44 protein-coding genes (1 of these 44 cut by a window edge) are annotated in these 57671 nt (G+C 34.3%); 26 read left to right on the forward strand and 18 right to left on the reverse strand.

The window, feature by feature from the left end:
• Positions 1-153: 153 nt before the first annotated feature.
• The 6 genes from ABEG63_RS06445 to ABEG63_RS06470 all read right to left on the reverse strand — a co-directional run bounded on the left by ABEG63_RS06445 (position 154) and on the right by ABEG63_RS06470 (position 11815).
• The gene (locus ABEG63_RS06445; protein WP_346583834.1) at positions 154-867 is read right to left on the reverse strand and encodes a 3-ketoacyl-ACP reductase; all 714 of its coding nucleotides are present in this window, start codon (positions 865-867) and stop codon (positions 154-156) included.
• 224 nt (positions 868-1091) lie between these two features.
• On the reverse strand, positions 1092-2675 hold the full coding sequence (locus ABEG63_RS06450; protein WP_346583835.1) for a calcineurin-like phosphoesterase family protein: 1584 nt from the start codon (positions 2673-2675) through the stop codon (positions 1092-1094).
• 46 nt (positions 2676-2721) lie between these two features.
• Positions 2722-4170: a SusD/RagB family nutrient-binding outer membrane lipoprotein gene (locus tag ABEG63_RS06455; protein ID WP_346583836.1), complete on the reverse strand. Its 1449-nt coding sequence runs from the start codon at positions 4168-4170 to the stop codon at positions 2722-2724.
• Between the two features lie 7 nt (positions 4171-4177).
• A complete protein-coding gene (locus ABEG63_RS06460) occupies positions 4178-7156 on the reverse strand; it encodes a SusC/RagA family TonB-linked outer membrane protein (protein WP_346583837.1) in 2979 nt (992 codons plus the stop codon).
• A gap of 605 nt (positions 7157-7761) precedes the next feature.
• On the reverse strand, positions 7762-8508 hold the full coding sequence (locus tag ABEG63_RS06465; RefSeq protein ID WP_346583838.1) for a glycerophosphodiester phosphodiesterase family protein: 747 nt from the start codon (positions 8506-8508) through the stop codon (positions 7762-7764).
• Positions 8509-8713: 205 nt separating this feature from the next.
• Positions 8714-11815 (reverse strand): carboxypeptidase regulatory-like domain-containing protein, encoded by a 3102-nt coding sequence (locus ABEG63_RS06470; RefSeq protein WP_346583839.1) that lies wholly within the window; start codon positions 11813-11815, stop codon positions 8714-8716.
• A gap of 242 nt (positions 11816-12057) precedes the next feature.
• Between ABEG63_RS06470 and ligA the strand changes: the two genes are divergently transcribed.
• The 4 genes from ligA (at position 12058) to ABEG63_RS06490 (ending at position 20263) form a co-directional block, all read left to right on the forward strand.
• Positions 12058-14064, forward strand: coding sequence for an NAD-dependent DNA ligase LigA (gene ligA / locus ABEG63_RS06475; protein WP_346583840.1), 2007 nt, complete (start codon positions 12058-12060; stop codon positions 14062-14064).
• Between the two features lie 159 nt (positions 14065-14223).
• Complete coding sequence (locus tag ABEG63_RS06480) at positions 14224-16803, forward strand: T9SS type A sorting domain-containing protein (protein WP_346583841.1); 2580 nt, start codon at positions 14224-14226, stop codon at positions 16801-16803.
• 207 nt (positions 16804-17010) lie between these two features.
• Positions 17011-19494 (forward strand): T9SS type A sorting domain-containing protein, encoded by a 2484-nt coding sequence (locus ABEG63_RS06485; RefSeq protein WP_346583842.1) that lies wholly within the window; start codon positions 17011-17013, stop codon positions 19492-19494.
• Positions 19495-19615: 121 nt separating this feature from the next.
• Positions 19616-20263 (forward strand): MgtC/SapB family protein, encoded by a 648-nt coding sequence (locus ABEG63_RS06490; RefSeq protein WP_346583843.1) that lies wholly within the window; start codon positions 19616-19618, stop codon positions 20261-20263.
• Positions 20264-20294: 31 nt separating this feature from the next.
• Here ABEG63_RS06490 and ABEG63_RS06495 read toward each other — a convergent pair whose 3' ends face one another.
• A complete protein-coding gene (locus tag ABEG63_RS06495) occupies positions 20295-20768 on the reverse strand; it encodes a copper resistance protein NlpE (protein ID WP_346583844.1) in 474 nt (157 codons plus the stop codon).
• Positions 20769-21237: 469 nt separating this feature from the next.
• On the opposite strand from ABEG63_RS06495, the gene ABEG63_RS06500 reads away from it, so the two are divergent.
• From ABEG63_RS06500 to ABEG63_RS06510, 3 genes are all read left to right on the forward strand, one after another.
• The gene (locus tag ABEG63_RS06500; RefSeq protein WP_346583845.1) at positions 21238-23376 is read left to right on the forward strand and encodes a S46 family peptidase; all 2139 of its coding nucleotides are present in this window, start codon (positions 21238-21240) and stop codon (positions 23374-23376) included.
• A gap of 80 nt (positions 23377-23456) precedes the next feature.
• Positions 23457-24443: a polysaccharide deacetylase family protein gene (locus tag ABEG63_RS06505; RefSeq protein WP_346583846.1), complete on the forward strand. Its 987-nt coding sequence runs from the start codon at positions 23457-23459 to the stop codon at positions 24441-24443.
• Positions 24440-25519 carry a GNAT family N-acetyltransferase gene (locus ABEG63_RS06510; protein WP_346583847.1) on the forward strand — a complete coding sequence of 360 codons (1080 nt, stop codon included), beginning with the start codon at positions 24440-24442 and terminating at the stop codon, positions 25517-25519. Before ABEG63_RS06505 ends, ABEG63_RS06510 begins: the two co-directional genes overlap by 4 nt.
• A gap of 1 nt (position 25520) precedes the next feature.
• Here the strand turns inward: ABEG63_RS06510 and ABEG63_RS06515 are convergent, their stop codons facing one another.
• Positions 25521-26936 (reverse strand): PLP-dependent aminotransferase family protein, encoded by a 1416-nt coding sequence (locus tag ABEG63_RS06515; RefSeq protein ID WP_346583848.1) that lies wholly within the window; start codon positions 26934-26936, stop codon positions 25521-25523.
• A gap of 100 nt (positions 26937-27036) precedes the next feature.
• On the opposite strand from ABEG63_RS06515, the gene ABEG63_RS06520 reads away from it, so the two are divergent.
• The 3 genes from ABEG63_RS06520 to ABEG63_RS06530 are packed head-to-tail and all read left to right on the forward strand — an operon-like array spanning position 27037 to position 29228.
• Positions 27037-27522, forward strand: a complete 486-nt coding sequence (locus ABEG63_RS06520; protein ID WP_346583849.1) for a cupin domain-containing protein — start codon at positions 27037-27039, stop codon at positions 27520-27522.
• A 23-nt stretch (positions 27523-27545) separates the two neighbouring features.
• Entirely contained in the window at positions 27546-28445 is a 900-nt protein-coding gene (locus ABEG63_RS06525; protein WP_346583850.1) for a dihydrodipicolinate synthase family protein, read from the forward strand.
• A 57-nt stretch (positions 28446-28502) separates the two neighbouring features.
• The gene (locus ABEG63_RS06530) at positions 28503-29228 is read left to right on the forward strand and encodes a glutamine amidotransferase (protein ID WP_346583851.1); all 726 of its coding nucleotides are present in this window, start codon (positions 28503-28505) and stop codon (positions 29226-29228) included.
• A gap of 54 nt (positions 29229-29282) precedes the next feature.
• Here ABEG63_RS06530 and ABEG63_RS06535 read toward each other — a convergent pair whose 3' ends face one another.
• Complete coding sequence (locus ABEG63_RS06535) at positions 29283-32150, reverse strand: insulinase family protein (RefSeq protein WP_346583852.1); 2868 nt, start codon at positions 32148-32150, stop codon at positions 29283-29285.
• Positions 32151-32301: 151 nt separating this feature from the next.
• Here ABEG63_RS06535 and ABEG63_RS06540 point away from each other — a divergent pair, with 151 nt between their 5' ends.
• From ABEG63_RS06540 to ABEG63_RS06585, 10 genes are all read left to right on the forward strand, one after another.
• Positions 32302-32796 (forward strand): GNAT family N-acetyltransferase, encoded by a 495-nt coding sequence (locus ABEG63_RS06540; RefSeq protein ID WP_346583853.1) that lies wholly within the window; start codon positions 32302-32304, stop codon positions 32794-32796.
• A 93-nt stretch (positions 32797-32889) separates the two neighbouring features.
• Positions 32890-34215 carry a sigma-54 dependent transcriptional regulator gene (locus ABEG63_RS06545; protein WP_346583854.1) on the forward strand — a complete coding sequence of 442 codons (1326 nt, stop codon included), beginning with the start codon at positions 32890-32892 and terminating at the stop codon, positions 34213-34215.
• 583 nt (positions 34216-34798) lie between these two features.
• Positions 34799-36493 carry a potassium-transporting ATPase subunit KdpA gene (gene kdpA / locus ABEG63_RS06550; RefSeq protein ID WP_346583855.1) on the forward strand — a complete coding sequence of 565 codons (1695 nt, stop codon included), beginning with the start codon at positions 34799-34801 and terminating at the stop codon, positions 36491-36493.
• A gap of 305 nt (positions 36494-36798) precedes the next feature.
• Positions 36799-38838, forward strand: coding sequence for a potassium-transporting ATPase subunit KdpB (kdpB, locus tag ABEG63_RS06555; RefSeq protein ID WP_346583856.1), 2040 nt, complete (start codon positions 36799-36801; stop codon positions 38836-38838).
• Between the two features lie 106 nt (positions 38839-38944).
• Positions 38945-39493: a potassium-transporting ATPase subunit KdpC gene (gene kdpC / locus ABEG63_RS06560; protein ID WP_346583857.1), complete on the forward strand. Its 549-nt coding sequence runs from the start codon at positions 38945-38947 to the stop codon at positions 39491-39493.
• Between the two features lie 261 nt (positions 39494-39754).
• The gene (locus ABEG63_RS06565) at positions 39755-41122 is read left to right on the forward strand and encodes an outer membrane beta-barrel protein (protein WP_346583858.1); all 1368 of its coding nucleotides are present in this window, start codon (positions 39755-39757) and stop codon (positions 41120-41122) included.
• 306 nt (positions 41123-41428) lie between these two features.
• The gene (locus ABEG63_RS06570) at positions 41429-42550 is read left to right on the forward strand and encodes a sensor protein KdpD (protein ID WP_346583859.1); all 1122 of its coding nucleotides are present in this window, start codon (positions 41429-41431) and stop codon (positions 42548-42550) included.
• Between the two features lie 6 nt (positions 42551-42556).
• Positions 42557-44272: an ATP-binding protein gene (locus ABEG63_RS06575; protein WP_346583860.1), complete on the forward strand. Its 1716-nt coding sequence runs from the start codon at positions 42557-42559 to the stop codon at positions 44270-44272.
• A 52-nt stretch (positions 44273-44324) separates the two neighbouring features.
• Positions 44325-44798 carry an STM3941 family protein gene (locus ABEG63_RS06580; protein ID WP_346583861.1) on the forward strand — a complete coding sequence of 158 codons (474 nt, stop codon included), beginning with the start codon at positions 44325-44327 and terminating at the stop codon, positions 44796-44798.
• The gene (locus tag ABEG63_RS06585) at positions 44791-45273 is read left to right on the forward strand and encodes a hypothetical protein (RefSeq protein WP_346583862.1); all 483 of its coding nucleotides are present in this window, start codon (positions 44791-44793) and stop codon (positions 45271-45273) included. Before ABEG63_RS06580 ends, ABEG63_RS06585 begins: the two co-directional genes overlap by 8 nt.
• 5 nt (positions 45274-45278) lie before the next feature.
• Here the strand turns inward: ABEG63_RS06585 and ABEG63_RS06590 are convergent, their stop codons facing one another.
• Positions 45279-46142, reverse strand: a complete 864-nt coding sequence (locus ABEG63_RS06590; RefSeq protein WP_346583863.1) for a phosphatase PAP2 family protein — start codon at positions 46140-46142, stop codon at positions 45279-45281.
• Between the two features lie 142 nt (positions 46143-46284).
• On the opposite strand from ABEG63_RS06590, the gene ABEG63_RS06595 reads away from it, so the two are divergent.
• The 5 genes from ABEG63_RS06595 (at position 46285) to ABEG63_RS06615 (ending at position 49358) form a co-directional block, all read left to right on the forward strand.
• Positions 46285-46821, forward strand: coding sequence for an HD domain-containing protein (locus tag ABEG63_RS06595; RefSeq protein ID WP_346583864.1), 537 nt, complete (start codon positions 46285-46287; stop codon positions 46819-46821).
• Entirely contained in the window at positions 46811-47392 is a 582-nt protein-coding gene (locus tag ABEG63_RS06600; protein ID WP_346583865.1) for a YdeI/OmpD-associated family protein, read from the forward strand. The genes ABEG63_RS06595 and ABEG63_RS06600 overlap by 11 nt, the downstream gene beginning before the upstream one ends.
• A 107-nt stretch (positions 47393-47499) precedes the next feature.
• Positions 47500-48147 (forward strand): hypothetical protein, encoded by a 648-nt coding sequence (locus ABEG63_RS06605; RefSeq protein WP_346583866.1) that lies wholly within the window; start codon positions 47500-47502, stop codon positions 48145-48147.
• A 71-nt stretch (positions 48148-48218) separates the two neighbouring features.
• Positions 48219-48617, forward strand: coding sequence for an immunity 22 family protein (locus ABEG63_RS06610; RefSeq protein ID WP_346583867.1), 399 nt, complete (start codon positions 48219-48221; stop codon positions 48615-48617).
• On the forward strand, positions 48618-49358 hold the full coding sequence (locus ABEG63_RS06615) for a protein phosphatase 2C domain-containing protein (protein WP_346583868.1): 741 nt from the start codon (positions 48618-48620) through the stop codon (positions 49356-49358).
• Between the two features lie 61 nt (positions 49359-49419).
• Here ABEG63_RS06615 and ABEG63_RS06620 read toward each other — a convergent pair whose 3' ends face one another.
• A complete protein-coding gene (locus tag ABEG63_RS06620) occupies positions 49420-49869 on the reverse strand; it encodes a DUF4822 domain-containing protein (protein ID WP_346583869.1) in 450 nt (149 codons plus the stop codon).
• Positions 49870-50110: 241 nt separating this feature from the next.
• On the opposite strand from ABEG63_RS06620, the gene ABEG63_RS06625 reads away from it, so the two are divergent.
• Positions 50111-50746 carry a permease-like cell division protein FtsX gene (locus ABEG63_RS06625; RefSeq protein WP_346583870.1) on the forward strand — a complete coding sequence of 212 codons (636 nt, stop codon included), beginning with the start codon at positions 50111-50113 and terminating at the stop codon, positions 50744-50746.
• 48 nt (positions 50747-50794) lie between these two features.
• On the opposite strand, the gene ABEG63_RS06630 is transcribed toward ABEG63_RS06625, so the two are convergent.
• From ABEG63_RS06630 to ABEG63_RS06660, 7 genes are all read right to left on the reverse strand, one after another.
• Positions 50795-51757 (reverse strand): hypothetical protein, encoded by a 963-nt coding sequence (locus ABEG63_RS06630; protein ID WP_346583871.1) that lies wholly within the window; start codon positions 51755-51757, stop codon positions 50795-50797.
• A 15-nt stretch (positions 51758-51772) separates the two neighbouring features.
• Positions 51773-54610, reverse strand: coding sequence for a DNA polymerase I (gene polA, locus ABEG63_RS06635; RefSeq protein ID WP_346583872.1), 2838 nt, complete (start codon positions 54608-54610; stop codon positions 51773-51775).
• 557 nt (positions 54611-55167) lie between these two features.
• On the reverse strand, positions 55168-55518 hold the full coding sequence (locus ABEG63_RS06640) for an immunity 51 family protein (protein ID WP_267405021.1): 351 nt from the start codon (positions 55516-55518) through the stop codon (positions 55168-55170).
• A 102-nt stretch (positions 55519-55620) separates the two neighbouring features.
• Positions 55621-56715: a hypothetical protein gene (locus ABEG63_RS06645; RefSeq protein WP_346583873.1), complete on the reverse strand. Its 1095-nt coding sequence runs from the start codon at positions 56713-56715 to the stop codon at positions 55621-55623.
• An 11-nt stretch (positions 56716-56726) separates the two neighbouring features.
• Positions 56727-57050 (reverse strand): hypothetical protein, encoded by a 324-nt coding sequence (locus ABEG63_RS06650; RefSeq protein WP_267405019.1) that lies wholly within the window; start codon positions 57048-57050, stop codon positions 56727-56729.
• Between the two features lie 7 nt (positions 57051-57057).
• The gene (locus tag ABEG63_RS06655) at positions 57058-57510 is read right to left on the reverse strand and encodes a hypothetical protein (RefSeq protein ID WP_346583874.1); all 453 of its coding nucleotides are present in this window, start codon (positions 57508-57510) and stop codon (positions 57058-57060) included.
• Between the two features lie 10 nt (positions 57511-57520).
• On the reverse strand, positions 57521-57671 hold the end of the coding sequence (locus ABEG63_RS06660) for a PAAR domain-containing protein (protein ID WP_267405017.1). The gene runs 923 nt beyond the window's last position; only the last 151 of its 1074 coding nucleotides appear in the window; the start codon falls outside the window, past its right edge; it ends in the stop codon at positions 57521-57523.

Below are 57671 nucleotides of genomic sequence, written 5' to 3' on the forward strand. Positions count from 1 at the left end.
GCGCGGCAGCTTCGCTGCCGCGCCGAAACTGAAGCAAAAAAAGCGAGTAGCGAAAGCTGGAAATAGCTCCTAAAAAAAATCATAAAAATAAAAGCGAACCGAAGTCCGCTTTATATATTTAAACTAATTTCTACAATCTAGTTTTTGCTTGAATTAAGGATTTGTAGAAAAAATAGAACCATTGGCAATTAAAGCTCTTCTGTTCATTTTCAAAATATCTCTTACCCATTCTGCAAAATCTTCAGGTTGAAGAACTTTATCAGGATTTCCATCTGTTAAACCTCCTTGAATCGACATATCCGAAGCAATGGTGCTTGGCGTTAACGTAATTACTCTAATATTTTGTTTTCTCCATTCTGCCATCATAGACTGAGATAAAGAAACGACTGCTGCTTTTGACGCTGCATACGCAGACATATTCGGTCCGCCTTTCAAACCTGCTGTAGAAGACACGTTTACAATATCACCTTCACCTTTTGCTTTCATGAAAGGATGAACGGCTTTAGCGGCATAATACACTCCGAAAAGATTGGTTTTAATTACCTGCTCCCAAGTTTCAGAAGGCATATCTTCGATAGAACCGAAATCACCAATTCCTGCATTATTGATTAAAATATCTACACCTCCCAACGTTTCTGCCAATGCGTTGATACCAGCTGTTACCTGAATTTCATTATCAACAGAAAAAACTGCATAAGCTGCATTTACACCCAATTTCTGGATTTCATCAACCGTCATTTTAAGATTTTCTTCGTTTCTTCCCGTAATGCCAATATTTACCCCTTCATTTGCCAATGCTAAAGCAACCGCTTTACCAAGCCCTCTTCCACCACCTGTAATGATGGCATTTTTTCCGCTTATATTCATATTGATAGTATTTTATTCGTGGTGCAAATTTACGAAAGGGATTTTAAAGGAAAGAAAACAGATAAATGAAAAAGCCTATAATCATTATTAAATTTAATTTTAAATCAAAAAATGCTTCGACTTTGCTCAGCATGACATTGTTAATAATAAATCATATTCAAAATAATAAAAACCGACTTCATCTGAAGTCGGCTCTATTGAAAGTATAGTAAAAAAAATGAAAACTAAGGAATAAGAATTGAGTTTTGAACCTCAAAATCCTCCGCCCCTGAGAACTGATTGCCGTACATATCCGTCGCTCTTACCTCAACTTTGTGTTTTCCTAGTGTTAATTTATTTCCAAATCCTCCTTCCCAGATGTGCTTAGACATTTCAGGGTTGGAAGGTCTTCTGCCCGGGAACAGATTTTGTGTAGAATCCCATTTGAATACAGACAGAGCAAAATTTGGGTCAATGGTTTCGTTATAATCCATTGTTTCCCATTTTCCGCCGTCTATTCTATATTCTACTTTGTCTTTTTTGCTTCCCATAAAAAAATTTGCCAAAACTTTAGCCGAAGTTTTTGATGGGTAAGGAATGACTTTCGGAACATACAATTTGATCTGATAATCTCCCGGTTTTCCGGCCGTTTTATAAGAAACTTTGTACTGATTATCATTAAAACTGATGAAAGAATATCCTTTCGCCGTTCCGTCTCTCATGGTAGAAGTCGGCAATCCTGCTTCGTCTGAAGTTCCAGACCACCAGTCGCCACAAGTAGTTCCTACATTATATTCATGAAGATCTTTCGCACCATTCCAACCTGCTTTTTTTCCGTAAAAAATCTGCTGTTGAATATGTGTGTGAGCTGATAACAACAATGCATTCGGGAACGGACTTAAAAAATCGAACAATTTCTGACGATCTGCATTTCTGAAATTATCTTCATTCGTATGCTCCAACGGAATATGGAAAGAAACCACAATCAGTTTATTTTTATCAACCAATTTCAAATCGTTTTCGATAAACTGCAACTGATCTTCACGGAAACCGCCCCAATACCCTTTTCCATCTCTCGGATCGGGATACAAAATATCATCTAAAACGATGAAGTGAACATTTCCATAATTAAAAGAATAATTGGCAGGGCCGAAAGTCGCTTCAAAAGTTTCATCAGACAGATAATCTTCTTTAGCATCATAATTCATGTCGTGATTTCCCATCACATTATACCAAGGCAGCCCGATTTCTTTCATCACATCGGCATAAGGTTTTTGCAGGCTTAAATTATCTCCCACCAAATCACCCAGCGTAATGCCGAAAACGGTATTTTTTTTCGTCGTTTTCACTTCATTCACAATCGCTCTTCTAAAATAATCCAGCTGCTTTTCCGTGTAAGGCTGTGGATCTCCGAAAACCAGAATATCGAAGTTTTTATTTTCATTTTGTTTATGTAAAGCAAAATTGACTTCTTTCGGAAGTTCACCCGTTGGCGCAGTTCCTTTATATTTAAAATCTGCAGGAGACCCCTTTGGTTTATACTGATAATAATATTGCGGCAAATTATTTCCGTTCAATGCCACCTGATAACCTGAAGGCTTGATTACAAAAACCGTTTGTCCATCTTGGATTGGCAGGCTGTATCTTCCGTTTTTATCAGTTAAAACCACTTGCGCACCGTTGGAAACGGCTACGCCTTCAATTCCTTTTTCACGGTTTTCTTTTTTCTGATTTTTATTAAGATCTGCAAAAACATACCCCGAAACTGAAGCCTGAGAAAAAGCCATCGCTGAAATCAATAGGCTTGGCATTAAAAATTTTATATTCATGTTGATTTTTAAAATAATTAAGATTAAATAATTGATAAATTGAGGATTACTGATTCCACCACATTTTTGTGTTGATGTTGTCACCGCCCATATTTTGAGAAGCCGTGACATAATTATCATAATTCTGGACTTTTGTTACCGTAGGATAAGGCATTCTCTGAGGCATTTTAGCATCATTCATCAGGCCTCCGTTATTCGGCAACACAGGGAAACCTGTTCTTCTCTGCTCGTACCATTGCTGATGATCTACAAAGAAAAGCGCCACATATTTTTGAAGCATAATTCTTTCCAAAGTGTTATTGTAAGCCACTTTAGGATTTGTGAAATAGTTTGCCGGAAATGTCGCTCCCCATTGTTCTACAGTTGCCTTCACTCCGTTTTCATAGAAAGTCTGAGCGCTTCCTGTAATAATTCCTTTATAAGCCAATTCTGCCAGGATAAACTGAAGTTCAGCATACGGCATCACCAAAATTTTCAATGGTGCTTTTGCTAAATTCTGATTTAAATTAGATGGCTGATAATCAAAACTTGTTCCCAAAGCATATCCGGAAGGCGCACCTTTGTAACCAATATTTGCATTTCCGGGAATTGATTTTGCCTGTGTAAAGAACAAACTCAATCTAGGATCATTATTATCAACCAAAGTCTGAGTAAAGAAACCTCCCGAAGCCCTGTAAGCCGTAAAATCCTGAGGTCTGGCAATCGGTGGCAATAACGGCGCAACTCCAGAAATATCCAATGTTGCTCCATCGGCATTATTCTGAAAAATCGGATGCCCCGTAGGATCATTTACAATTTCATTAATTCTTTCATTCACGTTAACTTCTCCATTTTTCTTTAAAATTCTTGTTAGCAATCTTAATGAAAGAGAATTACAGAATTTTTTCCATTTTATAATTCCTGCGGTGCTGGCGTTAGCCTGAAAGAAAATATCGCTTTCACTCAATGTTTTTGTAGTGTCGAAAAGGGTATTTGCTTCTTTCAAATCATCCAAAAGAAACAGATAAATATCTTTTTGTTTATCATATTTCGGTCTCATGATTCCTTCTTCAAGACGCAGAGCTTCAGTCATCGGAACATCACCAAATGCATCGGTAAGATTCGCCATGATCCAGGCATTCAAAACCTTTGAAATAGCCAGATAATTGTTATTATTCTCTTTTTTTGCAGCTTCGTTCAGTTCTTTTACCTGTTTAAGCCATTTATAACTCGTATTCCAATAACCGTTTCCTGTACTTTCTGTAAGGTAATAACGACTTACCGTAGCCCCTTCATTAGGAAAAGGAAGTGCCACCTGCATAATATCAAAAGTGAAATCATCTGCCCTGTTGTATCCGTAAGATCCCATTTCATACTGAATCGGAACCAAAAAACTTCCCACAGAAGGTTCTTTTATTTTGCTGGTATCTGTGTTGATCTCTTCAAAGCTTCGCTCACAAGAATTAAAGCTGAAAACTGAAAGTGCAACAACGGTTGATAAAAATATTTTTTTCATGATGATCTTAGAATTTTAAATTTACTTGAAAACCGACAGTTCTTGCCGATGGCAGCTGACCAATTTCAGCACCCGGCGTAATCGTAGAATCGTTAAGCGCGGCAACTTCCGGATCGAACATTGGGAATTTCGTCCACATCCAAAGGTTTTTACCGAAAACGGCTAACGTAAGCTCCGTTAATTTCAAAGGAGCAATCACATCTTTTGAGAATGAATACGCAATTCTTGCATCTCTTAGCTTGATGAAGGAAGTATCAAAAGTATTGGTTTCTATATTTGCTCTTCTGTAATAATCAGCGTAATACGCTGATAAACCTACCGCTTTAGTATTCGGGCTATAAGTTCCGTCTGCATTTTGGATCACACCTTCTCCCACGATCATTCCGTTTGGATTATCTCTTCCCATTAATGTATGTTCAAGCTTACCTTGCTCAGACATTTTGTGATGGGTTTGAGAATATGCCATTCCACCATATTGCCCATCGAAAGAGAAGCTGATCTGCCAGTTTTTAATTTTAAAATCATTCTGGAAACCGGCTCTCCATTTCGGGAAAGCATTTCCTACTTTTTCTACTCTGTCGGGTCTTGCAGGAAGACCTGTTGTTTGATCATACACGACATCTCCGTTGGCATTTCTTACTAATTTAAATCCATATAAATCTCCTAAAGAACCACCAACACTCGCATTATAATACAATACACCCGCAACTGTGGAAATTGTATAGTAACTTTCACCCGCAAATTCTTCAGGTAAGGTTAAAATTTCGTTTCGGTTTAAATTCCAGTTTGCTGAAATATTCCAGCTGAAATTTTTTGTTTTGAAAGGCATCGCATTCAAAGTCATTTCAAGCCCTCGGTTTCTTACTTTTCCGGCATTAATAATTCTGTTGGAATATCCGGATTCTAATAATGTAGGAATTGTAATAATTTGATTATCGGTATCATTCTGATAAAGCGTTACATTATAACTCAATCTGTTTTTCAACACAGAAAAATCCATCCCAGCTTCAATATTCGTATTGTCTTCCGGCTTCAATAAAGGGTTTGGATAAGTTCCCGGTGTTAAAACCGAACCAACAAAATCGCTTGGTGTATAATATTTATCTAGCTGGTAAGGAAGCCCTGCAACTCCTACTTTCGCCCAAGAAGCTCTTAATTTCCAATAATTAAAAGTCGGACTTGATAGTTTGAATATATCTGAAAGAATAAAACTCGTACTTACCGACGGATAAAAGAATGATCTGTACTGAACGGGAAGTGTGCTGCTCCAATCATTTCTTCCGGTTACATCCAAGAATACTAAATTATCATAATTTGCACTCACCAAACCATATACTGAATTGGTCTGCTGATCGTTTGGTCTCGGAACTTTTGTAATTAAAGAAATGGCGTTATTCAAACTGTAATCTCCCACAACTTTCAATCCTTCCGCACGGTAATCATTCATCACATATTCATTGTAACGAATACTTGCTCCGGCGTTGGCTGTAATATTAAATTTGTTGAAATCTTTTTTATAGGTGAATAACAAATCATTATTAAATTCATTATTCCTTATATATTGTTCTCTATAAAACCCTTTCAGGTAATTCGCAGAGCTGTAAGGTCTTTTTGTTGTTCTTTCCTCATCTAGCATTTCGATTCCTGATCTTAACATCAAACTGAAGTTTTTGCTAAAATCATACGTTGCCGAAATATTTCCCGTGATCATTTTTTTCTGAACACCATTCAGCATTTGATAAGCAATTAAATAAGGATTATCAATAAAACTACTGAACGGGTGAATCTGGTCTACCTGATCCTGCCCTGGTTTCCAAAGAGGTTTATACCAATTTAAATCCACATTCGGATTCTGGAAGATCATGAAATAGGAAATCGACTGGTTATTGTAGCCTGTCGCAGGAAGGTTATCACTTTTCGTATTGGCGTAATTGAATTTTGTGGAAACTCTAAACTTATCCGTCACTTTATGATCCAATGAAAACGCTACATTAAAACGGTCGAATCCTGTATTAGGCATCATCCATTTATTGTCTAAATACGTAAGGGAAGCTCTGAAACTCGTTTTTTCCGTACTGCTTTCCACTGAAACATTGTTGGAAGAGGTAACACCCGTTTCCCAAAAACCTTTGATATTATCGGTATAAGGTCTCCACAATTGCCTTGTTGCACTTTGTCCTAAAAGATTAGGATCATACTGAAAATAATACTGTCCGTTGAATTTCGGACCGAAAGCACTACTTGTTCCTCCCGTACTTACGCCATCTGCAGAAGCTCCGTAAGAATAGAAAAATTCTCCGGCAGAATTTTTGGCCAACGTTCCCTGACCGTATTCATATTGATAATCCGGCCATTTTAATACAGAATCGTAGCTTAATGAAGAGTTGAAGGAAACGCGAAGTCTTCCGTTTTTACCCTTTCCTGATTTTGTGGTTACCATTAACGCTCCGTTCGCCGCTCTTGATCCGTACAATGCAGCTGCAGAAGCTCCTTTTAGTACCGTTACCGATTCAATATCATCGGGGTTGATGCTGTTAAGACCATTTCCCAAGTCAATAGGAAGATCTCCTCCGGTTCCGGCGCCGTATGCTGCAGTTCCCGTTCCTGTGGTTGAATTACTCAAAGGAACACCGTCTACTACTATAAGCGCGTAGTTTCCGTCTAAGCTGAAGGATTTTTCTCCTCTTAAAGTAATTCTTGAAGAACTCAATGGTCCAGCTCCCGCCGTTTGAATTTTTAATCCGGCTACACGACCTTCAAGACCCTGCGCCCAGTTGTTGTTTTGAATGTTTTCAAAAATCTCAGAATCTACTTTTTCAGCAACGTAACCAAGGGATTTATCTTGCCTTTTAATTCCCAAAGCCGTTACCACCACCTCATCAATGTTTTTAATAGTGTCTCTTTTAGCTTTCTGCTGAGCCGCCAGATTGACGCTGACTAATCCTAACAGCGACAAAACCAGCAACTTTTGTGTCTCTTTACGCATATCCAATTTGTTTGCGCAAAATTAAAACGACATTACGGCTATGGTTTTAACATCGTTTTAACATTTATTAAAGAATTATTAAACGACATATTAATTTATTATTAATCAAATTACATACATATTTGGTTAACAATAGATTAAAATAATTAAGCATTTTTAATACAAATGGTTAACATTATTTATCTAACTTTATCATCCGGCTCTTGTTAAATACCACATTTACAGGTTAAATAAATATATTTCAAATGGTTAACACTTAACCTATCTAAAATTAGAGCGTTTTTTAATTATTTTAAATGAAATTCAGTTAATTTAAAATCTATTTTTCTTTTGTCTTAACACAAAAGAAACAAAAAGTCAAGACTTGGAAACTGAATGCTAAAAATTAAAATTCAATCCTAAAATTCCCAAAACTTGCGCGAATTCAAAGTTTTTTCTTCGATTCTAAATTTGTCTCGCGCATCGAACAGTGGGAATTTTTTAACGGATTACTATTTAATTTTCTTAACGCTTCATTTTCCAAAGTCATTTTAATTTTAAGAAAAGAAAAAAGTTTGCCTCAAAAAGAGACAAACTTTAAAAGAATAATATAAAAGACGTATTTGTTATTTACCTTTTAATTGATCAGGAATATTTGTAGTAACAAATGCTATCCCTTGTTTTTTCAGTTCTTCATAAACTGCAGTATCATTTACCGTCCATGCATTTGTGATTAAACCAAGCGCTTTAGCTTCAGTAATCCAAGTCGGATTTTTCTGGAAAACGCTGTAGTGATAATCTAAACCATCCAATCCTTCACTTTTAATCTGCTCAGGAGACAATTCACCGTTTAAGTATTGTACTTTATATTTCGGTTCTACTTTTTTGATTTCTTTACAAACATTTAAACTGAAAGAAATAAACTGAGTTTGCGCATCCAGCTTCATATCTTTCACCATTTTAATGGTTTTCTGAACGATTTCGTTTTCCAGCTCTTTTGTTTTAGCTGGCTTTATTTCGATGATTAATTGTAGAGCCGCATCTTTTTTCCCTTGCTTTAAATAATCTTTCAGCGTAGGAAATTTTTCTCCGTTCGACAATTTATCTTTTTCCAACGTTTTGAAAGTTTCATCAGAAATTTCCAATTTTCCGTGGTGCTCATCATGGTTAATTACCAAAACTCCATCCTTCGTCATTCTCACATCAAATTCAGATCCGTAGATTCCTAATTTCTGAGCATTTTCTAACGACTTGATCGAGTTTTCCGTGGTCGCGGGCTGCGATTGGAAATAGCCTCTGTGCGCGATAATCTGGGTTTGTGCCTTCATTGCAACTGTACTTAAAACTGCTAACCCTAAGATAAAATTTTTCATAATATAAATTAGATATTTAAATTAAAAGTCTTTCAACTTTCAGATAAAGGTAATTAAATTAATGGGAATGGCGAATTTTGATCTGTTAACAAGATATCAATTGTGAATTTCGCTTCGCGAGTCAATGGTCAATTTTGCTGTATAGTTTTAAAATTCACTATTAACCATTCATTATTGACTTCCAAAATCCATCATTCACCTACTTTTAGAAAGAATATTTCGCTCCGATTTGAATTTGATAAGGATTTCCTGACAATGGTTCCAAACCATTTGTATTTCTTACATATTCAAATTGTTTTGTTGCCGAGTTGAATTTAGTAGCTCTGTAAAGCGCCATATTTCCGTACGATTTATTCACCCCCCATTCTTTATTCAACAAATTCGCCACGTTGAAAATATCTACAGAAAGTTCAAATGCTCCGATTTTATCAAACTTAATCTTCTTCGCCACACGAACGTCCCAAACTCCGTAGAATCCGTTTTTACCACCGTTTCTTTCCGCAATATTATTATTGTATTTTGTGATATAGTCTTTCAATGCTTTCCCCACTTCAGGATCATCAACCAAAGACTGCGTAAGATTCGGGAAAATATACGCCAGATCATTAGAATCTACGAAATCTCCGTTGATATTTCCACCTGCCATTAAAGAAAAACGTGTTCCACCAATTCCTGAATATCTTAAACCTAACGTAAATCCTGCAATTGTAGGCGAGTTACCATAAATAACCACTTTATTTCGGAACTGACTGTCAGAATAGGTCATTCTCAAGTTTCTAGGATCACTTTCCACCGGCGTAAATAAAGTTGCTGAATTTGCCACGTTTCCGTTGTAAGATGTGTTATCTCTGATGTCTGACCAAGTATAACTTGCCGTGATTTCTCCATCTCTCCAATAACGGTAACTTGCATCTGCTACAAACGAAAACTGATTTACCTTTCCATCACTTACCAACTCCAATACTCTTCCAAAATTTTTGTTGATTCTTCCATCTTTCCAGTTTAGAGTAACTGTGTTGTTGGGATTATTGGTAATTGCAGTTTCCGGAACATAAACCCCTCTTCCACCTTCATTATCAAGCGTGATAAAAGGTGTCGTAACCATGTTTCTGTCGTAATAGAAATAATTGTTTCTACCTAAAGCCACATATCCAGCAATTCCCGCTCTGAATCTTTCATTAAAGAAATGCGTGTAAGAGAAATTCGCTTTGTACACAATCGGAATTTTAGCATCTTTTCCTGTATAATTAATGGTCGGAAGCTGATACTGTGATAAAGAAGGAACGGTGCTATAATCGTTTCTATAATTGATAAAATCTGGTGTAAGACCAATTTGCGAAGGATTTACATCTACGGTTGCCAAATGTTTCCCATCAAACACCAAATTATTGATAATCATATAATTGTTGATATCTGAAGAGAAAATACCTGCTCCGAATTTCAGGAAGTCTTTGTTTTCTTCATTTACATTCCATTCAAACTGGAATCTTGGCTGAATCACGAAAGATTTAATCTTATAATCTGTACGGATTCCCATTTCGTCATATAATTTCTGGTTTAATTCAGCTTTCGGATACCCTCCGTAATCCAATCTCAAACCTCCCATGAAATCAAGACCTTTTGCAATTTTAGTCTGAAACTGACCATACACCCCGATATTCCAAATAGCTGATTTTACAGAAGGATCATCCATTAAAGGAACTTCTCTGTAATATCTGTTGGAAACCAGATTATTGAAAGCATCCATCCCCTGATAATGGAATCTACCGTTCACCTCACTTCCATAAACCGATCTTGCTTGTGTATACATTAAGTCAGCTCCGAAAGTATATTTCACTTTATCGGTATTGTAATATAAGTTATCTACAATCTGGAAAACATGATTTCTAAAGCTTTCCTGCCCGAAACGGTGACCTCCAATCTGAATGCTGGTGGTTTTGGTACTTCCGTCATAGATTTTTGAGGCAACTCCCTCTACGATAGCTCTTGGAACCGGATGACCTAACTCATCATTCTGATAACTGTCCTGAAAAGTATATAAATATTGTCCTTTTAATTCGTTGGTTATACTCGGTTTAATATTAGACCTCAAGGTTAATAATAAACTATTATCTAAGTTTTTATCACTTGCATACGATTCAAAGAAATTGATTGCTGTGTTATCGCCCAATCCATTTTTGTTTAAATCGTAAGTAAAGTTGTTTCTTAACGTCAATAAATGTTTCTCATTAATCTGCCAATCTAAACGTAAAAATCCAGCATCTGAGTTTCTTACTCTATCAAAAGTTCCAAACTGTGGTGTATTTCCAACTCCATATTTTGCTCTTGCGATATCTAAAAACTGGTTCAGCGTTTGAGTCGTTACATTAAATCTTGCTTCATCAGCATCTGATCTAACATCAGCAATAATCAACGGTCTTGAATCCAGCTGATGATCCCAAGCCGCGAAGAAGTGCAATTTGTTTTTTATAATAGGACCTCCCAAAGAGAAACCAAACTGAGAAGTAGAGAAATCATTCTGTCTCTTATTTCCACGAATATCATACGGACTCGAAAGCCAGTTGGTTCTTAAATATTCCCAAGCACTTCCTGAAAACTTATTCGTTCCCGATTTTGTTACTGCACTCACCGTACCACCACCGCTTCTTCCCAGTGTAACATCGTATTGGTTGGTAGTAATTTTAAATTCACGAACCGCTTCAATAGAAATTGAAAAAGGAGCACCACTCCTACTGGTTGTAGAACCTGCAGAAGTCGGGTTTTTCGCCGTCATCCCATCAATTGTAAAGTTGGTGGAAGATCCTAGCTGACCCGATAAATTTCCGCCTTTTCCACTTAACGGAGAAAGCTCTGTAAGGTTGTTGAAATTTCTTCCGTTTACCGGTAAAATTCCGATATTTTTAGCTGTGATTGCCGTTGCAGCACCTAAATTCCCGATCTTATTTTTAAGATTTCCGGTAATAATTACTTCTTCAATTTTCTTCTCCTTGCTGTCACCCAAATTAAGGTTTACCGTTACCTGATCTCCAAAGTTTACATTATAACCTTCTTTTTTTTCATCATTCACAATCACCGAATAAGGCCCTCCCAAGGGAATTTCTTTGAAAATATATTCCCCTTTGGAATTGGTTTCCGTTTCTGTTTTGAATCCCGTAGACTCATTCACAATCGTAACTTTCACCTTTTCCTGAGCCATACTTCCGGCAGCAGTTACTTTTCCTACAATCGAAGCCTGTGTTGTCTGTGCATACGCCAGTGTTCCAAAGCTTAAAAATAATAATCCTAATACAATCTTTACTTTTCTCATGTCTTCAAATTAGCTGAGTGCAAAGGTATCACGACTTTTACCCGCTCCCTTTTAAGTGAATTTTAACATTTTTTAAACAATTTTAAAACTTTATGTTAACGTAGTTTAAACATTAAATTTATCCCATAGATACTCAGTTTATTAGAATATGTTACACATTTTTAATTTTATCACAATATTTAATTCTCATATTTTTTAAATGGAATTAGTTTAGTTATTTTTGCTCAAAAGATAGAATTACAATGTCTGAAAACATTCAACAAAAAATAGAAGAACTTCGCAAAGAGCTTCATCAGCATAATGAAAATTATTACCTTCTCGATATGCCTACCATCACAGATTATGACTTCGATATGCTACTCGAAGAACTTCGTGATTTGGAAGCAAAACATCCTGAATTTTATGATGAAAACTCTCCTACCGTACGTGTTGGCGGTGGAATTACAAAAGTTTTCCCGACCGTTCAGCATAAGTTCAGAATGTATTCTTTGGATAATTCTTATGATTTTGATGATCTTGAAGACTGGGAAAAAAGAATTATTAAAACCATTGATGAGCCTGTAGAATTTGTTGCAGAATTGAAATATGACGGTGCTTCGATCTCTATTTTATATGAAAACGGGAAATTAGTTCAGGCGGTAACGCGTGGTGACGGTTTTCAGGGAGATGAAATTACGGGAAATGTTCGAACCATTTCTGATATTCCGTTGAAATTGAAGGGTGATTTTCCTGAACATTTCTTTATGCGTGGTGAAATTTATTTAACAAGAAAAAATTTCGATAAAATCAATAAGCAGCGTGAAGAAGAAGGTTTAGACCCATTTATGAATCCTCGAAATACTGCAAGCGGAAGTTTGAAAATGCAGGACAGCGGTGAAGTGAGAAAACGCGGACTGTCTTCTGTATTGTATCAGTTTATTTCAGAAGATATTCCGGCAGAATCTCATTGGGAATTGCTTAAAAAGGCACAAGGCTGGGGTTTTAAAACGTCTCAACAGGCAAAATTGTGTTCTACTTTGGATGAGGTGAAAGAATTTATTAATTTCTGGGATGTTGAAAGACATAATTTACCTTTTGAAATTGACGGTATTGTTTTGAAAGTCAATTCATTAAAACAACAGAGACAGCTTGGATATACGGCAAAATCTCCACGTTGGGCAATGGCTTATAAATTTAAAGCAGAAAAAGTAGAGACCGAACTACAGAGCGTTTCTTACCAAGTTGGAAGAACGGGTGCGATTACTCCGGTTGCTAATCTGAAGCCGATTTTATTAGCCGGAACGATTGTAAAAAGAGCATCTTTGCATAATGAAGATATCATCAAAAAGCTTGATTTGCATGAAAATGATTTCGTATACGTAGAAAAAGGTGGCGAAATTATCCCTAAAATCGTTGGCGTAAACACAGAAAAAAGAACTGACGAAAGCAAAGAAATAGAATACATCAAAAACTGTCCGGAATGTGGAACAGAGTTGGTGAAAATTGAAGATCAGGCAATTCATTTCTGCCCGAACGATTTGCATTGTCCGCCGCAGGTTGTGGGAAGAATGATTCATTATGTTTCCAGAAAAGCTTTAAATATTGATAATTTAGGTAGCGAAACGATCGAACAGCTTTACAGAGAAAGGCTGATTGAAAATCCTGCCGATTTTTACGCTTTAACGAAAGAACAAATTCTTCCGTTGGAAAGAATGGCGGAAAAATCAGCCCAGAATATTATTTCGGGAATTGAAAAATCAAAAGAAATTGCTTTCGAAAAAGTATTGTATGGAATTGGCATCAAACATGTTGGAGAAACGGTTGCTAAGAAATTAGTTAAAAACTTTTCGACCATTGATGAACTGAAAAATGCAACCGTAGAAGAACTTTGTCAGGTTGAAGATATCGGAACCAAGATCGCGGTAAGCATCGTTGATTTCTTTGCCAATTCTGAAAATATCCTGATGATCGAAAGACTAAAATCTTACGGCGTTCAGCTGGAAAAAGGAGAAAGTACGAACGAAGTTTTATCGAATGTTCTGGAAGGAAAAACGTTCCTTTTCACCGGAAAATTATCTTTATTCACAAGAGAAGCAGCGGAAGAAATGGTGGAAAAACACGGCGGAAAAAATATTTCGGCGGTTTCTAAAAATTTAAATTTCTTGGTTGTTGGCGAAAAAGCAGGAAGCAAACTGAAAAAAGCACAAGACATCGGAACGATTGAAATTTTGGATGAACAACAGTTTTTGGATCTTGTTGAGAAGCAATAAAATTTAATTGATATAAAAACTTTTAATTGAGCCGTTGAGATTATTTCTTAATGGCTTATTTTTTAGATTTAGAAATAAATTTTCAGAAAAAACTGCAACCTTTTCATTTTTATTCATCTTATAAAAAAGTGTAAACAAAAACAATAAAAAACTAATTATATGAAAAAAATCTATCTATTCTCTTTCATATTAATGCTTTCGGTATTGCATGCGCAAATTATTAATATTCCGGATGCCAATTTGAAAGCAAAATTATTAAGCAATGGCGCAACCTACAATTCAGCTGGAAATATCATTAATGTCGACACTAATAACGATGGAGAAATTCAGTTAACAGAAGCGCAATTGGTGAATAAAATTGTCATTAATATGAACAATTCGATCACTAATTTTAATGGCCTTGAAAACTTTCCGGTACTTAAAGAATTACAGATAATAAATCCAAATCTCCCAAATTCCACAACGACTTTCAGTAATTATCCTGCGCTGCAAAAGTTTAAAATTTCGGGAGGAACAATGGGAAACATTGGTATAGAAAATATAAATTCTTTAATAACGATTGAGATTTTAGCATGGTCGAGCTCTTTAACCATAGAAAATACATCGGTACAGGAAATAAGTTATGAGGGAAATCTAAATTCACTAGACATAATCTCTTCTCCTGATGTAAAGAAATTCAAACTGGGCAATACACAGATTTCTTCTTTAAATCTGACAAATTTACCTATTTTAGAGGATGTAAACATTACACAAAATAGCTTGCTTTCACACATTAATTTTACCGGAAGTACTGCATTAAAAAAAATTGTTGTAGCCAATAATCATCTTAGTACTCTTACAATTCCCAATCCTTCTATCGTCAATCATTTGGATATTACAGGAAATATTTTTCAATCTTTTGATCCTACTATTTATCCTTCAATTTTGAACTTTTTTGCGAGTGGAAACCAATTAACGAGTTTGAATTTCAGTTCGAACCCTTTGCTTTATCAATTATTTATTTCTGAAAATCAACTTTCTACACTAACGTTCAACAATAATGCAGGTTTACAATATATATATGCAGGCAACAATCAATTGCAGAATATTGATTTCACACAGATTCCTTTCTTAAAAAATATTCAAATTCATAATAATCTGTTCAACACCATTGATTTTACTAAAAATTTCTCACTGCTTACATTCGATTGTTCCAACAACCCGAATTTACAGGTGCTTCTCATGAAAAACGGAATCGACAACTACAGTGGAATGGGTTCTTACGGATTTGCAAATACTCCACAATTGAAATATATCTGTATCGATCCTGAAGAAATTTATATGCTAAATGCTCTTTTATATCAATATAATCAAACAAACGTTGTGGTAAATACATATTGTACTTTTACGCCAGGTGGCATTTCTTATTTAACTGAAGGAGTAACAAGATATGATGCTGACGGAAACGGATGTGATAATGGTGATGCTTTAAAACCATTTCAGAAATTTAACATTCTAAATAATACTGGATGGGGTACAGCAATATCTGATGCTACTGGGGCTTATAAGATGTATCTTTCTCCAGGAACAAATGTGGTGTCTCCATTGTTAGAAAATCCTTCTTATTTTATAGTTTCACCATCCTCAGTGAACATTAATTTTCCAAATCAACCAGCTCCTTTCATTCAAAATTTTTGCTTAACCGCCAATGGAACCCACAATGATTTAGAAACAGTAATTATTCCTGTTACAATTGCCCGTCCTGGATTTGAATCTAAATATAAAATCATTTATAAAAATAAAGGAACAACAACACAGTCAGGAAATTTATCATTTAACTATAATGATAACGTGGTAAATTATCTAAGCGCGACAAATGCTCCAAATTCACAATCAACAGGATTATTAAACTGGAATTTCACCAATCTTCTTCCATTTGAAACAAGAGAAATTACGGTAACTGTAAAATTGAATACACCTACGCAAACTCCAGCTTTAAACGGAGGAGATATTCTTCATTATACCGCACAAATAAACGGAGCAACAGATGATACACCTTTGGACAATACGTTTACTTTAAACCAAACGGTTGTCAACTCTTTTGATCCGAATGATAAAACGTGTCTGGAAGGAACTTCAATTACACAAGCAAAAGTAGGAGATTACGTTCATTATTTAATCAGATTTGAAAATACAGGAACTGCGAATGCACAAAATATTGTGGTAAAAGATGATATTGATATTAATAAATATGATTTATCGAGTTTAGTCGCCTTGAATGGAAGCCATAGTTTTGTAACAAGATTAAATGGAAATTCTATAGAATTTATATTCGAAAATATTCAGCTTCCTTTTGATGATGCCAATAATGACGGCTATGTTTCATTTAAAATCAAAACAAAATCTACATTGAATATGGGTGATAGTTTTAGTAATTCAGCTAAAATTTATTTTGATTACAATCACCCAATTATTACCAATACATACACTACTACGGTTCAAAATGTGTTGGCCACTTCTGAAATTAGTAAAAACAATGATACTTTTACTATTTATCCGAATCCTGTAAAAGATATTCTACATTTTAAATCTAAAACAGAAATTGTAAAAGCAGAAATTTATGATGCTACAGGAAGAATTATTACTTCTGCAAATGTGAAAGAAAATTCAATTAATATTTCGGAGCTTTCTAAAGGAAATTATATTATTAAAGCTTTCACAAAAGATAAAACATTCACTCAAAAGTTGATCAAGAATTAATTTAATTCAAAATTATATATCAAAGACTGTCTTTTTAGGCAGTCTTTTTTAATTGAAAAATAAAATTTTCAACTTGATTACAAATTCACAATACCTTTAAATACATTTCAAAAATTCATCAAGAATTATTTTAAATAAAAACTAAATATTAATTTTCATTAACAATACAAATTTATTTGTATATTTATCAAACCAAATCACCAAACCATGAAAAACATCTACCTCTTTGTGCTATTTCTTGCACAATTTACCATCAACGCTCAAATTGTTAACATCCCAGACCCCTATTTTAAGGCAAAATTGCTTTCAGCAACTCCCACCAACCAGATCGCCAGAGACATCAACGGAAATTATGTTGTAATTGATACCAATAATGATGGCGAAATTCAGGTTTCGGAAGCATTGGCAATAGAAGATCTTTCGATTTATAATAATTATTATCAGGCTCCGGTTTCCACCTATCAGATACAGTCGGTAGAAGGAGTGAAAGCATTTGCCAACCTTAAATTTCTTACCTTATCGAGCTTTGCCAATTTAACTTCCATCGATGTAAGTGGTTTGAATAAGTTGGTTTTAGTGTCTTTTGATGACAATCCTAAAATGACTTCGGTAAATTTTACCGGCTGTCCTATTTTGGAATCGATTTATGTAAAAAATTCAAAGCTGACGCATTTAGATGTTTCCAACTTACCTAAGCTTAATATTCTTGACTGCTCGGGAGGAGATATTCAAACCATTAATTACACAGGAAGCTCTACATTGAAAATGTTTTCATGTAATAATAATGAAATTTCCAGCATAAATTTTGCCCCGATCCCTAATTTAATAAGCCTTAATATTTCACAAAATAACCTGGCAAATTTAGATATAAGCACTCTTCCACTTCTTGAAAAGCTTACATGCTCATTCAATCAGCTTACGACTATTAATTTTCAGAATAATCCGAAAATCACTTATCTTGAAGCGAGCAACAATCTTTTTAAAACGTTGAATTTAAGTTCTATTCCGTTATTGAATTATCTGAGAATAGCCAACAATCAAATTACCTCAATTAATTTGGCGCAGGTTCCCTTATTACAGACTTTAATGATGAATAACAATCAGTTGACAACGTTTGATATCACTCAAAATTATAACATCCAGTCTATGATTATTTCTGATAATAATCTTCAGAGCATGTTTCTGAAAAATGGAAGAAACAATGTTCCAAGTTTCAATAACAACCCAAATATCAGCTACATATGTGCTGACGAAGGTGAAATTCCTTTTGTATTAAATGCCAATACGGCATACGGCTATAATAATGTTACAATAAACACATATTGTTCATTTACACCGGGAGGAACCTATTATACCATTCAGGGAAATACAAAATATGATGAAAATAATAACGGTTGCGATCCTAATGATTTGAGCAAAGCTTTCCAAAAGTTCTCGGTTGTTGGAAGTGGAGGCATAGGAAATATTATTGCTGATGCTTCCGGAAATTACACCGTACCTGTAAGTTCTGGCTATCATACGATAACGCCGATTGTGGAAAATCCAGCTTATTTTTCGATTTCTCCAACTTCTGTAGGTGCTAATTTCCCAGCCCAGGCAAGTCCGTTGACTCAAAACTTCTGTTTAACGGCCAACGGAACTCACAACGATCTTGAAGTGGTGATTATTCCGACTGTAGCTGCTGTTCCCGGATTTTTTGCTAAATATAAAATCGTTTATAAAAATAAAGGAACTACAACGCAATCGGGCAATTTAACGTTTACGTACAATGATAATCTTTCTGATTTTGTTGAATCTTCCGTTGTTCCTAATTCACAATCTTCAGGTCTTTTAAGCTGGAATTTCACCAACCTTCAACCTTTTGAAACGAAAGAAATAATTGTGAAACTGGAAATTAACACACCGACAGATACTCCTCCGGTAAACGATGGCGATATTCTTCATTACACAGCCCAAGTCAGCGGCACAACAGACGATACGCCATTGGACAATACATTTACACTCAATCAAACGGTTGTAAATTCTATGGATCCTAATGATAAAACTTGTCTGGAAGGCGCTTCTATTTCACAAACTCAGGTGGGAGATTATGTTCATTATCTGATCAGATTTGAAAATACAGGAAGTGCTAACGCTCAAAATATTGTGGTAAAAGATGTGATTGACGGTTCTAAATTTGATATCAATACATTAATTCCTTTAAGCAGCAGTCACAATTTTGTTACAAAAATCACGTCTCCAAATGTGGCGGAATTTATTTTCCAGGGCATTCAGCTTCCTTTTGATGATGATAATAATGACGGATATATTTCATTTAAAATTAAAACAAGATCCATCTTAACGAGCGGCGACAGTTTTAGTAATACTGCTAATATTTATTTCGATTATAATTATCCAATTATTACAAATACGTACACGACTACGGTTGAAAGTAAATTATTAAGTACATCAGAAATTAAAAACAACCAAAATATCATCACTATTTATCCAAATCCAGTAAATGATATTTTATATATTAAATCTAAAGCTGAAATTCTTAAAGCTGAAATATTTGATGCCGCGGGAAGAATTTTACAGACAGCATCACCAAAACAAAATTCAATACATGTTTCTGAACTTTCTAAAGGAAGCTACATCATAAAAATGACTTCTAAAGAGAATGTAACCACTCAGAAATTCATAAAAAATTAGTTTTTTTTAATATCCTTTCTTGAAGGCTGTCTTTTCGAAGACAGTCTTCTTTTATTTGAAAACACTCTTTCGTTACAGGATTTATCGTAATTTTATTCTAAAGTATATTTACATTTTAATCATGGAATTTTTAAAAGACCACTACGTCATCCAAAATGAATTATTGCTGATATTTTTTTCAGTAATTCTGGGCTTGTTCATCGGTGCCGAAAGAGAATATCGTAACAAATCGGCAGGTTTGAGAACTTTTATTTTGGTATGCTTCGGTTCGTGTCTTTTTACCATTCTTTCCATCAAAATTGGCATTCAGAATCCGGATCGTTTGGCTGCAAATATTATTACAGGAATCGGTTTTCTGGGCGCGGGCGTTATTTTTAAAGGTGATAATAAAATTGACGGAATTACCACAGCCACCACCATTTGGGCAACCGCATCAATCGGAATGGCAGTCGGTTCGGGATACGTTTACCTTTCTCTTCTGGGAACGGTATTGGTTTTATTAATTTTAAGTTCGCTTACGTATTTGCAGAATTATATCGATAATCATCATAAAATCCGCGAATATAAAATCGCTGTGGAAAACTCGCAATACATCGAGCATTGTGAGAAACTATTTAAAGAACATCATTTAAAACATTTGATGATGAGGCAGCAATACACACAAGGAAATTTGGCGACAACATGGCGGTTAACAGGCAAAAACTCTCACCATGAAACCTTGATTCGGGCGTTAATGGCAGACGATAAAATCATTGCCTATCAATTTTAGGCAAAAAAAATAAAGGCTTTCGCCTTTATCGTTATTTCTTTGTGAAAACATATAACTTTTTATTGGGACCATCAATTGGCTGGCCACTCATATCAAGCTGTGTCACATTATTCTCTCCTACTTTATATTTGTAGCTGGCTGTTTTTCCTTTTAAAGTAACCACGCGCCCTGCAGCATCCCAGTCAAAAGTTCCTTTGTCATCACTTTTCGTTTTTCTTTCCAGATATTCTTCTGAAATGGCGAAAGTTCTGTCTTTATTTAAGGTTAAAACGGTTTTAATTCCCGGACAGTCGGCACAAGGCACCACTGCTTCATAAGTTCCGTACCAATCCAGTGAATTTTCAGAATTATGAGATGTCTTCAAAGTATCCACAGACACCGTATCCGTAGGAGTTTGAATAGCCATAGGATCTGTTTTCGGATTTATTTCAGGATTTTTGTCTTTTTGTGTACAGGAAACCATCAAAACAATGGCCGCAGTTCCTAAGATTTTTGGTGCGTTCATAATTCAAGAATTTAAATAAATTAATATTAAGTGTGATTTTAAGGTAACAAAAATTAAGCCGATGGTTAGTTTTTAAGTTTAATATTCAGAGTTTTAGGTTTAAAGCTTTTGGATGTAAATATTCTTGACTACAAAGATTTTATAAAAGCCTTTTTAAGTTTATTGGAAAAACACAAAGGCACAAGGAAAAAATCAAAGATTTTCTTTTGTAATGCTGATGATCAATTTTATCGTTGATAAAATCATTGCGCCTTAATGCGTACTCCTAGCTAAATAACTTTGCGCCCTTTGCGAAAAACCAACCTGGAATCCATTTTGATTAATTCTCAATCTGTTTTTAAATAAATAAACGAATATTTTTAGCTTAAACTAAATCCTAAATTTGAAAATTTCACACTAAAAACCTTAAACCAAAAACTTTAAACCCCGAACTCGTATTTTCTTCGTAAATTGGGGCAAAATTTTGATTATGACAAAAAAGATACTTTTATCTGTATTTCTTTTGCCGGCTGCAATGGCTTTTGCGCAACAATACGGTGGAATGTGGATTCCTACAGAGCTGAATGAAAAGGAAATGAAGGATTTGGGAATGAAAATCTCTGCTAAAGACATCTTCAATACTCAAAAAGCGAGCATAAAAGATGCTGTGGTACAATTCAACGGAGGCTGTACTGCGGAGATCATTTCGCCAAAAGGGCTATTATTAACGAATCACCACTGCGGATATGGGCAGATTCAGGCACATTCTACGGTTCAAAACGACCTTTTATCAAACGGTTTCTGGGCTAAAAATATGACCGGAGAACTTCCGAATCCAGGAGTAACAGTAGATTTCATTGTAGATATCAAAGAAGTATCCAATCAAATTTTAGAAGGAACAGACAATCTTGTGGAGCCAGAACTGGCAAAACAAATTGCTAAAAATATTGAGATTTATAAAAACTCTCAGAAAACGGAACAATTTCAATCAATTTCTGTAAAACCAATGTATTACGGAAATAAATATTATGCTTTCACCATCGAAACGTTCAAAGATATTCGTTTGGTAGGTGCACCGCCGCAAAGCATCGGAAAATTCGGTTCAGACACAGACAACTGGGTTTGGCCAAGACATACGGGAGATTTCTCGATGTTCAGAATTTATGCTGATAAAAACAACAAACCTGCGGAATATTCAAAAGATAATGTCCCTTATGTTCCGAAGCATTATCTTCCGGTTTCCATCAAGGATAAAACAGAAAACGATTTCACTTTCGTCTTCGGATTTCCGGGAAGAACAACGGAATATCTTCCTGCAATCGCTGTTGAAAAGATCATGACAGAAATTGATCCTGCGAGAATTGCAGTGAGAGATGTTGCCTTGAAAACATTAGACGAAAAAATGCGTGCTGACGATGCCACACGTATTAAATACGCTTCAAAATACGCTTCCGTAGCCAATTACTGGAAAAAATGGATCGGTGAAGTGGAAGGTTTGAAAAAATCAAACGCCGTTCAGAAAAAAGTGATGTATGAAGGTTCTTTGGTGGCTAAAAATCATGAGATCAAATCTACTTTAGATCAAATCAACAAATTATATAACGATCAGGCTCCGTATGCGTTAAACAATGCGTATTACACAGAAGTGATCAGAAATGCAGAGACTTTAAAGGTTGCAGGTGATTATTATAATTACATTACCGCGGTTGAAGCAGGCAGAATGGATGAAAAGGAATTGGCAAAAGTAAAAAGCAAATTATCTTCATTCTACAAAGATTACAGCGCCGAACTAGATTCTAAAGTAACAGCTAAATTACTAGCACTTTACGCTAACAAAACGGCTCCTCAGTTTTTACCTGCAGGTTTTGAAAAACTGAAAAACGAAGCTCTAAACATCACAACGATCGAAGAATCTTCTAAAAACTCGATCATTACAGGAAGAACAGTGGTAAACGGAGCTTCTTTATCAACCGATATCGACAAAGCATTCTCTAATCAGGATAAATTGATCAAGACATTGAAAAAAGATCCTATTTATCAGCTTTATACAGCGATGAGAGATACTTATATGAAAACAGCAGATCCGCAATTCGCGTCTCTTCAGACTAAGATTGATGCTTTGCAAAAAACATATATGGCACAACAAATGTCGACGGATAAAGACAGAAAATTCTTCCCGGATGCCAACTCTACGCTTCGTGTAACCTACGGAAAAGTGAAAGGATCTTCTCCTAGAGATGCTGTTTCTTACGATTATCAGACGCATTTGGCGGGTGTTATCGAGAAGTATGTTCCCGGAGATTATGAATTTGATGTTCCGAAAAAACTGATTGATCTTTACAACAAAAAAGACTACGGAAATTACAAAGATAAATCTGGAGATGTGCCTGTAGGATTCACGGCAACCAACCATACAACAGGCGGAAACTCAGGAAGTCCGGCTTTGGATGCTAACGGAAATTTGGTAGGATTGAACTTCGACAGACAATGGGAAGGAACGATGAGCGACATTAATTATGATCCTCGTTTCAGCCGAAATATCATGGTAGACACCAAATACATCCTTTTCATCATAGATAAATTTGCCGATTCTAAATGGCTGATCGATGAAATGAAAGTTGTGAAATAATTTTTTAACGATAAATTATAGAATCTATTTAAATTTTTTAATGAGTTTAAATAGATTCTTTTTATTTTTGAAACACAGAAATGAAAGAAAAGATCATTAATTTTTTAGCATCATTCGAGAAGGAAGATATTGAAAATTCATTTCCTTTAGATTGCTGTTTGCCCGTTTATCATTGCGTTTCGGATGATAATTTAGCGCACATCAATAAAGTTGTTCAGTACAAAAATGTAAAGCAGTTTGAAGAAGATATTCATTATCTTTCAAAGCATTTTCAGTTTATCAACTGGAGTGAGTTTAAAGATTTCGCGAATGGAAATTTTAAACCAAAAAAGAAAATTGCCTTATTAACTTTCGATGATGGTTTCAGAGAGTTTTATGACATCGTAGTTCCGATTTTAGAAAGAAAAGGAATTTACGCAATCAATTTTATTAATCCTGCATTTATTGATAATCAAGACTTGATGTATCGATGTAAAGCAAGTTTAATTATTAATGAACTTGAGAAAAATAAAAATATTGATCCTAATATCTATACGATTCTATCTTCTAATGAGGCTCTAAAACAACAGGTCTTAAAAATTAAATACTCTCAAACGGATATTTTAAACCAATTAGGAGAAATCCTTGAAATAAATTTCCATTATTATCTGAAAGAACAAAACCCTTATTTAACCACCGATCAGTTAAATAATTTAACTCAAAAAGGATTCGGAATTTCATCTCACAGTTGGGACCATCCGTTATATAATCAATTATCACTACAGCAACAACTTGAAACCACGAACAAAACCTTTGAATATTTAAAGGAAAACAATTTTCTGTATGAAAGTTTTGCATTTCCGTTTACCGATTTTGGTGTGAATAAAGATTTTTTTGATGCCTTGCAAAGCAATAAAGAACTTTTTTGTACGTTCGGAAGTGCAGGAATTAAATTTGACAGTACAGAAAAACATTTTCACAGAATCCCAATGGAAATGGGCGAATCTGCAGAAAAATTACTAAAAAAAGAATTGGCTTACTTCAAATTGAAGAAGCTCATTAATAAAAATAAAATTGTGAGAAAATGATACATCTTAAAACTTTAAATAAAAAACAGCTTGCAGAATTTATTTCCAGCGGCGATTTCAAGAAGTATGATTTTCTTCCTATTGTTGAGCACAGAGCAAAATCACATCTGGAAAACCCGAAAGCAGATGAAGATCAAACCTTGCTAATTTTAGCTTTTGACGATGATGAATTGGCAGGATATTTAGGATGTTTTCCTGATAACTTTATAATTGAAGGAAAAAAATTCAATTATGCCTGGCTGAGCACTTTATTTATCAGCAATAAATTTCGTGGAAAAAGAATTGCTCAAAGCCTTTTAAACAGAGCCTTTGAAGAATATAACGGAGAAATTGCAATCACCGAATTTACGAAAGAAGCAGAAAGTTTGTATAATAAAATCGGGCTGTTTCAATACATTCAACCTAAAAATGGAAAACGTTACTATTTTCAAACAGATTTTGCGAATATTATTCCAACAAAAAAACCAAATACTCAATCTTTAAAACCTGTTTTCAGTATTGCAGATTCAGTAACCAATTCACTGATTTCCGTAAAAAACTGTTTCATTAAAAAACCTGATTTCAGATTTGAAGTTATTAATAAAATAGATGCTGAAAGCTCTGTTTTTCTAGCCCAATTTGAAAGCAACAGAAATGCTTATGAAATCAATTGGCTGATTGAAAATCCTTGGGTTTTGGAGGGCAAAATCAAAGATGAAAAATATTTATTTTCAAGCTATTCGAAAGAATTTAAATATTTCTGGATAAAAATTTACGATAACAATAATCAATTGATAACCTGTTCGCTTTTACTTTTAAGAGACGGGCATTTAAAAATTCCTTATTTATTTTCGAAAACCGGTTTGGAGAAATTTATTGACTTTTTAAGCTATTTTATTGTAAAAAATAAAGTCATTACCTTAACCAATTATCAAAATGATTTAAACCAAACAATTGAATTGGTTAAAAATTTTCCAAAAATCCACGAACGAATTATCGAAAGACGATATATGCTCCATAAAGAGCTTATTCAAAAGCTTCCCGAAAATTTTAATCCTCACTTTCAGGATGGCGACGGCGATTGTGCAATGACCTAATTTACAATAACTCTGATAATGCTTTAATTCCTTCCTCTAAACTCTCTTTGGAAAGTGAACCATAACTTAAGCGCAAACCATTAATTTCATGATCAAAACTAAAACTATTTGGATTGAGTATTTTAATACTTTTCTTTTGAAGTTCGCGATCTACGTCATCCCAATCGGTTTTATTTTTAGGAACGATCCAGAACGCCATTCCGCCTTCTGGTATTGAATAATCTGCTTTGTCTTTTAAGAATTCCTGAAGCTTTTGTGCGGTAAAATCCCGCTTCGATTTGTAATAATTGAGTGCTTTTTTCAGATGTCTTTTAATCGTTCCGTCCTGAATAAGTTGAAGAACTGCTTGCTCCATGATGGTATCGCCCTGCACATCAATAATCTTTCTTAGATCACCTACTTTTTTAATAAAACCCTGATTATTGCTGATCAGATAACCAATTCTCAAAGCCGGAGCCACCACTTTGCTCATTGTGCCAATATACACATAGTTCTGTAGTTCTGTAAAACTAGCCAAAGGCAATACAGGACGGTATCCAAAGTGAAATTCATTATCATAATCGTCCTCAATAATCGTAAATCCATATTCGTTGGAAAGCTTTATCAGTTCCAAACGACGCTGTAAGCTTAGCGTTACCGTGGTTGGATATTGATGATGTGGTGTGGTGTAAATCGCTTTGATATTTTTATGAATTTTCAAATAGTGGATAACATCTTCGATCATCAATCCATCCCCATCAACACGCACCGGTAAAAGAGTTGCTCCAGCCTTTTCAAAAGCCTTCCAAGCCTGACGATAACCCGGATTTTCAACCAATACAACATCATTTTTTTCAATCAAAGATTGAGCGGTAAGATACATCCCCATCTGGCTTCCACGGGTAATGCACATCGAATTTTCATCAGTATAAAGCCCTCGGTGATGATTCAGCATTTGGACGATTGCTTTTCGAAATTCCAAATCGCCATATTCACTGGTATAGCCCATCAATTGCCACTTTGCTTTTCGATTAAAAATTTGTCGGTAAGCCCTCGCCAATTCGGTAACCGGCGCAATGGCACTATCGGGATATCCGTCGTCAAAATTAATTCTGAAAAGCTGTTTTTGTGGCTGGTCATTATTCTTTTTTTGATGAGAAACAGTTCCTTTTATCGTTGGTAAATTTTCAGCAACAAAAGTTCCTTTTCTTTCTAAAGACACCAGCCAGCCTTCATTCAGTAACACATTCAAAGCTTCAACAATCGTATTTCGATTCACTTTTAAATCTTCAGCCAGTTTCCGACTTCCGGGCAAGGCTGTTCCTTTTTTCAATCTACCGGATTGAATATCATCAATCAAAGCATCTGCAATTTGTAAATAAACTGCTTTTTCTGAATTATAATTGATCTGAATTTCTACTTTCCAAGGTCTTAGCATCTGGACTACCTATTTTTATTAAAACTGCAATATATAAACAGTCCAAAGTTACTCTAATTTTGTCGTGCAATAATGCAGTAACTTATAAATATTTAACAACATGTCAAACACAGAAAACGGTACACAAGGTACTGACAAAAAACAATTTAGTTCAAAAGATTTTCATCAGACTTTTGCAAGACCAGAATACAAAAAGCCTTCGCATTTAATTCATAAAAATGTAGAAAATACAGGTGAACACAACCAGTTTTCAACAGAAAGAAAACATCCCGTATTCTTTGTAGATCTTCCGAGTAAAAATGTAAGCATGACCATCGGAGGGCTATTACTCGGACAAAGAACGAACCGTCACAGACACACTTACGAAACCGTTTTATACGTGATTGAAGGTAAAGGCTGGACGGAAGTTGAGGACGAGCGCATAGAATGGGAAGCGGGAGATGCTGTATACATCCCGTCTTGGGCGTGGCACAGACATCAAAATACAAGCGATACCGAATCTGCCAAATACATCGCTTGCGAAAATGCACCACAGTTACAAAATTTGGGTGTTGCTCTAAGAGAAGAAGAAGGCAGAGATTTATAATTTTAATTTAAACTGAGAAAAATATGAAAAATGTACCATTGAAAGGAGTGATCTCCTACCCTATCACGCCTTTTGACGAAGCGGAAAAAGTAGACATCCCTTTATTTAAAAAATTAACGGAACGTTTGATTAGTTCTGGTTCTCATGCCATCGCTCCACTAGGAAGTACCGGAGTTTTACCTTATCTGACTGATGAAGAAAAAGAAGCCATCACAGAGGCTACTATTCAACAGGTTAACGGAAGAATTCCGACATTGGTTGGGGTTTCTAATCTGACGACCGAGAAAACGGTTTATCATGCTAAATTTGCAGAAAAAGCAGGCGCTACAGCCGTTATGATCATCCCAATGAGTTACTGGAAACTGACCGATGATGAAATCATCAAGCATTATGATACGGTAGCTTCCCAAATATCGATCCCGATTATGGCTTACAATAATCCGGCAACCGGAGGGGTGGATATGTCGCCGTCTTTATTAAAAAAACTCCTTCAAATTCCGAATGTGACGATGATTAAAGAAAGTACGGGAGACATTCAGAGAATGCATTACCTGAAAAAAGAACTGGGGGAAGATGTGGCTTTTTATAACGGCTCAAATCCTTTAGCTCTGGCTGCTTTTTCGGCGGGAGCAACGGGTTGGTGCACGGCCGCTCCTAATCTTATCCCTGAATTGAACATTGCCTTATACGACGCTGTTCAAAGTAATGATCTTGAAAAAGCACAGAAAATCTTTTATAAACAATTTGAACTGTTGAAATATATTGTTGAAAAAGGTTTGCCAAGAGCCGTTAAAGCTGGTTTAAATATTTTAGGTGAAAATGGAGGAAAATTAAGACCACCTTTACAACCCTTAACAGAAAAGGAAATTTCAGATCTGGAACTCATATTATCGAAGGTAAAAAGTTCAACTTTATCAGCGTAAAAAAATTTCATTAATTTGTTAAAAATTTAGATTAATTTATCAATTCAAATTCTCAAAATGAATATCCATTTTATACAACATGAAAGTTTCGAAGCGCCGGGCGCTTATCTGAACTGGGCGAATGAAAGAAATTATACTTCTACCTTTTCAAAAGTGTATGAAAATAATCCTTTGCCTGAAAGCGTTGATTCTATTGATGTTTTGATTATTTTGGGCGGACCTCAGGATCCTTCCACCACAAAAAAAGAATGTCCTCATTTTGATGCTCAGGCAGAAATTACATTGATACAAAAAGCAGTAAATTCAGGAAAAGCCGTTGTAGGAGCTTGTCTCGGTGCACAACTTATAGGAGAATCTTTCGGGGCAACATTTAGAAACAGTCCAGAAAAAGAAATCGGTGTATTTCCTATTCAATTAACAGAAAATGGTGTAAAAGATGATAAAATCAATCATTTTGGTGAAATAATTTCCGTTGGGCATTGGCATAATGATATGCCGGGACTTACTGAAAATGCTCAAATTTTAGCGACAAGTAAAGGCTGCCCGAGACAGATTGTTAAATATTCTGAGCTTGTCTACGGATTTCAATGTCACATGGAATTTACTCCTGAAGTTATTGATTTAATGATAGAAACGGATCGTGAATTTTTAATAAATAATACGGAACATCAATTCGTTCAAACGCCTGATCAAATCAAAAGTTTTGATTTTACGGAAATGAATGAAAAGTTGTATACCTTTTTGGATAAGCTGGTTGAAGCTTACCAAACAACTCATCATTAAAATAAAATTGTCGAAAAAATAGGCTGTCTCAATTGAAACAGCCTGTTTTTTGGTTTAATGTCCGAAAATATCTTTTATACTCACTTCGGTGAAGGTTCCCATTTGGTTAACCGCCTCCATATTCAGATTTTCTTTTTTACCGATAATAGCTGTATTAAAGTGAATCGGCTTAACTTCTGTCTGATAAAACTCCTTAACATCTTCAAACTTCAGTTGTTCAATCTGCTGATAAATATCTTTCCTAAAATCGTGAGAAATGTTTAATTTTTTCAACTTTAAAGTATTGAAGAAAATATTCGTTCTCGTAATTCTAGTTGAAGCAATTTGTTTTAACGCTGCATTTCTAGCATTCTCAAACTGATTGGTCACTTCCGGAAGCTCATTCATCAGATCATCCATCGTATCCACGGCAATTTGCAGTTTATCCGGCTGAGTTCCGATGTATGTCGTAATATAATCAGGATGTCCCAATTCTGAATTAGCCGCGTAAGAAACGTAAGCAGAATACGCTAAACTCTTACTCTCACGGATTTCTTGGAAAACAATCGAAGACAAACCTCTTCCGAAATATTCATTAAAAACATTGATTTTTCCAAAATTTCCGGTATTTACAAAATGTCCTTTTCCCACTTTGCTCATCTCCATCTGCACCATATCATAATCTGTAAAGTACACATTCCCCTTGGTTTCAGGTTCTGGGTAATATTTAGGTTCAGGAATTTGAAGACTTACATTTTCAATCGAATTGACGATATATGATTTAAAATTTTCAAAATTCCTACCATAGAAAAAGACCTGATAAGGAAAACTGAAGAGCTTTTTCATTCTGTCTGTAAAAACCTCAACATTCGAATTTTCAAGATCTTCTTTTGAAATGATATCTCTGTAACGCGAATCAGAACCTAGTTTGGTATAATTTACCAGCGCTTTCATAATGCTGTTTTTATCTTTTCGCATCGCCGCACGATTTTCAAGAACCGTTTCTACAAATTGCTGATAAACTTCCTGATCCGGCTTTACATCGTGCATCCAATGCTGAAGCAGCTCAATTCCTTTTTCAATATTTTCTTCCAGACCACTCAACGAAATAATGATTTGGTCATTGTTTATTTTAAAGGCATTGTTTACTCCGATTTTAAAGAATTCTTTTTTCAGATCTTCAGGCGAAAATTGGCTCGTTCCCAAATATTCCAAAATCTGAGTAGAAATTCCTAAATCTCTGTCGTGATCTGTCCCAAAAGGGAAAATAAAATACACCTGAGCAATATCGTTATATTTATTTTTAACGAAACTTACTTTTTTATCTTTAATTAAATCGGTCTGAATTTCTTTATCATAATCGATAAATTCAGGCTGAATATCTTCTGTTTTTTCGTCTAAAATCTCCTTTAAAAATTCAGATTGCGCCTCACGATTAATCTTAATTGGCGTAATTCCCGGATTATCAACCCTTAATAATTTATCATTAATACCTTTCTCTTTATAAACGATGGCATAATTATCTTTAAAAAACTCGTTGGCAAAATCTACGACATCCTGTTTTGTGAACTGTGAATATTCATCCATTTCATTCAGTTCCTGCTGCCAAGTTCTTCCTTTAATATAAGTATCGTAAAGATTGGTAGCCAGACCGTCGGCCGTTTCCAACGCTTTCATACGTTGTAATTTGAAATCATTGATGATCGCAGGGAGCATCCAGTCTGGGAACTCTCCTTTTTTCACTAATTCGATTTGTTCCAACACCAAATCTTTAGCTTCATCCAAAGTCTGAGTTTCCTTCGGAACAGCAAAAAGTGAAAAATATCCGTATTGCTTTAAGCCTACTGAAAAAGCCTGCCCCCAAAGTAATTTCTGAGTCTGATTGATATTTAAATCCATCAATCCCGCTTCTCCTCTATTGCTTAAAATATTCACCACAATATCCGCCAGCATAGCCTCTTTCGTTCCATAACTGTCGGTTCTCCAAGCCAGCTGAATCCTAGCCGTAGTCGGACTTTTAACTGTTCTTTCTACAATTTCCGTCATCGGTTTCTCAACAACAGCAGTTTTTGCAGGTAACTCTCTGTAAGGAATCGCTCCAAAATACTGATCGACCAACTGAATAGTTTCGTCAAATTCCAAATCACCCACCAAAACCATTGCATAATTATTAGGAACATAATATTCATCAAAATACTTATGAATCGCCTTCATAGAAGGGTTTCTCAAATGTTCAGCTTTTCCTAAAGTCGTTTGCTGACCGTTGGGATGTGTTGGAAAAAGCGCATCCATCAACTCATAATTCACCAATCGCGTATCATTATCCTGCGCTCGGTTGAATTCTTCATAAACCGATTCCAACTCGGTATGGAACAGTCGCAAAGTCAATTCAGAAAAACGTTCTTTTTCAACTTTCAGCCATTTTTCAAGCTCATTGTTTGGAACATTATTTTTGTAAACCGTCTCATCAAACCAGGTATGAGCGTTTGTTCCCGTTGCTCCCAATGACGAAATCGCTTTATCATATTCGTTAGCAATCGCAAATTGGCTCGCTTCCTGAGAAACTTCATCTATTTTTTTGTAGATTTCTTTCTTTTTTTCGGTATCCTGTTCGGCTTTATGAGCCTCGTACAAATCAGAAATCTGGTTTAATAATTCACTTTCCTTCTCCCAGTTTTGCGTTCCCATTTTTGAGGTACCTTTAAACATCATATGCTCAAGATAATGTGCTAAACCCGTATTATCAGACGGATCATTATTACTTCCCGTTCTCACAGGAATATAGGTCTGAATTCTCGGAGCATCGAAATTCTGCGCAAGAAAAACCTTTAAACCGTTCTTTAAAGTATAAATTCTTACCTTGTTTTCGTCGTTGGAAATGGTGATATATTCGTAATTATTTTTATCTGTATGAAGTGTTTCGTCGTATCTTTTATCCGTCATAAATAAACTCATTTTCATTCTTACAATTCAGAATGTATACAAATGTAAGGATTCAGAAAAGAACAAATCAAAAATTCCTTATTATTGCATCTATAGTTTTAATTTACAGTAAATAAAATTATAAATCAACACCGATTTATTCTCATAAAAAATGAACATTCAATATCGAAAATTATTGCCCAAAGAAAGTAAACTCTACCGAAATATCAGGCTGGAAAGCTTACAAAAATTCCCAGAATCTTTTGGCGTGAGCTATGAAAAAGCTGCAAAAAATGAAAAATTAAGAATTGAATTCGATATTGAAAATCAGACAAAAGAAAGATTTGTGGTCGGTGCTTTTCATGAAAAAAAATTAATTGGAATCTGCACTTTTGTTAAAGATGAAAACGGTAAAGGAAATATTTATCAAATGTACGTACAATCGGCATTTCAAGGCAATAATATTGGAGCCTGTTTAATAAAAAAAACGATTGAAGAAACAAATAAAAATTTTGGAGTTATTGACATTTTTCTTGAAGTGAAAATTACCAATCTAAAAGCCTATCATCTTTATAAAAAAATTGGTTTTGTAGAAATAAATGAAAATGCAGAAAGTGAAAATAATTCCGTAATCTTAATGAAATATTCTCCTACCCATCAACCCTAAAAACCCACAAACCCCTACAACTCTAAAACACTCCAACCTTATTTATCCAAAATAATTCTCTAAGTTTGCAGAAGTTTTCCAAAATATTACACCATGCACGGAAACATACTGATCATCGATGACGAGATCAAGCTCCTAAAATTATTAGGAATGATCCTTTCCCAAGAAAATTTTAACGTAAAAGAAGCCTCAACCGCACGTTCTGCAATGACGATGCTCGAACAATACGAATTTGATGTTGTTTTGAGCGACGTTCGACTTCCTGATGCATTCGGCGTTGATCTTATAAAATCTATTAAAACAAAACATCCTCATTTGGAAATCATTTTAATGACTGCTTTCGGAAATATTACCGATGCAGTTCAGGCTATGAAAAATGGAGCTTACGATTATTTAGTAAAAGGTGACGATAACGAGAAAATTATTCCGTTGGTGTATAAAGCTTTGGAAAAAGTAAAGGATAATAAATCTAAAATTATTCAGAAAAGTTCTTACCAAAAAGGCTTTGAAACAATTATCGGAACTTCTCCACTAATTCTTCAGGCAAAAAAGCTAGCAGAAAAAGTAGCTTTAACCGATGCAACCGTCCTTTTGACCGGCGAAACAGGAACCGGAAAAGAAGTTTTTGCGAACGCTATTCATGAAGGAAGCGAAAGGAAGAAAAATAATTTTGTGGCAATCAACTGCTCTGCTTTTAGTAAAGAAATTCTGGAAAGCGAACTTTTCGGACATAAAGCCGGAGCCTTTACGGGAGCTATAAAAGACAAAAAAGGTTTGATAGAAGAAGCTAATGGAGGAACTTTATTTTTAGATGAAATTGGTGAAATGCCAATAGAACTTCAGGCAAAATTGCTTAGAGTTTTGGAAACAAAGGAATTCATCAAAATTGGTGAAACCAAAGTTTCAAGATCAGATTTCAGGTTGATTGCTGCAACAAACCGTGATCTGGAAGAAGAAATAAAACAGGGACATTTTCGTGAAGATCTTTATTTTAGATTAAATATTTTTGAAATCAGGCTTCCTGCGCTTCGGGAAAGAAAAGAAGATTTGAAAGCTTTGGCCAAAAATTTCGTTGATGTTTTTTCTCAAAAATTACATATTTCCAATGTTCAGGTCACTCCCGAATATTACAAAACCTTAGAAAAAAACGACTGGAAAGGAAATATTCGTGAGCTTAGAAATACGGTTGAAAGAAGTTTAATCTTAATGAATGACAGTATTTTAGACATTGAAAGTTTACCTCATTATACTGAAAAAATTTCTACAGAAAAAGATTCTTTAAGTATAAAATCCTTAGAAAGAGAACATATTTTAAAAGTTTTACAATATACAAAAGGCAACAAAGCAGAAGCGGCAAGATTGCTTGAAATCGGGATTGCAACATTGTATCGCAAATTGGAAGAATATGATTTGAGATAAATTTTAAAATCAAACCATTAAGGTTTATTTAAGAAGTTAAGTTTTATTAAGCTTTAATAAATTCAGTTTTTACTTAAAGTGAAGCTCATCTTAAATATTCTAAATTCCTTAAATAAAAACTTAACGGTTTAAAAATACAATCCTATCATTTTAATAACGAGCCTATCATTTTGATAGGCTTTTCTATTTTTTGACACAACCTAAAAAACCAACAACATACTAATAATAAACAAATTACATCACAAATCGATAGATTGGACTTTCTTTTGGCATTATGGTTTTTAGAATAAAATATTTAAAAAATGAAAATTTCAAGAAAAACGTTCAAAAAACGGGAGCACTCAAAACTGAGCTTGCTGATGGTTTCGTATGTAATCTTCACTGTGTTAACCTTAATCGTTGCATTATGATGTTGGTAAGTTTAATCCTCCTATGTATCGTATTATTTTGGATGTTATACAAATCCGTTGAATTTTTTGATAAAATATAAAAAATTATGTGGAGTTTATTTTTCCTTTCGATACTCGCCTTTGTGTACATCTGCTATGTTTTAATGAAACCTGAAAAATTTTAATCAAAAATCATGAATACAGAAATTTTAGGCATTATAGTAATGTTCGCTATCACATTAGTTATCGGCATTTTCCTTGGAAAGTATATTGCTGATATTTATGGTTATAAAAAAACTTTTTTAGATAAAATTTTTCAGCCGATTGAAAATTTCATTTATAAAATTTCAGGCATCAACCCAAACAGACAAATGACCTGGAAACAAAATATGTTTGCGATGTTAACCATCAATATTGTTTGGTTTATCATTGGATTCTTTATCTTATTGAATCAATCATGGCTACCTTTAAATCCAGATGGAAACCCAAATATGTCACCGGATTTGGCTTTTAATACATCAATTTCTTTCTTGGTAAATTGTAATTTACAGCATTATTCAGGAGAAACAGGCATTTCTTATTTGAGTCAATTATACTTGATGTTTTTGCAATTCGTAACCGCAGCGACGGGAATGGCTGCAATGGCAGTGCTTTTCAAAGCATTTAAAGATAAAACAACGACGGAATTAGGCAATTTCTACGATTTTTTCACCAAATCCATGACCAGAATTTTGGTTCCGATAAGTATTATTGTAGCCTTCATCCTTTCCGCCAACGGAAGTCCGATGACTTTCGAAGGAAAAGACCATATCACAACTTTGGAAGGTCAGAAAGTTGATGTTTCCAGAGGACCTGCTGCTGCATTCATTTCAATTAAACATTTGGGAACAAACGGCGGTGGATTTTTCGGAGCCAACTCTGCTCATCCGCTTGAAAATCCGAATTATCTGACAAATATGACCGAAATGGTCACCCAAATGATTATTCCATTTGCCTTAGTTTTCGCACTTGGATTTTATTTAAAGAAAAGAAAATTGTCATGGACAATTTTTGCAGTAATGACTATCGGTTTTTTGGCGTTAACAATTCCGAATATTATTAATGAAACCCATGGAAATCCGTTGATTACTCAAATGGGAACAGATCCTCATCTCGGAGCAATGGAAGGTAAGGAAATTCGTTTTGGAAGTGCAGCTTCAGCTTATTGGAGCATTGCTACAACGGTGATTTCAACAGGTTCGGTGAATGCGATGCATGACAGCACGATGCCTCTTTCAGGAATGAATCAATTGTTGGCAATGATGATTAATTGTTTCTACGGAGGTTGCGGAGTAGGAATTTTAAACTACTTCATTTTCATTATTCTGGCTGTATTCATCAGTGGTTTGATGGTCGGAAGAACGCCTGAATTTTTAGGTAAAAAAATTGAAGCCAAAGAAATGAAAATCGCGATGGTTGTGGCTTTATTTCATCCATTTTTAATTTTAGTTGGAACAGCTTTAACAGCCTATTTTCCTGAATTTGGAACAAAAACATTGAACAATCCTGGCTTTCATGGTTTTAGTGAAATGTTGTATGAATTTACCTCTTCTTCCGCCAACAACGGTTCCGGATTTGAAGGTTTGGGCGACAATACGCCTTGGTGGAATATCTCAACAGGAATTGTTTTGCTGTTGTCAAGATTCATCCCAATTATTGGCCCAATTGCGATTGCAGGACTATTAGCCCAGAAAAAATACATTCCGGAAAGTTCGGGAACATTGAAAACAGATACCGCAACTTTCGGATTTATGACTTTAGCCGTGATTCTATTAATTGCTGCACTCTCATTCTTCCCAGCGTTGACTTTAGGCCCGATTGCGGAACAACTTCAATATTTTTCTAAATAAAATTAAATAATTGAACCATTAAGGAGATTTAAGAAGTTAAGAATATTAAACTAATCAAATTATTAAGTTTAAAATATTCTTTGAATATTTTCTTAATTCAAGCTTAACTCCTTAAATAAATCTTAATGGTTCAAAAAAGAAAAATTTTCCAAATAATTAAAAATCAATAGGAAACCATTAAGCAAATTAGATTAAGAAATATCGTCACTTTTCATACTCTAATAATATTATCCATTTTAATACTTTCAAAATTTGATTTGTCTTAATGGTCATATTGGTTTCCAATGATATAACTCTTTCAAAAAATGAAAAATCAATCCCAAACATTGTTTCAAAAAGATTTGGTAAACGAAGCGATCAAACAGTCTTTCGTAAAACTGAATCCGAAAATCATGTTTAAAAATCCTGTCATGTTTCTGGTAGAAATCGGAACAGTGGTCATGCTTATCGTAAGCTTATTCAGCTTAACGGGTGACAAATCACAAGGCAGTTTTAGTTATAATTTTTTAGTATTTATCATCTTATTTTTCACCGTTTTATTTGCCAATTTCGCCGAAGCCATCGCCGAAGCAAGAGGAAAAGCACAAGCAGACACACTGAGAAAAACCCGTGAAGAAACTCCCGCAAAAGTTGTTGTTGAAAACAAACAGGGATTTCAGGTAGAAACCGTTTTAAAAAAATCTGCAGACATGAAACTGGGCGATATTTTCCTTTGTGAAACAGGCGACCAAATTCCAATGGACGGGGAGATTATCGAAGGTTTAGCAACCATTGACGAATCTGCCATCACAGGAGAAAGTGCTCCCGTAATTCGTGAAGCGGGAGGTGATAAAAGTTCGGTAACAGGTGGTACAAAAGTGCTTTCCGACAGAATAAAAGTGAAAGTCACCACAAAACCTGGAGAATCTTTCTTAGATAAGATGATTGCCCTTGTAGAAGGTGCTTCAAGACAAAAAACACCTAACGAAATCGCATTAACCATACTTTTAGCAGGGTTTACCCTCACATTCATAATCGTTACAGTTACTTTAAAACCCTTTGCAGACTATGCGCAGACGCCAATTACCATTGCGGCATTTATATCACTTTTCGTTTGTTTGATTCCCACAACGATTGGCGGTCTGCTTTCTGCAATCGGAATCGCAGGAATGGACAGAGCGTTAAGAGCCAATGTCATTACAAAAAGCGGAAAAGCTGTTGAAACAGCAGGAGACATCGATGTTTTACTTCTTGATAAAACAGGAACTATTACGATTGGAAATCGTAAAGCAACCCAATTTCATCCTTCCAACGGAATTGAGCTTGATGAATTTATTAAAGCTTCGGCATTGAGTTCTGTTGCCGATGAAACACCGGAAGGAAAATCCATTATAGAATTAAGTCAGTTAAAATCCGAAGATTTACTCGTTCCCAATCCGGTTTATATCGATTTTACGGCTGAAACCAGAACTTCAGGTATCGATTTTGAAAACACAAGAATCCGAAAAGGAGCCTATGATACGATTAAAAAGCTAACAGAAAAAGCCGGAAATATTTTCCCTCCAGAAACTCAGGAAGCCACGACTAAAATTTCTGAAAATGGCGGAACTCCATTAGTGGTTTCCGTAAATGAGCAGGTTTGGGGCGTGATTGAACTTCAGGATATCATCAAAACAGGAATTCAGGAGCGTTTTCAACGATTGAGAAAAATGGGTGTGAAAACGGTAATGGTAACGGGTGACAATCCTTTAACCGCAAAATTTATCGCAGAAAAAGCAGGTGTTGATGATTTTATTGCCGAAGCCAAACCTGAAGATAAAATGAATTACATCAAAAAAGAGCAACAGGAAGGAAAATTGGTGGCGATGATGGGCGACGGAACGAATGATGCTCCTGCTCTAGCCCAAGCTGATGTCGGCGTTGCAATGAACAGCGGAACTCAGGCTGCCAAAGAGGCCGGAAATATGGTGGACTTGGATAATGACCCGACTAAATTGATTGAAATCGTAGAAATCGGAAAACAGCTTTTAATGACTCGCGGAACGTTGACGACTTTCAGTATTGCGAACGATGTTGCTAAATATTTTGCCATAATTCCGGCATTGTTTATCACGTTTATTCCCGCACTTCAAAAGCTGAATATCATGAATCTTCACAGTCCGGAATCTGCAATTTTATCAGCCATTATTTTTAATGCGATTATTATTCCTTTCCTTATTCCATTGGCTTTGAAAGGCGTTGCTTACAAACCGATCGGAGCAAGTGCATTGTTAAGAAGAAATCTTTTGATTTACGGTTTAGGCGGAATTATTGTTCCATTCATCGGAATAAAATTGATCGACTTGTTTATCAGTTTGTTCTTTTAAAAGCTGGGAGTTTGAAGCTGGAGGCTGGAAGTATAAAACACACTGCAAAACTTCCATCATCCCTCTCCCATCTTCCATCCAATTAATTCAAAAATTTAATTCAAAAATGAAAAATCATATTCTATCCGCATTAAGATTGACACTTGTTATGCTTGTTATCGTTGGAATTTATTTAGGTATTGTTTACGCAGGTTCTAAAGTTTTACCAACACAGGGAAATGCAGAAATCATCAATTATAAAGGGCAGAAATTCTACGCAAACATTGGACAGAGTTTTACTTCTCCAAAATATTTTCACGGTCGCCCTTCTGCGGTAGATTACAATGCAGCAGGAAGTGCGGGAAGCAATAAAGCCCCAAGTAATCAAGAATATTTGAAAATGGTTCAAAAGAGAATTGATACGCTGAAAATGCAAAATCCAGACATGGAAAACATAAAAGTTCCTGTTGAACTGGTCACTGCAAGCGGAAGCGGCCTTGATCCGGATATTTCTCCAGAAGGTGCTTTATATCAAATTAAAAGAGTTTCAAAAATTAGACATATTTCTATCGAAAAATTAGAAAATTTAATTAAAAAACAAACGGAAACTTCTGTTTTTGGGTCATCTAAAGTGAATGTCTTGAAATTGAATATTGCTTTGGATCAACTTCGATAATTTCTTTTGTCTTAAAACAAAAGAAACAAAAGTTCAAGACTTGGATTTGTCGGCTAAAAATTATTTCTGTTCTCTAAAAATTCTAAAACTCGCGCGGATTGAACATTTGGTTTATTAACAATTTTTTGTCCCACGCTCAAACAGCAGAATTTTCTTAACGTTCACAGAATTAATTTTCTTAACGCCTCCAACTCCTAAGTCGATTGCATAACGCTTTAAAATTTAACTACACAAAACAACACTGTTATCAATATTTATATAATGAAATCAACAACTATTCAGGCTATTTGTTTATTAGGATTATTTGCTTTAAATCCTATCAAAGCTCAGGAAATCAAACAAGATTCTGTTTCCCTGAAACCTAAAGATTCTTTAAAAACAAATGATTCTAAAATTCCATTTGACGGATACGATCTGACGTGGATCAACGGTCAAAACCGCCAGACAGACTTTCCTTTAACCTTAAAAGATAAAGACGGAGAAACAATTTTAACAGGTGTAACTTACGTCGATGCCTATTACAACTACGATTTCCGAAATCCGAAAGATAATACACACACTGTTTCTTCTGCAATCGGGCGTTCGAATGAATTTACCATTAACATGGCAAGTATCGGTTTAGAAACGAATTACAAAAATATGATCGGTCGTTTGTGGCTTCAGTTCGGGCAGATGGGATCTATTGTTCAGGATCTGGATGGAAGTGTAAATCATGGGAAGAACACAAGTGTCAATAACTTAAAAAACATCCGGGAAGCAGCAGCAGGTTATCATTTCAACGTGATGCATGGTTTGAATGTCGAAGCCGGAATTTTCATGAGTTATATCGGTTTGGAAAGCTATGTTTTAGGTGAAAACTGGAATTACCAGAGAAGTTTGCCTTGCGATTTTACCCCTTTCTATTTTCAGGGAGCGCGAGTTCAGGCTTATCCTTCGAAAAAATATAAGGTTGAACTTTGGGTGTTGAACGGATGGCAAACCTACAATTCATGGAATAAAGGTCTTGGATTGGGCGTTTCTAATTATTACCGCCCGAATGAAAATCTACAATTGGTTGCCAATTTTTATTTAAACGGAAAGGACACGAGAAACAATCCCGATGTTCGTCGTTTTCACCATGACCACAGCATTGTTGCAAGATATTATCACAATAAGGAAAGTAACGGATTGTCACAAGCGGCGTTTAGTATCAACAACCATTACGGATTTCAGAGTGGTGGCGGCTTGAAGGCAAAAGACAATTATATGATCGGAACTTCGATTGCCAACAGACTTTGGTTCCATCAAAATAAAATTGCTTTATCTTTAAGGGCAGATGCTGTGTCCAACCCGGGAGCTTATCTTGCCTTCTCCCCTTCTCCGGTTGCGAATAATGATTTTAATGATGCTTTAGCAAAAGGTGAAAAATTGAAAATGTTTCAGGGAACTGCAACGGTTGACTTGATGCCGAATCAATTCGTAACTTTCAGATTGGAATACGGATTCAGAAAAAGCAATATCCCTTATTTCGCAGGGTCTGGAGGAACGACAAGTCGCGATGGATGGATCGACACGCCTGTTGATTCCTGGAGACCGGATTTGAGAAAATCGGACAGCAGATTGACTTTGGCTGTGATGTTTAGATTATAGTTAGATTAAAAATTGATCATTTTCTTTTGTCAAAAGAAACAAAAGTTCAAAACTTGGAAACGAAAGGCTAAAAATAATAATACTCTCTAAAAATTCTAAAACTCGCGCGGATTTAACACTGATTTATTAATAAATTTTTGTCCCGCGCTCAAACAGTAGAATTTTCTTAACGTTAACTTCATTTATTTTCTTAACGCTTTCGTTTCCTATGTCGTTTTAGTCTTTGCGAAGTAAAAATGCCTTTGCGAACCAAAAAACAACATATTTATCAAAAAAAAATCTTTGTGCTCTTTGCGTTTAAAAAATATGAATTCAGAAAAAAAAGAAGCAGAACATTTTTTAGAACTCATTCAAAAGTCCCGAAAAGGGAAGTTTAAAATTTACATCGGAATGAGTGCAGGCGTAGGAAAAACTTTTCGTATGCTTCAGGAAGCTCATGCTTTGCTACGGAATGGAATTGATGTAAAAATCGGCTATATCGAAACTCATAAAAGAGAAGAAACCGAAGCTTTGGTTGAAGGAATTCCTGAAATTCCCCGAAGATCTTCTTTCTATAAAGGTAAAAATTTGGAAGAAATGGACCTTCAAGCCATTATTAATACTCATCCCGAAGTGATTCTCGTGGATGAATTGGCACATTCTAACATCGAAGGTTCAAAAAATAAAAAACGATGGCAGGATGTTCTGGAAATTCTGGATAACGGAATCAATGTCATCAGTGCGATGAATATTCAGCATATTGAAAGTTTAAATGAAGAAGTTAAAAAAATAACAGGAATTGAAGTTTCTGAACGTGTTCCCGATAAAATTTTAGCCATAGCCGATGAAGTAGTGAATATTGATTTGACCGCCGATGAACTTTTAACACGATTGAAAGAAGGTAAAATTTACAAAAAGGAAAAAATTCAGACTGCTTTAAATAATTTCTTCCAAAGCGGACATATTTTACAGCTTCGTGAACTGGCTTTAAAAGAAGTCGCCACTCACGTTGAACGAAAAGTTGAAACAGAAATCAAAACGGAAAATTTTAAACCTATAAAATTTCTCGCCTGTATAAGCAGTAATGAAAAAATAGCGAAAAATATTATCCGAAAAACAGCAAGATTAGCAAGTTATTACAACAGTCCGTGGACGGTATTATACATTCAGAAGCCCTCTGAAAATCCTGAAAAAATTGCATTGAACAAACAGCGTTTCTTAATTAATAATTTTAATTTAGCACAGGAATTGGGGGCAAAAGTGATTCGATTGAAGGAAAACAGTATCCACAAAGGAATTTTGGGTTATGTGATTGAACACAATATCACAACAGTTTGTATCGGAAAACCTCATGCTCATCTTTTGCAGAGAATTTTTGGCTACAGCTGGATTTACACCTTAATGAACCGATTGAATGAAAGACAGATCGACATTATTATTTTATCTTAAAACACAATGAAATTAAAAACAAAACTCACACTCGGAGTAGGTCTTTTATTTGTGCTGATCGTTTTACTATCGGTGATTGGCTCTGTGTACATCAACAAATTAAAGTCGGATACCGAAAAAATTCTTACCGCCAATTACAACAGTCTGGAATTCTCCCAAAATATGCTCTTGGCTTTAGATAAAATAAAAACCGACAGCGCCATAGCTATTAAAGATTTTAAGAAAAATAATATTTTACAGGAAAAAAATTTAACTGAATTTGGAGAGAAAGAAGCTACTCAAAATTTAAACCTACATTTCAACAGTTATATTAAACAACCTTCACCTGAAAAAGAAAAACTAATTCGTGAAGATTTGGTTAAAATTATGTCGTTGAATATGAAAGGCATCGAGCGAAAAAGTGACATCGCCATCATCACCGCCGAAAATGCTACTTTCTGGATCGCCTGTTTGGGAACAATCTGCTTTTTGATTGCTGTTACTTTGCTGTTTAATCTTCCTCAAACGATTGCAGAACCAATCAATCAACTGACTTTCAGTATACGGCAAATTGCGAATAAAAATTATAACGAAAGGGTTCATTTTAAAGGAAGTGAAGAATTCAATGACCTTGCAAATTCCTTCAACGTAATGGCAGAAAAGCTTCAGGAATACGAAAGCAGCACACTTTCGAAACAATTGATGGATAAAAAACGCATCGAAACTTTGGTGAACAATATGCACGATGCTGTGATTGGCTTAGACGAAAATCATTTCATTTATATGATTAATGATGAGGCTCTGAAAATCACGAATTTAAACAAAGATGAAATCATTGGAAAAACCGTTCATGAAGTTGCTGTGAATAATGATTTAGTAAGAGAATTATTAAAAAACATCGACCATCCTCAAAAAGATCCTATTAAGATTGTTTCAGAAAATAAAGAAAATTATTTCGAGCAGGATATCATTCCGATTAATATTGTAAAGACAGGAGAAAAAGAAAAAAAATACATCGGAAAAGTAATTTTGCTTAGAAATATTACCCCTTTCAAAGAGCTTGATTTTGCGAAAACCAATTTTATTGCTACGATTTCTCATGAATTAAAAACGCCAATTTCATCAATGAAAATGGGTGTTCAGTTATTAGGAAATCAAAAATTTGGAACATTGAACGAACAGCAATTGGAATTATTAAACAGCATCAATGAAGACGGGCAGCGTTTATTGGATATAACAGGAGAATTGCTAAATTTATCTCAAGTTGAAACCGGAAATATCCGTTTGAATATTGAAAATTGTTCACCAAAAGAGATTGTTCAGACTGCTGTAAAAAATATTGAAAAACATGCCGAACAAAAAAATATTTCAATCAATACTCAAATTTTGTTGAATGATAACGATTTTGTTTCAGCAGATTTTGACAAAACCGTTTGGGTAATGAATAATTTCCTAAGCAACGCCATAAAACATTCTTTTCAGGATGAAAATATTCAAATTTTAGTTGAGAAAATTGATTCAAAAATAAAATTCAGCATTACAGATACAGGAAAAGGGATTGATGAAAAATATCACCGTCAGATTTTTGATCGTTATTTTCAGGTTCCTGGAGAACATCAAAACGGAACAGGATTAGGTTTAGCAATTTCCAAAAATTTCATTGAAAAACAACATGGTGAAATTGGCGTAAAAAGTTCGCCAAATGTAGGAAGTACTTTTTATTTTTCGTTGCCGATGGCTTAGTTATTTGCTAAATTTGAAATTATTAATTCAAAAATAGATACTTTCGGTTTATATGAAAGAAATACATTTTTATGCTAACAAAACTAGTAATCTATTACTATTCATTATTTCTACTTTATTTTGTTTTGCATTTATCTATTTTTATGATGATTTACAAAATGAAATTTCACTTAAAGTAATTGTTTTACATTTAACTTTTATGCTTTTTTTATTCATTTTTGTAGTTTCATTTCTTTTATTAATAAGAAGAAAACCATTGCTTACAATAACAGATGTACAAATTATAAGTTACAATATATTAAGAAAAAATAATACAGTAAATTTTAAAGATATTTCTAAGTTTTATATTTCAAAAAATACTTTTCGTGGAATAAAAACTACCGAATACATTTACATTGTTCTAAATAACTCTAAAGAAAAGAAATCCCTTTTTTTATTAGACCAACAAAATATTCAGGTTGATATTTTGAATGTAAAAGCAACAGATTTATTGAAAATACTAAATGATAGATTAAAATATGCCTGACAATTTATTTCTCTATTTCTTCATTGCTATAATCTTGTTTCATATCATCCCAGGGTTATTTTTTTTAAATCAGAAAAAGAAACTTGTTTCGATATATAAACAGAAAGATTCTATATTGTTAGAAAATATTGCTGGTACGATTATTACTGAAAATGGTTTCCTGAAAAAAAATTACAGATGGTGTAAATTTGATTTGATGATTAATCAAAATTCAATTTTTATATTTCCGAAAGATCTTTATTTTATTCCGGCTCGTGTAATTAATCTTATATTCTCATATTCCGATAAAGAAAATAATCCTAAACGAGCTGAACTTTTAAGAGATTTTAAAATTGGGAAAAACACTGTTGAATTAATTTATTATCCCAAAATTTTGCTAGCTCGATCTCAAAAAATTCAGCTAACGAATTTAACGCAAGAACAGATTTCTATTTTAGAAAATTCTTTTGATGGTAAAGTCAGAAGAATGAGATAGTCAAATTAAAAAACACCATTTAGCCCAATCATATTAGGAGACATATTTAGTTTCCATGCAATTTTTCCGGGAGCTTTATCTTTTTTTCTATTCATATATTTATAAGTTCCTTCTACCACAAAATAGCTGATTGCAGCACTTAGAAACACATCAGAGAAAAAATGGGCACCATCCCAAACTCTGGATAAAGGCGTAATTATTCCGACGCTGTAAATACCCGCTTTTACCCAAGGATTTGAAAACTGTTTTGCCAATGAAAACATGGTCGTTGCCACCAAAACCGTATGCCCAGACGGAAAAGATCTGTAATCGGCATCACCACTGAAAGGTTTGAAATAAAATTTTCCCTTCTCCGTTCCCGGTCTTGCTCTTCCGACTAATGTTTTTGAAAAAGTTTGTAACAGTCCCGCCGTCGTTGCCGAAGAAATCATTAAAACACCCGTATCCCGGATTTTATCATTCTTAGTAAAAAGTCCGGTAAGGTAAATGGCACTTGTTATTCCATAATTATTTTGCGGGCCACCAAAATAGTCACCGAATTTTTGGATCACATTAGGAACTTTGTCCCTTCTTTCCCTAAAAAATTTACTGGTATCATGATCCACAGAATAAAAAATAACGGTTCCTAAAGCCACACCGCCCAAATCTACCCAGTTTTTCTTTTCCCAAGAAAGAGGGCTCAGATAACTGTGGGCAATATTATTCACGATTTGTTTTCCATCTACTACCAGCTGTCTTCCAATGCTATTTTTTTTCGGTAAAGCCACAGAATCTTCCACAATAAGAGTATCAACTTCTATACTGTCTAGTTCCTGCGAAAAAAATAAATTGGAAATAAAGAATAACATCAAGGTCAAAATCTGCTTCATTAGGTATTTTTCTTTTAGAATCCACAAATTTACAAATTAAGCACACTTACTTTTTAAGTTTTAATTAAAAAAATAATGATTTCAATTTTACAAGATTTTCATTTTTTTTATTGATTATCTCAAAATTTATTACCTTTAAAAGATGACATCAATCCAAACCATTTATCAGGAAACCTTAAAATTTGCAGCTCAAAAGCATACCGATAAAAATCAAACAATTCCGGGAACCAACCTGCCTTATGTTGTTCATATAAGCAATGTTGCGATGGAAATTTTGGTAGCTTTCGAGAAAGCGCCTCACTTTAATCTGGAATTTGCGATACAGCTTGCTTTACTTCATGATTGTTTGGAAGATACCAATACAACATTGGAAGAACTTCAACATCATTTTGGAAAACAGCTTGCTGAAGGAGTTTTGGCTTTAACAAAAAATTCAGACCTTAAAAAAGATGAAAAAATGATGGACAGCCTGCAAAGAATCAAACAACAACCTTCGGAAGTATGGGCTGTAAAATTGGCTGATCGAATTACCAATCTTCAACCTCCTCCTCTTCACTGGTCTGAGGAAAAAATAAAAAACTATAAAGCAGAAGCTATTATTATTTTAAATGAACTTCGTGGTGGAAACGAATATTTGGAAAACAGGTTGAAAGAAAAAATAGAAAATTATGCCCAATAATCAACAGAACGCCAATTTTTTTGAAACACCGGAAAAATTCAGAAAATGGCTTGAGAAAAATCATCATCTGGAAAAGGAATTGTTGGTTGGTTTTTATAAAGTGGGAAGCGGAAAACCTTCTATGAATTGGTCGCAATCTGTCGATCAGGCTTTATGTTTTGGCTGGATTGACGGTGTGAGAAAGTCTATTGATCATGAAAGTTACAGCATACGCTTCACACCAAGAAAATCAACGAGCATTTGGAGTGCCGTCAATATCAAAAAAATGGAAGAACTCACAAAATCCGGATTGATGAGACCTGAAGGTTTGAAAGCTTTTGAATTGAGAAAACCGGAGAGATCTGCCATTTATTCTCATGAAAAAGAGTTGGTAACGCTTTATCCTGACTACGAAAAGCAATTTAAAGCCAATGAAAAAGCCTGGGGGTTTTTCAATAGTCAGGCACCGTCTTATAAAAAGGTCATTTTACATTGGATTACGAGTGCAAAACAGGAGAAAACGAGATTGTCGAGGTTGGAAAAGACGATTAAAGAGAGTGAATTGGGGAAAAGAATTTCATTTTATGGTTGATTCTTAACTTTCATTATTTCTGCATATAGTCAAAAAACATGAATCGCCTTTTGTTTACTTTAATCTTATTATTCCTTTTATCTTGCGCAAAACAAGAAAATTTTTCATTGAACAAACTTGAGGTTGGAAAAGTAAAATTTGAATATTCTTCCGATTGGAAATTTACAAAATTGAAGGGCATAGATTCTTATTTTTCTTATCTTTCAAAAGATGAGGATACCATTTGGATTGAATATGGAATGTACAATCCAAAAATATACAAGCAATCCATACAAAATAATCTCTTCAAACAAGTTACCATCAATGAAAGAGAAGTTATTTTGGAAGTTTCTAAAGATCCGAAAGTTGGTTTTGCTTCAATGTACATTCCAAAAGTAGACTCCAAAAATGGATTGTATATATTTAATAAGAAAGGAAATATTCAAGAGGTTTTGGATATCTATAAAACGATCCAACTAGGAAATTCTACACGAAAATCTTCATTTGAATTTAATTTTAAAGAATTTACAAACAAAAATCATCCACCTGGAATTGTTGCTTATGAAAATAACTGTTTGGGCTGCCATTCTGAATTTCGTTATGAAATAGGTCCACCACTCGATCAAAAATTTCTTCATTTACAAGGTAAATCTTGGCTTGAAAATTATATTTACTCTAAGAAAAAATCTGGCGAATATAATATTGAATGCACTCAGATTTCAAAAAAAGAATCAGAGTCAGTAAATGAAATGTTGAAATATTTATTTCAAAAATAGTTCAATGTATTTTGTTTTTTAGCTTAAAATATTATTATACCTTTGATTTTTCAATAAAGTTTAAAATAATTATGAATACAGGGATATTAGATTTTTGGGTAGGAAATTTCAACAGTGAAGAAGATTTTTATGATTTTGTGGAAGAGGATGAAAAATTTTATCTCGAAGAAGATTCTGATGATATTTTTGTATCAAAATTTGCAGAAACACAGGATACCATTTGGTTTGATCAGGATTTAATAGAATATGGTTTTGAAGATGGCAATACGAGTATTTATGAAAAATTTGCCAACTATTCTTTTGCAGAGCAATGGCTGCCGATCTTGATTAACAGATTGAATGAAATTAATCCTGATTTTGATATCAATTCTTTAGTATTTGTAAGCGGCGGACAAGTTCCTAAGCCTGTTTCCGTAGAAAATGATTTCTTCTCGCTGACCTATATTGGCGGGATTGAATATGAATTTTAAATGAAAATATACTCTACAATACAAATTGGTGACTATCATACCAATCAATGTGAAGATGCTTTAGTAATAAAAAATGTTGGAAACGACAGGATTATAATGGCGGTTATGGACGGATGTACGACCGCTATGGAAAGTCATTTTGCATCAACATTGGTCTGTAAAATTTTAAGAAAAATTGCAACAGAAATAAGTTACAGAGAATTATACGAAAAGTCTCTAATAAATTTTAACGCAGATCTTGAACTTCAGGAAATTTTAAAAAGTCTTTTTAAAGAACTCGTTTTGGTAAAAAATCAACTTTTACTGGATGAAAAAGAATTACTAACAACGCTAATCATTGTGCTTTATCACAAGAAAAAAAAGCAAGGTATTGCAATTACGATTGGCGACGGAATAGTATCTATTGACGGAGAAATATTTGATTTTAATCAAGATAACAAACCCGATTATTTAGGATTTCATTTAAAAGAAAATTTTGATGGTTGGTATAATAATCAGACTCAAAAAATATTTTTTAATGATATTAAAGACCTTTCTATTTCAACAGATGGAATATTGACTTTTTCGAAAATAAAAAGAACTGATCATGAAGATTCGATTGATCCGTTACATGATTTATTGATTGACAAAGCGAATAATTCTTCTGATGAAATGCTGAATATGAAAGTAAAAAAACTTGAAAATCATTATGGTTTGAAGCCAACCGATGATATTGCAATAATTCGAATGATCGAAGAATAAAAATGTAAAAACTTCCGCCTTTCAGCGGAAGTTTTCTTGTAAAACCAATATTTTCCTTCAACTATAAAGGAATATGCTCTACGGTCAGTTTTTGTCCATTCACCGTAATGGAATAGATAAAAAGTGACGGCGTTAATGTAACGATATCTACAATTCGCGTAAAAATAATTTCACCCGAACCATTTGTATTTTTTCCAACTAAAATTCTTCTTTTACCATCTGCAGTTATCGACCAATCCCCAATTGATCTCACCGAACCATCAAAATTGGTGATGATATAGGTTCCATCCATCTTATATTCCGCATTACCTACAAAACTCATATTGGATGCCGTAACATTGGCGCCATTAGCATCTTTTACAATGGTTGTTTTCCATTTTTTTGATGCCAAAGTTTGGGATGGTGTGGTTTCAGAAACATACACAGTATCAGTTCCATTGCATGCAACAATTAAGGAACAAATCGCTGAAAGTGAAAGCACGAGAAACAGTGCAAGTTTAATTATTCTCATCAGTTTTATTTTACGTGTTTTTTTACAAACTTAAGATTAATTTTTTAACCTCCAAACAATACCAACAAAATGAAAACCAAACTCTTACTCTCGATTTAAATCTACAACCTTTAAATCAAAAATAATTTTTATTAAACCTAAATATTTCTTTTATAAAAGCATAAATTATTTATCTTTCAATGAAAAATTTATCTTGAAAATTATTTTTATTTTTTTGAATTGAATTACTTTTACATAAAAAATGCAAAAACTCGCTTTATTCTTACTCTTATTTTCCAATTTACTGATCGCACAAAATGACGGTTGGAATAAAATTAAAGAAGATATCTATCAAAAAACAGTTAAAGAGAATTCTAAAGAGACGGTAAAAGACCCCGATATTGTTGCATTTACCACTTATGGTTTTGCAAAAGGCGAAACTATTCAGTTGGATCCGGCAAAGCAAATAACCTCTGTACAGACCAGCTTTGAGGATTTAAAAAGCTTCATTAAAAGTGATTTAGACCTTAAAAAAGATTCTAAATATCTCGTTAAAATTCAAATGAAAGAACCTGAAAATTATAAATACAATATCTTTCTTTTAGATAAAATAACGAAACAAGATAAAGAGAAACTGGAACATTATCTGAAGAAAAATTATGATTTGACCAGCATCGAATATATTTCTAAAGAAGACGCAAAAAATAATGCAAAAAAAGAATTAGGAGTTGAGGAAGGCGATCTATTTGAAGAAGATGTTTTTCCTGCAAGTTTTCAACTTTACTCTAAAAAACCTCTCCAATTAGAACCTGTAACAAAGCTTTTTCCAAAAATAGTTGAAGATACAATTGATAATAATCAATTACCTAATTTTATTGTTTTTGATGTAAAGACATAAAAAAACTTCCATTTTTCGTGGAAGTTTTCTATGAAGATTTTTTTATATTTAATTCATTACTTCATATAGATAAGGAGGTCGAACTCCCATTGAAGGAACAACAAACGATCCTTTATTCGAGAAATAGGTAATAAATGAACTATCAGGATTTGATTTATCAGTATAAAAAATAATTTCAACCGACTTTATCTTATCTGAGTCATTTTTTATTTCGCCGATTTTATAATCTTCAAAAACGAAAGGATTATCATTAGGAAAGTCATAGTAGGTAATTTCTTTCCTGTTAAAATCTATGACTGCATTATTTTCTTTATCCTTGAATATTTTATGATCTTTAAAATAATTCTCAATATCCGTTTTATTATCAAACGGAATAAAAGGTATATTAGGATTACCAAACATAATATCATCAACCGAATCTACACTCATACCAAGCAATGTAAGCTTTCCTTTGTTTAAATTAAAATAAAAATTATAAAGTATTTGCTGTTTATTATCGATTGCTATTGCAGAATAATTACATAAAGTCTCAAGATTTTTATTGTCATCAAAAAATGATTCTGGATGAGAAGTGTAAGAATCATCAAAATCTTTAAGTGAAAACTCCCCTTTATTCTCGGTTACAAAAAAGCCTGTTTTAGCAAATCTGAAATCTCCCAAATAATCGGGTAATTTTTCAAATTCTATATTTTCAAAAATATCACTATTAAACCATGCAATTTTTTCATCTATACTTGCTTCGATCTGAAGTATTGGGTATGGACCGTCATGATAAAACAATGCCACACCCAATTTCTGATCTATATATTTATCTATTTTTGCTGATTGATGAGAATTAAAATCTTTTGCAAAACTTTCAAAAACAGAAACCGAATCAGATTTTACAGTCTCTTTAGTTTCTATCTTTTGAGTATCTTTCTTTACACTATTTTTATCTGGTTTCATCAACCAGAAAACTCCTAAAATTACACTTAGGAAAATAGCAATAAGAATATAAATTTTAGCTTTCATCACTCAGATAAATAATTAATGCGCTTCCAGCCAGTTATTTCCTACTCCAACTTCCACTAAAAGCGGAACTTGTGTTTCAACAGCATTTTCCATTTCTGTTTTGATGATATTTTTTGCCACTTCAACCTCATCAATTGGGGCTTCAAAAATTAATTCGTCATGCACCTGAAGCAACATTTTGGTCTGTAATTTTTCTTTTTCAAGCTCTTTCTGAATTTTAATCATCGCCATTTTCACCACATCCGCAGCACTTCCCTGAACCGGAGCATTAACGGCATTTCTTTCCGCGTGACCTCGCACCACAAAATTATTAGAATTGATATCTTTCAAATGACGTTTTCTTCCCAATAATGTTTCCACATAGCCTTGTTGACGAGCTTTATTTACCTGCTCCGCCATATATTCTTTTAATTTCGGATACGTTTCAAAATAGGCTTCGATCATCTGTTTGGCTTCCGTCCTCGATAATCCGGTTTGTTCTGCCAAAGCAAAAGCTCCCTGTCCATAAATAATTCCGAAGTTGACCGTTTTTGCCTGACTTCTCTGTGTTTTGGAAACTTCTTCCAACGGGATTTTAAACAATTTCGCCGCCGTGGAAGCGTGAATATCTTCACCTTGCTGGAAAGCTTTGATCATATTATCTTCACCGGAAATTTCAGCAATCAAACGAAGCTCAATCTGTGAATAATCGGCAGAAATAATCTTCTTTCCTTCACCCGAAACAAAGGCTCCACGAATCTGCTGACCTCTTAATGTACGGATCGGGATATTCTGTAAATTCGGATTTACACTCGCCAAACGACCTGTTGCCGCCGTAGTTTGTGAGAAATTGGTATGAACACGATTGTCCGTTTTTTCAATTTGAGAAGGCAATGCATCCACATACGTCGATTTCAACTTTTGATACGTTCTGTATTCCAGAATATGTTGAATGATTTCGTGTTTTGAAGCCAATTTTTGAAGAACATCTTCCGAAGTCGCGTACTGCCCTGTTTTGGTCTTTTTTGCCTTAGGGTCAAGCTGCATTTTATCAAACAAAATATCTCCTAACTGTCTTGGCGAGTTCATATTAAATTCTTCACCGGAAAGTTCGAATATTTTTGATTCTAACTGTTTTAAATCATTCTCTAAATCAACACTTTCCTGAGCCAGCCATTTTTCATCCAGAGAAATTCCGGCTAATTCCATTTTAGCTAAAACTTCCATCAGCTGCATTTCGATATTGAAGAATAATTCTTCTAAATTTTCCTTTTTCAACTGAGGTGCAAACAGCTCGTACAACTGGAAAGTTACGTCTGCATCTTCTGCAGCATAATCGGTTTGGGTTCTCAGATCTGCATCTCTGAAATTGCCTTGTTTTTTTCCTTTTTTACCGATAATAGTTTCGATGGAAACTGGCTTATAATTTAAATATACTTCTGAAAGATAATCCATTCCGTGTCTGCCATCCGGATTTAAAAGGTAATGGGCAATCATCGTGTCGAACATCGCTCCTTTCACCGTGATATTATATTTCTGAAGAACTTTATAATCGAATTTTAAATTGTGAGCGATCTTCAGCAAGTCTTCTTTTTCGAAAAACGGTCTGAAAATTTCCAACGTCTGCAATACTTCACCTTGATCTTCCGACAAAGGAATATAATACGCCAATCCTTTTTTATATGAAAAACTCATTCCTACCAATTCTGCTTCCAGCTCATTTAAAGAAGTGGTTTCTGTATCAAAACAAACGGCCCTTTGCTGCAATAAATTCTGAACTAATATTTTCTGAGCTTTTGGATTATTCACAAACTGATATAAATGATCGTTCTTTTCAATCGTTGATTTTGTGGAAGTTGCCTGATCCAATTCTTCATACGTCGCAAAAAGATCGAGCTGGCCAACAGCCTGTGCTACTTTCTGCTGAGGAGTAGTTTCCGTAACTGCTACTTCTGCTTCTGTTGCCACAACTTTGGTAACAGCCGGAGCAAAAGCTCGGTAAAGATTTTCATATAATCGGGTGAATTCTATTTCATCGAAAACTTTCTTAGCCTGTTCAAAATCAGGAGTTTCCAGATCATATTGTTCTTGGTGAAACTCAATAGGAGCATCACAGATAATGGTTGCTAATTTTTTAGATAAAATTCCACGTTCTGCAGAAGCTTCTACTTTTTCTTTAAGTTTTCCTTTTAATTTATCGGTATTGGCTAATAGATTTTCAATGCTTCCGAATTCTTTCAGGAATTTCATGGCTGTTTTTTCACCAACACCGTCCAATCCTGGGATATTATCTACCGCATCCCCCATCATCGCTAAATAATCGATCACCTGTTTCGGATCGTCAATTTCATATTTAGCCTTCACTTCTTCTACGCCTAAAATCTCAATATCGCCACCTTTTAAGCCCGGTTTATACATTTTGATTTTATCGGTCACCAATTGGGCAAAATCTTTATCAGGAGTCACCATAAACGTTGTATAGCCTTCTTTTTCAGCTTTGCAGGCAATGGTTCCGATAACATCATCCGCTTCATAACCTTCAACACCTAAATACGGAATGTGCATCGCCTCCAAAATCCTGTGAATATATGGAACGGCAATCTTGATAGCTTCCGGAGTTTCGCTTCTGTTGGCTTTGTATTCAGCGAAATCTTCAGTTCTTACACTCGCCTGCCCGACATCGAAAACAACAGCCAAATGCGTGGGTCTTTCCCTTCTAATTAATTCAATCAAAGAATTGGTAAAACCAAATATTGCAGATGTGTCTATTCCTGTACTCGTTATCCTCGGACTTCTGATTAATGCATAATATCCTCTGAAAATCATCGCATAAGCATCGATGAGAAACAGTCTTTTATCTTGTATTGCCTCCATATTTTCCATAAGGAACAAATATAAGGATTCTATCTTTTTCTTTTGTGTCGAATTAAAAATTCAGGATTTAATAATAGTTTGAATTGTCATTCTGAAAGAATCTAATCTTCAATTCTAATTAAATATTTTTCTTTTGTCTTGAAACAAAAGAAACAAAAATTCAAGACTTGGAAACTTTCGCTAAAAATTAAAACTTAATCCTAAAATTCCCAAAACTTGTGCGAATTCAGAAATGGTTTTTCAATTCAAGATTATGGTCGCGCTTCAAACAATGGGAATTTCTTAACGGATTAATTTTTAATTTTCTTAACGCTCCATTTTCCGAAGTCATTTTTATTGTGAAAAATTCCCCTCCTTTGGAGGGGTGGCGAAAATTCAAAGAATTTTTGACGGGGTGGTTTGCTTATCAGAATTGTAAAATTAAATGGTCTTTTGATTGGAACAACAAACTCTTCATTGTATATCTCTTCGTTATTACTGAAAACATTGCAAAGTTCATTTAAGCTAAAAAAAAGACCTCAAAAAAGAGGTCTTCCAATATTTCTTCAAATAAAATTTTAATCTAATTCTGCTCTGGAAAATAAATCCTGAATGGCTAATTCATCTTCGCAGATATTTTTAAAATCTAACACAAATTCTTTTAATTTTTCCGGATTGGTGGAATAGGCGCAGAACATATCTGCTTCGGGATCAAATTTTATTTCATCAGCAATTTCCGGTTTCTTTTCGTTTAAGAAAACTTTTGCCAAAGATGCCCAATCGTAGCCGTTTCCTTCAAAACCTTCATCTTTTCTCCAATCGAAAATATCCGGTTTGTAACTTCCTGCATTTAAACATACTGAAAAAGTTTTTTCTGAGGCTACCCAAAAAAAGGGCTTAATGGTTGTTTCAAAATTGTATGCTTCCATATTTTTTGGTGATTAAAAAATGAAAACTAAAGATAGGTATTTCCTAAAAGTAAGCCACAGATTGAATGCTTAAAAAAGTGTTAAAATAACTTCAAAAATTCTTTAATCTCTTGTATCAAAATTCAAATTATTGAAAGAATTAATCATAATTTGAAGGCATCTTCTGTTCACTTCCCAAAAGTTATTCTGCAAATTTGGTTTTGGACCGATACATTCAAAATAGTACCATCCGATATTGGTTTTAATGATTACAGCAATAAAATTGGCATGGAAGTTTTCACTTTCAGAATCTAAATTTCCAGAAATATCATGTAAATTTTCAATGTGAGGATTTTGAATTTCGTGGGTTTCCAAAGCATTAATTTCAGATAAATTAATTTTTAAATCATTAATAATTGTGAAACGACTAATCTGTGAGTTTATTAAATCTTCTACATTTTGGAAGGCATCTGCTCTGTAAAAAAAGGAATTGATAGCTCCTTTATTTTTTCCATCTATAGTGTGTTCAAAAATATAATTAACAAAATTGTGATCAGAATTATTATTAAACTTAGCATCCCAGGATTGAGGAACGAAAAATTTTACAGGCTCTATATGCTCATCCATAAAAGGTGTGAGAAGTTCTGCCATTTGCCAGTCTGATTTATTGATTAAATCCCAATTGGTGACAATCTGTAAGATCGTGTGGCTTAATTCTTCATAATCATTTGCTTCACAAGTTGCTTTTATACAAAAATAGTTTGCACCACCTTTTCTATTATTATAATCCTTCAAAACGGTATAGCGGGAAACAATATCATTTCCTCCAATTTCTCTTCTGCAAAGAACATCTATATAATTACCCGTACTTTTTCCTTTTATAATTCTTTCTGCAACAATTTCTTCTCCCATGATTGCGAGTTTCTTCTTCAACCAGTCTGAAGCATTCATTTCAAACTCATAATGTTCGTAAGCTACCTGAACCTCAAGATAAGCCCCCTCTTTTTCACGAACATACTGACCGATATTCGTTAATGAAAGTTCATTTATTGTAAAAGGCTCCAGCTTATTGGGTTTCACATTATTTGGAAGAATCACCCAATAATGCAAGTTTTCTTCACCATGGGTATAGAGACATTTCCAGAAATTTCCCTGAAGATAATCTTTTGCATACGTTTGTTCTACAGGAAAACTGTAATTAATATTTTTATCAATCATTTTACTTTACATTATAATTCGGATAACAGTAATATTAATATCGCTACAGTAGCTAAAATACCAAAAAAAATAAAAATAAAGGCATTTATCAGTAAAGAATACTTCGACAAAAGGTTATATGGAGACTGATTTTGCTGCCCTCTTACAACTGATTTAGAAATAATAAAATCAAAGATATAAGATACTCCAAAAGTTGTCCATAAATAACCGAATAAGATAATCAGTGGCAGTTGTATTTTCAACAGTGTTTCAGTATCATTCAAAATAAAAACCATTAAGATCGATAATATGGAAAGTATAAAGAAAATAATGGCTAAAATTAATTTACCTCTCATATTATTTTTATTTATTGGAGCCTATCCAAATTCCATAAAACGGTAAGCACTGGCCAAGCACAAAGAAGACTATTTTGGCGATGGTAAGTATTTTTGATCTGTTTTCTACAGCAAATCTCACAGGGTTTCTGCCCAAATTAGCTTGATTATTATTTTGGTGAAAACCGGTAAGGAAATTAATGATATTTTCTACCACGAGAAATACAAACAAATTAAGAAAGAACAGACATAAAAATGATAAAAATAATGATTTCAATATCTTATCTATTGAATTGATATCTACAGATACCATTTTCGAAACTCCGTAAACAATGGCTGGGCTAATAATAAATAATAGAATGGTAAGACCAATACCCACACCACAAAAAATGATGATTTTTCTCTTTTCAAAAGTTTCTGATGATTTAAACATGAGAAAAAATGATAACACGATAAAAAAAACTAAAAATATTATTTTCATATAATTAAAATTAACCTATAAATACTGTGGGACAACCCGTTAATATAACACCTTCTACAATGGGAGGAAAAAAGTAATCTTTGATGGAGGTATAAAGATTAACGATTGGTTTTCCGCTAAGGGTAACTTCTACATCGGCCTTTATCCCTATTAAAGCAGCA

This window comes from Chryseobacterium sp. C39-AII1 (assembly GCF_039672645.1).
Lineage (GTDB): Bacteria > Bacteroidota > Bacteroidia > Flavobacteriales > Weeksellaceae > Chryseobacterium.

Coding starts and splice junctions, on each gene's coding strand:
- ABEG63_RS06545 (WP_346583854.1), top strand. CDS start 32,890: ATGCACGGAAACATACTGATCATCGATGACGAGATCAAGCTCCTAAAA.
- ABEG63_RS06600 (WP_346583865.1), top strand. CDS start 46,811: ATGCCCAATAATCAACAGAACGCCAATTTTTTTGAAACACCGGAAAAA.
- ABEG63_RS06480 (WP_346583841.1), top strand. CDS start 14,224: ATGAAAAAAATCTATCTATTCTCTTTCATATTAATGCTTTCGGTATTG.
- polA (WP_346583872.1), bottom strand. CDS start 54,610: ATGGAGGCAATACAAGATAAAAGACTGTTTCTCATCGATGCTTATGCG.
- ABEG63_RS06630 (WP_346583871.1), bottom strand. CDS start 51,757: ATGAAAGCTAAAATTTATATTCTTATTGCTATTTTCCTAAGTGTAATT.
- ABEG63_RS06620 (WP_346583869.1), bottom strand. CDS start 49,869: ATGAGAATAATTAAACTTGCACTGTTTCTCGTGCTTTCACTTTCAGCG.
- ABEG63_RS06460 (WP_346583837.1), bottom strand. CDS start 7,156: ATGCGTAAAGAGACACAAAAGTTGCTGGTTTTGTCGCTGTTAGGATTA.
- kdpB (WP_346583856.1), top strand. CDS start 36,799: ATGAAAAATCAATCCCAAACATTGTTTCAAAAAGATTTGGTAAACGAA.
- ABEG63_RS06525 (WP_346583850.1), top strand. CDS start 27,546: ATGAAAAATGTACCATTGAAAGGAGTGATCTCCTACCCTATCACGCCT.
- ABEG63_RS06515 (WP_346583848.1), bottom strand. CDS start 26,936: ATGCTAAGACCTTGGAAAGTAGAAATTCAGATCAATTATAATTCAGAA.
- ABEG63_RS06520 (WP_346583849.1), top strand. CDS start 27,037: ATGTCAAACACAGAAAACGGTACACAAGGTACTGACAAAAAACAATTT.
- ABEG63_RS06595 (WP_346583864.1), top strand. CDS start 46,285: ATGACATCAATCCAAACCATTTATCAGGAAACCTTAAAATTTGCAGCT.
- ABEG63_RS06580 (WP_346583861.1), top strand. CDS start 44,325: ATGAAAGAAATACATTTTTATGCTAACAAAACTAGTAATCTATTACTA.
- ABEG63_RS06530 (WP_346583851.1), top strand. CDS start 28,503: ATGAATATCCATTTTATACAACATGAAAGTTTCGAAGCGCCGGGCGCT.
- ABEG63_RS06505 (WP_346583846.1), top strand. CDS start 23,457: ATGAAAGAAAAGATCATTAATTTTTTAGCATCATTCGAGAAGGAAGAT.
- ABEG63_RS06590 (WP_346583863.1), bottom strand. CDS start 46,142: ATGAAGCAGATTTTGACCTTGATGTTATTCTTTATTTCCAATTTATTT.
- ABEG63_RS06625 (WP_346583870.1), top strand. CDS start 50,111: ATGCAAAAACTCGCTTTATTCTTACTCTTATTTTCCAATTTACTGATC.
- ABEG63_RS06570 (WP_346583859.1), top strand. CDS start 41,429: ATGAATTCAGAAAAAAAAGAAGCAGAACATTTTTTAGAACTCATTCAA.
- ABEG63_RS06465 (WP_346583838.1), bottom strand. CDS start 8,508: ATGAAAAATTTTATCTTAGGGTTAGCAGTTTTAAGTACAGTTGCAATG.
- ABEG63_RS06450 (WP_346583835.1), bottom strand. CDS start 2,675: ATGAATATAAAATTTTTAATGCCAAGCCTATTGATTTCAGCGATGGCT.
- ABEG63_RS06610 (WP_346583867.1), top strand. CDS start 48,219: ATGAATACAGGGATATTAGATTTTTGGGTAGGAAATTTCAACAGTGAA.
- ABEG63_RS06535 (WP_346583852.1), bottom strand. CDS start 32,150: ATGACGGATAAAAGATACGACGAAACACTTCATACAGATAAAAATAAT.
- ABEG63_RS06500 (WP_346583845.1), top strand. CDS start 21,238: ATGACAAAAAAGATACTTTTATCTGTATTTCTTTTGCCGGCTGCAATG.
- ABEG63_RS06650 (WP_267405019.1), bottom strand. CDS start 57,050: ATGAGAGGTAAATTAATTTTAGCCATTATTTTCTTTATACTTTCCATA.
- ABEG63_RS06585 (WP_346583862.1), top strand. CDS start 44,791: ATGCCTGACAATTTATTTCTCTATTTCTTCATTGCTATAATCTTGTTT.
- ABEG63_RS06470 (WP_346583839.1), bottom strand. CDS start 11,815: ATGAGAAAAGTAAAGATTGTATTAGGATTATTATTTTTAAGCTTTGGA.
- ABEG63_RS06445 (WP_346583834.1), bottom strand. CDS start 867: ATGAATATAAGCGGAAAAAATGCCATCATTACAGGTGGTGGAAGAGGG.
- ABEG63_RS06655 (WP_346583874.1), bottom strand. CDS start 57,510: ATGAAAATAATATTTTTAGTTTTTTTTATCGTGTTATCATTTTTTCTC.
- ABEG63_RS06615 (WP_346583868.1), top strand. CDS start 48,618: ATGAAAATATACTCTACAATACAAATTGGTGACTATCATACCAATCAA.
- ABEG63_RS06645 (WP_346583873.1), bottom strand. CDS start 56,715: ATGATTGATAAAAATATTAATTACAGTTTTCCTGTAGAACAAACGTAT.
- kdpC (WP_346583857.1), top strand. CDS start 38,945: ATGAAAAATCATATTCTATCCGCATTAAGATTGACACTTGTTATGCTT.
- ABEG63_RS06490 (WP_346583843.1), top strand. CDS start 19,616: ATGGAATTTTTAAAAGACCACTACGTCATCCAAAATGAATTATTGCTG.
- ABEG63_RS06540 (WP_346583853.1), top strand. CDS start 32,302: ATGAACATTCAATATCGAAAATTATTGCCCAAAGAAAGTAAACTCTAC.
- ABEG63_RS06640 (WP_267405021.1), bottom strand. CDS start 55,518: ATGGAAGCATACAATTTTGAAACAACCATTAAGCCCTTTTTTTGGGTA.
- kdpA (WP_346583855.1), top strand. CDS start 34,799: ATGAATACAGAAATTTTAGGCATTATAGTAATGTTCGCTATCACATTA.
- ABEG63_RS06485 (WP_346583842.1), top strand. CDS start 17,011: ATGAAAAACATCTACCTCTTTGTGCTATTTCTTGCACAATTTACCATC.
- ABEG63_RS06575 (WP_346583860.1), top strand. CDS start 42,557: ATGAAATTAAAAACAAAACTCACACTCGGAGTAGGTCTTTTATTTGTG.
- ABEG63_RS06455 (WP_346583836.1), bottom strand. CDS start 4,170: ATGAAAAAAATATTTTTATCAACCGTTGTTGCACTTTCAGTTTTCAGC.
- ABEG63_RS06510 (WP_346583847.1), top strand. CDS start 24,440: ATGATACATCTTAAAACTTTAAATAAAAAACAGCTTGCAGAATTTATT.
- ABEG63_RS06495 (WP_346583844.1), bottom strand. CDS start 20,768: ATGAACGCACCAAAAATCTTAGGAACTGCGGCCATTGTTTTGATGGTT.
- ligA (WP_346583840.1), top strand. CDS start 12,058: ATGTCTGAAAACATTCAACAAAAAATAGAAGAACTTCGCAAAGAGCTT.
- ABEG63_RS06565 (WP_346583858.1), top strand. CDS start 39,755: ATGAAATCAACAACTATTCAGGCTATTTGTTTATTAGGATTATTTGCT.